Genomic DNA, 56,973 nt, shown 5'->3' with positions numbered 1-56,973 from the left:
GGCCGAAAGCCAAGGTTGCATCACCTTGGTGCGCGACTACGACCCAAGCATTCCCGACGTGTTGATCGACCGCGAGCAGATGATCCAGGCGGTGCTCAACATCGTGCGCAACGCCATGCAGGCCATCAGCAGCCAGAACGAGCTGCGCCTGGGCCGCATCAGTTTGCGCACCCGCGCCCTGCGCCAGTTCACCATCGGCCATGTGCGCCATCGCCTGGTGACCAAGGTCGAGATCATCGACAACGGCCCCGGCATTCCTGCGGAGCTGCAGGAAACCATCTTTTTTCCCATGGTCAGCGGCCGCCCGGACGGTACCGGGCTAGGCCTGGCCATTACCCAGAACATCATCAGCCAGCACCAGGGCCTGATCGAATGTGAGAGCCACCCCGGCCACACCACGTTCTCGATCTTCCTGCCATTGGAACAAGGAGCCCCCACGACATGAGCCGTAGTGAAACTGTCTGGATCGTCGACGACGACCGTTCTATCCGCTGGGTCCTCGAAAAAGCCTTGCAACAAGAAGGCATGACCACCCAGAGCTTCGACAGCGCCGATGGGGTGATGAGCCGCCTGGCACGTCAGCAACCGGACGTGATCATTTCCGATATCCGCATGCCTGGGGCCAGTGGCCTGGACTTGCTGGCGCGCATTCGCGAGCAGCACCCGCGCTTGCCGGTGATCATCATGACCGCCCACTCGGACCTGGACAGCGCTGTCGCGTCCTATCAGGGCGGCGCCTTTGAATACCTGCCCAAGCCATTTGACGTGGATGAGGCGGTAGCGCTGGTCAAACGCGCCAACCAGCACGCCCAGGAACAACAGAACCAGGAAGCGCCGCCGACCCTGACCCGTACTCCGGAAATCATCGGGGAAGCGCCGGCGATGCAGGAAGTGTTTCGCGCCATCGGGCGCTTGAGCCATTCCAACATCACCGTGTTGATCAACGGCGAATCGGGGACCGGTAAAGAACTGGTGGCCCACGCCCTGCACCGCCACAGCCCTCGGGCGGCCTCGCCGTTTATCGCACTGAATATGGCGGCGATTCCCAAGGATTTGATGGAGTCCGAGCTGTTCGGCCATGAAAAAGGCGCGTTCACCGGGGCAGCCAACCTGCGTCGCGGACGCTTTGAACAGGCGGACGGCGGCACACTGTTCCTCGATGAAATCGGCGACATGCCGGCCGATACTCAGACTCGCTTGCTGCGCGTGCTGGCTGACGGCGAGTTCTATCGTGTGGGCGGGCATACGCCGGTGAAGGTGGATGTGCGCATCATCGCGGCCACCCACCAGAACCTGGAAACACTGGTGCATGCGGGTAAATTCCGTGAGGACTTGTTCCACCGCCTCAACGTGATCCGCATCCACATTCCGCGCATGTCGGACCGCCGCGAAGATATCCCTACCCTCGCCCGCCATTTCCTCAGCCGCGCCGCCCTGGAGCTGGCGGTGGAGCCCAAGCTGCTCAAAAGCGAGACCGAGGAATACCTCAAGAATCTGCCGTGGCCCGGCAACGTGCGCCAGCTGGAGAACACCTGCCGCTGGATCACCGTAATGGCCTCCGGGCGCGAAGTGCACATCAGCGACCTGCCGCCGGAGCTGCTGAGCCTGCCGCAGGACTCGGCTCCCGTGACCAACTGGGAACAGGCGCTGCGCCAATGGGCCGACCAGGCCTTGGCACGCGGCCAGTCGAACCTGCTGGACAGCGCCGTGCCAGCGTTCGAGCGGATCATGATCGAGACCGCGCTCAAACACACCGCCGGCCGCCGCCGTGATGCCGCCGTGCTGCTGGGTTGGGGGCGCAATACCCTGACGCGCAAGATCAAGGAATTGGGGATGAAGGTGGATGGTGGGGATGATGACGAGGGTGATGAAGCCTGAACCCCAACACCGCTGAAGGCCCCGTGTGGGAGCCGGGCTTGCCCGCGATGACGGTGTGTCGGTCACCCAGTATAGGGCTGACACGCCGTCATCGCAGGCAAGCCAGCTCCCACATTGGTTTTGTGCAATGCCTGCAGACTGTGCACCGCTTCAATGCACGATGAACCGGCATTGAGCACAGACCAGAAAACTCGCCTATCGCTTTCGCTACAAATTTCTTAGCAGCAGAAACAAACAAAGCCCCGTATTCCGGGGCTTTGCGCTTTTTGGCATTTTTTTCAAGCAGCAATTGCAAGTTTTGGCACGCCCCCTGCAATAACCCCAGTACCACCCAGTTTCGGGGACCTTGGTACAGGCAGGCCGAGAATCCCCTCTTTAACACCGAAGCCTCAGGCTTCACCCCGTTTTGGGAGCCCTGGTACAGGCAGGCCGGGAACTCCCTCTTTTATTGCTCTTGGAGATGGATCTCCAGCCGCCAGCGGCCATCGACCTCTGCACCGCTCCACTCCCCACGCAACGGCCGAGCCGCCACCAGGTTCAGCAGCAGGCCAGCATCGGTCTTGCGTATGCGCCAATTCACGTCCTTGTCATTGACCTTGAGCTGCCCGCTGGCAGCCTTGCCCTGGGCGTCAAACAGCAACGCCACGGTGCCGTCGATATGCTCGCCGTGCAGCTTGGGTTCGTCGTTGAACCACACCACCAAACCATCCGCCTCAGGTTCTACCTGTTGCAGCTCAAGCGGCTCGGGGGTGGTCAAGCGACCGATCATCAAGCCAATCATCAAGCCGACAATCGCCAATGAGCCCAACACCCTCGGCAATAGCTTCGGTCTCGGGTCGTCTTCGGGGGTAGAATGCAGCGCATCTTTGCCTTCGGAGCCGTGCATGTTTCACGTCATCCTTTTTCAACCAGAAATTCCGCCGAATACCGGCAACGTTATCAGGCTGTGCGCCAACAGTGGCTGCCACCTGCATTTGATCGAGCCGTTGGGCTTTGACATGGACGACAAGCGCCTGCGCCGTGCCGGGCTGGACTACCACGAGTACGCCACCCTCAAGCGCCATGCCGACCTGGCCAGTTGCCTGGAAAGCCTGGGCCACCCTCGGCTGTTCGCGTTCACCACCAAGGGCTCGCGGCCGTTTCATGATGCCAGCTTTGCCGAGGGCGACGCGTTCCTGTTCGGCCCGGAGAGCCGAGGCCTGCCGGCCGAGGTGCTTGACGCATTGCCCGATGGCCATCGCCTGCGCTTGCCGATGCGTGAAGGCTGCCGCAGCCTGAACCTGTCGAACACCGTAGCCGTTGCCGTCTATGAAGGCTGGCGCCAACTGGGCTTTAAATAACACCGCATAACAAATGTGGGAGCGGGCTTGTGTGGGAGCCGGGCTTGCCCGCGATGCAGGCACCTCGGTGTGTCAGTCACACCGCAGTGATGCTATCGCAGGCAAGCCAGCTCCCACACAAGCCCGCTCCCACATTTTAGAACGGCATCGCTCAGCAAATTACTGAACGGTTGGCGCGCCTTCCTGTTGCATGCGCTGCAGCTCTTGGGCGTACAGGGCATCGAAGTTCACCGGGGCCAGCATCAGGGCCGGGAACGAACCACGGGTGACCAGGCTGTCCAGGGTCTCACGGGCATACGGGAACAGGATGTTCGGGCAGAACGCGCCCAGGGTGTGGCTCATGGACGCCTCGTCCAGGCCCTGGATCAGGAAGATACCGGCCTGTTGCACTTCAGCGATGAAAGCGACCTCTTCACCATTCTTGACGGTGACCGACAGGGTCAGCACGACTTCGTGGAAGTCGCCTTCCAGGGCTTTCTGACGGGTGTTCAGGTCCAGCGCAACGCTTGGGGTCCATTCCTGACGGAAGATCGCCGGGCTTTTCGGCGCTTCGAACGACAGGTCGCGCACGTAGATGCGCTGCAGCGAAAACTGTGGGCCTTGAGCTTCTGCTGCTTCGGTATTCTGTTGATCAGTCATCGCAGATCCTTCTTTATCTTGGGGTTCTTAAGGGGTTGGCAGTCAGACGGACAGCAGCGCATCAAGTTTACCGGCGCGCTCCAGAGCGAACAGGTCATCGCAACCACCGATATGCCGGGTGCCGATCCAGATCTGCGGGACCGACGTGCGGCCAGCCTTCTGGGCCATTTCGGCGCGCACCTGAGGCTTGCCATCAACCTTGATCTCTTCGAAGGCGACCTTCTTGCTCTGCAGCAGCTGCTTGGCTCGAATGCAAAACGGGCAATAATCGCTGGAATATACGACAACCTGGCTCATATCACTTCACCAACGGCAGGTTATCGCCACGCCAGCTGCTGATACCACCCGACAGCTTGGCCGCGGTGAAGCCGGTCTTGAGCATCTCGCGGGCGTGGGTGCCCGAGTGCTGGCCTTGGGCGTCGACCAGGATAATGGTCTTGGCCTTGTATTTTTCCAGCTCGGCCAAGCGCGCGATCAGCTTGTCCTGAGGAATGTTCAGGGCACCAACGATATGGCCGGCGGCATAATCCTTGGCCGGGCGAATATCGACGACAACGGCCTCATCCTTGTTGACCAGGGCGGTCAGCTCCGACGTGCTCAGGCTGCGACCACCGCGGCTCAGTTCATGCGCGATCAGCAGCGCCAGCAGGATGACGAAGGCACCCACGAGCAGGTAGTGGGCAGTGGCAAATGCAATCAGGTGATCAACCATCAAGGAGGTTCCAGGGCGTTAAAATGGCGGTAAGTATACACAGCCGCCAAGGAGGGCCAACCCCCGTAAAGCGGTGACGCGCTCGGAACTTCGCTTTAAACTGCCACTCCCTTTTCCATTGTCTTCCTTTATTACCGCCGCGAGAGGATCTATGACTACCACGCCTAAACCTTTGGTCCTGATAATTCTCGATGGCTTCGGACACAGTGAAAGCCACCACGACAACGCCGTGTACTCGGCCAACAAGCCCGTGCTGGACCGCCTGACTGCAACGGTTCCCAACGGTTTGATCTCAGGTTCCGGCATGGACGTGGGCCTGCCGGAGGGCCAGATGGGTAACTCGGAAGTCGGCCACATGAACCTCGGCGCCGGACGAGTGGTATATCAAGACTTCACGCGTGTGACCAAAGCGATCCGCGAGGGTGAGTTTTTCGAGAACCCGACCATCTGCGCGGCGGTCGATAAAGCCGTCGCCGCCGGTAAAGCCGTGCACTTCATGGGCCTGTTGTCGGACGGCGGCGTACATAGCCATCAGGATCACTTGGTCGCCATGGCCGAACTGGCGTTCAAGCGCGGTGCCGACAAGATCTACCTGCACGCCTTCCTCGACGGCCGCGACACACCGCCCAAAAGTGCGCAATCGTCGATCGAGCTGCTCGACGCCACCTTCGCCGCCCTGGGCAAGGGCCGCATCGCCAGCCTGGTGGGCCGTTACTTCGCCATGGACCGCGATAACCGCTGGGACCGTGTCGCCCAGGCCTACAACCTGATCGTCGAAGGCCAGGCCGAATTCAACGCGGCCACCGCCCAGGAAGGCCTGGAAGCAGCCTACGCCCGTGGCGAGAGCGATGAGTTCGTCAAGGCCACCACCATCGGCGAGCCGGTGAAGGTCGAAGACGGCGACGCCATGGTGTTCATGAACTTCCGCGCCGACCGCGCCCGTGAACTGAGCCATGTGTTCGTCGATGAAGGCTTCAAGGACTTCGAGCGCGCACGCCAGCCAAAGGTCGAGTTCGTCATGCTTACCCAATACGCCGCCAACATCCCGGCCCCGTCGGCATTCGCCCCGGGCAGCCTGGAGAACGTGCTGGGCGACTACCTGGCTAAAAACGGCAAGACCCAGCTGCGCATCGCCGAAACCGAGAAATACGCCCACGTGACGTTCTTCTTCTCCGGTGGCCGCGAAGAGCCGTTCCCCGGCGAAGAGCGCATCCTGATCCCGTCGCCAAAAGTCGCTACCTACGACTTGCAGCCGGAAATGAGCGCACCGGAAGTGACCGACAAGATCGTCGAAGCCATTGATCACCAGCGTTACGACGTGATCGTCGTCAACTACGCCAACGGCGACATGGTTGGCCACAGCGGCAACCTGGAAGCGGCGGTCAAGGCCGTGGAATGCCTGGATAAATGTGTTGGCCGCATCGTCGACGCGCTGGAAAAAGTCGGCGGCGAAGCGCTGATCACCGCCGACCATGGCAACTGCGAACAGATGTCCGACGAATCCACTGGTCAGGCTCACACAGCACACACCACCGAGCCGGTACCGTTCATCTATGTCGGCAAACGTGACCTGAAAGTGCGTGAAGGTGGCGTGCTGGCGGATGTGGCGCCGACCATGCTGAAACTGATGGGGCTGGAGCAACCGAAGGAGATGACCGGGACCTCGATCCTGGTCTGATCCAAAGTACGCCACAAAACAGTGTGGGAGCGGGCTTGCCCGCGATAGCGGCTAATCAGTCGACATCTATGTCGCTGACCCACCGCAATCGCGGGCAAGCCCGCTCCCACATTGGTTTTGTGGTGTTTGATAGATGTCTTTTTGCCATACCATCGCCACTCGGCGGCTATCTTGCCCTACCGCCCCAATTGGGCGTTTTTTTTGCAGCGCTTGGCGGGCATACTAGGCCGTCCTTTTCCCCTGGTGTCGCCCGCCTCTATGCTTCGCGCCTTGATCACCCTTGCTCTTGTCTGCCTGCTCCAACCGGCATTTGCCGATGAGCGCGCACAAACCCAACAACAGTTGGACGCTACGCGTCAGGACATTACCGAGCTGAAAAAACTGCTCGGCAAGCTCCAGGAAGAAAAATCCGGGGTGCAGAAAGACCTGCGCGGCACGGAAACCGAGATGGGCAAGCTGGAGAAGCAGGTCCAGGAGCTGCAAAAAGAACTAAAGAAGAGCGAGTCGGAACTGGAGCGACTCGACGCTGAGAAAAAAAAACTCCAGAGCGCACGCGTTGAACAGCAACGCCTGATCGCGATCCAGGCCCGTGCCGCGTACCAGAGCGGCCGCCAGGAGTACCTCAAGCTGCTGCTCAACCAGCAGAACCCGGAAAAATTCGCCCGTACCCTCACCTATTACGACTACCTGAGCCAGGCACGCCTGGCGCAATTGAAGGGGTTTAACGAAACCCTGCGCCAATTGGCCAATGTCGAGCAAGAGATTGCCGACCAGCAATCGCAACTGCTCGACCAGAAAACCGCCCTCGACACCCAGCGTGATCAGTTGGACAAGGTGCGCAAGGAACGCCAGCAGGCCCTGGCCAAGCTCAACAGCGACGTAAAAGCCCGCGACGCCAAGCTCCAGGCCCGCGAGCAGGACCAGGCCGACCTGGCCAAAGTCCTCAAGACTATCGAAGAAACCCTGGCCCGCCAGGCACGCGAGGCCGAAGAAGCGCGGCAAAAAGCGCTGATCGCCCAGCAGGAAGCCGAAAAAAAGCGTCAGCGTGAGGCCGAACTGGCTGCCACCAGCGACGCTCCGGCCCCGCGCAAACCGGCGCGTGCAGCCCCTGGCCCGCTGGTTTCCAGCAGTGGCGAGTCCTTCGGTGGCCCTTTTGCTTCAGCTCGGGGCAAACTTCCATGGCCGGTTGATGGTCGATTACTGGCACGCTTTGGGGAAACCCGTGGCGATGACACCCGTGCCAAGTGGGACGGCGTGATGATCAGCGCCTCTGCCGGCAGCCAGGTCCACGCCGTGCATGGTGGGCGCGTGGTGTTCGCCGATTGGTTGCGGGGCGCCGGCTTGCTGGTGATTCTTGACCACGGTAATGGCTATTTGAGCCTTTACGGCCACAATCAGACACTACTCAAGTCGGCAGGTGATGTTGTAAAAGCCGGTGAATCCATCTCCACTGTCGGTAACAGTGGTGGTCAGGACACCCCGGCGCTGTACTTTGCTATTCGTCAGCAGGGCCGCCCGAGCGACCCTGCACAATGGTGCCGGTCCCAAGGATAGGGTCGCATCTACATTAGGAGTTCGTTCGACATGCTGCATTTGTCCCGCCTCACTTCGCTGGCCCTGACGATCGCTCTGGTGATCGGCGCGCCTCTGGCTTTTGCCGACCAGGCCGCACCGGCTGCACCTGCCATGGCTGCGACGACCAAGGCGCCATTGCCGCTGGACGAGCTGCGCACCTTTGCCGAGGTCATGGACCGGATCAAGGCAGCGTATGTCGAACCCGTAGACGACAAGGCCCTGCTGGAAAATGCCATCAAGGGCATGCTCAGCAACCTCGACCCGCACTCCGCCTACCTGGGCCCGGAAGATTTCGCCGAGCTGCAGGAAAGCACCAGTGGTGAGTTCGGCGGCCTGGGCATCGAAGTGGGCTCCGAAGACGGCCAGATCAAAGTGGTCTCGCCCATCGACGACACCCCAGCGTCCAAGGCCGGCATCCAGGCCGGCGACCTGATCGTGAAGATCAATGGCCAGCCGACCCGCGGCCAGACCATGACCGAAGCCGTCGACAAGATGCGCGGCAAGCTCGGCCAGAAGATCACCCTCACCCTGGTACGCGACGGCGGCAACCCGTTTGACGTGACCCTGGCCCGTGCGACCATCACGGTCAAGAGCGTGAAGAGCCAGTTGCTGGAGTCGGGCTACGGTTACATCCGTATCACCCAGTTCCAGGTCAAGACCGGCGACGAAGTGGCCAAGGCCCTGGCCAAGCTGCGCAAAGACAACGGCAAGAAGCTCAACGGCATCGTGCTTGACCTGCGTAACAACCCAGGCGGCGTGTTGCAGTCGGCGGTTGAAGTGGTCGACCACTTTGTCACCAAGGGCCTGATCGTTTATACCAAAGGCCGGATTGCCAACTCCGAACTGCGCTTCTCGGCCACCGGCAACGACTTGAGCGAAAACGTGCCGTTGGCGGTGCTGATCAACGGCGGCAGCGCCTCGGCCTCGGAAATCGTCGCCGGCGCCCTGCAAGACCTCAAGCGCGGCGTGCTGATGGGCACCACCAGCTTCGGCAAAGGCTCGGTGCAGACCGTATTGCCGCTGAACAACGAGCGTGCGCTGAAGATCACCACGGCGCTGTACTACACGCCTAACGGCCGCTCGATCCAGGCCCAGGGCATCGTGCCGGACATCGAAGTACGCCGCGCCAAGATCACCAACGAGATCGATGGCGAATACTACAAAGAGGCCGATCTGCAAGGTCACCTGGGCAATGGCAACGGCGGCGCCGACCAGCCAACCGGCAGCCGCGCCAAGGCCAAGCCGATGCCCCAGGACGATGACTACCAACTGGCCCAGGCACTCAGCCTGCTCAAGGGCTTGAGCATCACCCGCAGCCGTTGATCATGCGCTTTGCCCTGATCTTCGCTGTGCTGTGCAGCCTGGCAGGGGTCGCTCAAGCGGCCCCTGCCGGCGAACCGCACAAAGCCTACCTGACGCTTATCATCGACGATCTGGGGCAAAACCTGCCTCGGGATCGTCGCGTGCTTGCGCTACCCGGCCCGGTGACCGCCGCCATCATGCCGGACACGCCCCACGCCGCCGAATTTGCCCGTGAGGCCCACAAGGCTGGCAAGATCGTGATCCTGCACATGCCTATGGACCCGGCCACCGGTCCATTCGCCTGGCACCCGGAGCTGTCCATCGAAGAACTGGGCAAGCGCCTGGACGCGGCATTTGAAGCCGTGCCCTACACCGCCGGTATCAACAACCACATGGGCAGCCGCATGACCGCACAACCGGCGGCGATGGCCTGGCTGATGGGTGAGTTGCAACGGCGCCACAAGTTCTTCGTCGACAGCCGCACCAGTGCGCAAACCGTCGCCGCCGCCGAGGCACAGAAGATCGGTTTGGCCCATGTGTCGCGGGATGTATTTCTCGATGACGAACGCACCGAGGCGGCGATTACCACGCAACTGCAGACCGCGATCAAACTGGCACATAAGCAGGGTTCGGCAGTCATGATCGGGCATCCTTACCCACAGACGCTGGCGGTGCTGGAGCGCGAACTGCCCAAGCTCAAGGCCCAGGGCGTGGAGTGGATCGATATCAAGTTGATGATCAGCGTGCGCAGTAATCGGGCGATGGCCGGGCATGGCAAGGACGGTATTTACCGTTAAGGAAGATCGCAAAGATCTACTGTGGGAGCGGGCTTGCCCGCGATGGCGGAGTGTCGGTCACACAGGTATTGGCTGATCCAATGTTATCGCGGGCAACCCCGCTCCCACATTGTTGATCATGTTCATCCTGCCGACTTCAGAGGTAACGCGCCATGATTTCGTCTATACGGCCGCTGTTGCGTAACTCATCCAATGCGGCCTGGAGCCTGGCCACCACCTCATCCGGCACGTCCTTGTTCAACGCCAGGTAAAGCTGCGCACTGTTGAACCGCAACACCGTCTTGAGCCCGTTTACCCCCACCTGCCGCGCCAGGTAACGCCCGGCAGGATCGCCGGTGGCCCACAGGTCGATCTGACCTTCCATGAGCTTTTGCGCATTGTCCTGGTCACGCAGGGCGACCATCGGCTTGAGCCCCTGCTTGTCGAGGCTTTCGGCAATGGCGTCGCCTTTGTAGGCGCCAATCTTGTAGCGGCGCGCTTGCTCCAGGCTTTCTAGCTGAATCTTGCTGTCGGCCTTGGCCAGCATTACCCAATCATCCGGGCCGATGGGGCCGACCCATTTGAACAAGGCTTCACGGTCTGGCAGACGCGCCATCACAAACACACCGTAACCGGGTTTTTCCAGGGCGAGCTTGTAGATTCGTTCCCACGGGAAGCGCAGGGTCAGGTTGTAGGAAATGCCGGCACGCTGGAAGGTTTCGCGCATGATGTCTACGGCGATGCCTTCGATGTTCTCGTCCTTGGCGAAGTTCTTGCCGTTTTTCGCCATGTTGTAGGGCGGAAAATTTTCCGTCAGCAACACCAGGGAGGCGTCAGACGGTTGTTCGGCGTGTGCCGTAGCCGCCATGAACATGGAGGAACTGGCGAGGGCGAGCAGCAGGTGTTTGAACATGAAGGCTACCGGAATCCATGGCAAGCGCAGAGAGTGCCGCGAGCCTGCCATGGTGTCCAGCAGCGTTTAGCGCACGACGATACCGCGCGCCGCCATATAGGCCTTGGCCTCGGGCACGGTGTATTCACCAAAGTGGAAAATACTCGCCGCCAGCACCGCGCTGGCATGGCCTTCGAGCACGCCATCGGCTAAGTGTTGCAGGTTGCCGACGCCGCCCGACGCGATCACCGGGATGCCCAGGGCATCACTGATGGCGCGGGTGACGCCCAGGTCGAAACCGTTTTTCATGCCGTCCTGGTCCATGCTGGTCAGCAGGATTTCACCGGCGCCCAGGCCTTCCATCTTCATCGCCCACTCCACCGCATCCAGCCCGGTAGGCTTGCGCCCGCCATGGGTGAAGATCTCCCAGCGCGGGGTTTCGCCCGGGCCGGAAACCTTCTTGGCGTCGATGGCGACGACGATGCATTGCGAGCCGAAGTGTTGCGCGGCTTCGCCGACAAACTCAGGGTTGAACACGGCGGCGGTGTTGATCGAGACCTTGTCTGCGCCGGCATTAAGCAGGTTGCGGATGTCTTGCACCGTGCGCACACCACCGCCCACGGTCAGCGGGATAAACACCTGGCTGGCCATGCGCTCGACGGTATGCAACGTGGTGTCGCGGCCATCGACGCTGGCGGTGATGTCGAGGAAGGTGATCTCGTCGGCACCTTGCTCATCGTAACGACGGGCGATTTCTACCGGGTCGCCGGCATCACGGATGTTCTCGAACTTGACGCCCTTGACCACACGACCGTTGTCGACGTCCAGGCAAGGGATGATGCGTTTGGCCAGCGCCATGGTCAGTCCTCAGCCGTTGTAGGCGTCGCAGTAAGCCTGAGCTTCGGCGACGTCCAGGGTACCTTCATAGATCGCACGGCCGGTGATGGCGCCGATAATGCCGGGAGCCTTGGCGTCCAGCAGCGACTTGATGTCACCCAGGTTGTGAATGCCGCCCGAGGCGATCACCGGAATCTTGGTGGCCGCTGCCAGGGCTGCGGTGAACGGAACGTTGCAGCCCTGCATCATGCCGTCTTTGGCGATGTCGGTATAAACGATGGCGGACACGCCGTCGGCTTCGAACTGTTTGGCCAGATCGATCACCTGCACGGTGCTGATTTCAGCCCAGCCATCGGTGGCAACAAAGCCGTCTTTAGCATCCAGGCCGACGATAACCTTGCCGGGGAACGCGCGGCAGGCTTCGGCGACGAAGGCCGGGTCTTTCACGGCCTTGGTGCCGATGATCACGTAGCTCACGCCCGCCTTGACGTAGTGCTCGATGGTTTCCAGGGAGCGGATACCACCGCCGATCTGGATCGGCAGGTTCGGGTAGCGCTTGGCGATGGCGGTGACCACCTCGCCATTGACCGGCTGGCCTTCGAAGGCGCCGTTCAAGTCCACCAGATGCAGACGACGGCAGCCCCCTTCTACCCATTTGGCAGCCATGCTCACCGGGTCATCGGAGAACACCGTGGAATCTTCCATGCGGCCTTGGCGCAGGCGGACACAAGCGCCGTCCTTGAGATCGATAGCGGGGATAATCAGCATCTGGCAAACCTTATTCGATATTCAGCAATGCTTGGGAAATCAGGGTTTCTCAAGCGACCACAAGTCGCTTTCGATGCTTTCGAACCTTTCCTTAAGGAGCGTCTGCGTGTCGAAAACCGCCCTGTTGTAATAATGCGGCGCCACTTCGGTGGTGAACAGCTCAAGAATCTCGGCGACCTCGAACGAACCCAGCTTGAGCTCGAAGCGGTCTTCCATGAAACGTTTGATCTTGTCGGTGGCCGCACGCTCCTGCTCGGGCGTGAGGTTCAAGATCGGCGGCTTCGGTTTCTTGGCCATTACCAGCGACCATCCCACGCGGCGAAGTTCTGCAGCAATTGCAGGCCATGGGTATGGCTCTTCTCCGGGTGGAACTGCACGGCAAAGCGCGAACCATCGGCCAGCGCGGCGGCAAAATCGACGCCGTAATGCCCGCCACCCACCACCTGGCGCGGGTTACCGGCGGCGATGTAGTAGCTGTGCACGAAGTAGAAACGCGCCATGTCCGGAATGTCGTGCCACAGCGGGTGGTCGACGGTGCGGCGCACTTCGTTCCAGCCCATGTGCGGGACTTTGAGGTGCTCGCCCTCTTCATGCAGGTCTTTGCCGAAGAACTTCACCTGGCCCGGAAACACCCCGATGCAGTCGACACCGCCGTTCTCTTCACTGCTGTCGAGCAAAGCCTGCATGCCCACGCAGATACCGAGGAAGGGGCGGTCCTGGCTGACTTCGCGCACCAGGCTGTCAAAGCCCAGGCGGCGGATCTCGGCCATGCAATCGCGAATCGCGCCAACGCCGGGGAACACCACGCGGTCGGCTTCGCGAATCACGTTGGCATCGCTGGTGATCAGCACCTTGCCGGCACCTACATGCTCAAGGGCCTTGGCCACCGAGTGCAGGTTACCCATGCCGTAATCGATAACCGCGACCGTCTGCATTACAGAACGCCCTTGGTCGACGGCATTTGCCCGCCCATGCGCTCATCGACTTCTACAGCCATGCGCAACGCGCGGCCGAAAGCCTTGAACACGGTTTCGATCTGGTGGTGGGTGTTGGTGCCGCGCAGGTTGTCGATGTGCAGGCTGACCAGTGCGTGGTTGACAAAGCCCTGGAAGAATTCCTGGAACAGGTCAACGTCAAAGCCACGGCCCACGTTCGCGCGGGTGTAAGGCACGTGCATCTGCAAACCCGGGCGGCCGGAGAAGTCGATGACCACCCGGGACAGCGCTTCATCCAACGGGACATAGGCATGGCCGTAGCGACGGATGCCTTTTTTGTCGCCGATGGCCTTGGCAAACGCCTGGCCGAGGGTGATGCCCACGTCTTCCACCATGTGGTGGTCGTCGATATGCAGGTCGCCTTTGCCGACGATATCCAGGTCGATCAGCCCGTGACGGGCGATCTGGTCCAGCATGTGCTCAAGAAAAGGGACACCGATATCGAATCGGGCCTTTCCGGTGCCATCCAGGTTGATCGAGGCTTTGATCTGGGTTTCCAGAGTGTCGCGCTCGACAGATGCCTTACGTTCGGCCATCACCAGCTCCGCAAAATCATTGGGCGAAAAAGGCAGCCATTATAGGGGCGCAGGCGCTAAACAGAAACAACGAAGGGGATAAGACTGACGAGTTGGAGCGAGGAATGTCGGGGATAGACATGTGCATACATGTGAGCATGGGCTTATGTGAGAGCCAGCTCCCACACAAGCCCGGCCCCACAGGAGCCGGGCCCACCCTTATTGCGGTGTCAGTGGAACAGTACCGCCGTCTTCTGCAGGGTCACCCACACACCCCACGCCAGCGGAATACCCACTACCAGCCACGCGGCAATCGCCAGCGGCTTGCTGGCGGCGGAGGCCTTCCACTCCAGCACGGTGGTGGCATCGGCACCTTTGTCATGGCCCAGCGCCTGTTCGGCGGCAAGTTCTGCATCAGTCATGAAGTACTTATCGGCCACCGGGCGCACCAGCAGGTTGCAGATGAAGCCCAGCACCAGCAAGCCGGCGAGGATGTACAAGGTGATGTCGTAGGCCGCGGCGCGTTCAACGCCGATGCTCAACTGGTATTCACGCAGGTAGTTCACCAGCACCGGGCCCAACACGCCCGCAGCGGCCCAGGCGGTCAACAGGCGACCGTGGATCGCGCCAACCATCTGGGTGCCGAACAGGTCGGCCAGGTAGGCCGGAACCGTGGCAAAACCACCGCCGTACATCGACAGGATGATGCAGAACGCCGTCACAAACAGCGCCACGTTGCCCAGATGCCCCAGGTTCGGGATCAGCGCGTACAGGGCAAAGCCCAGGGCGAAGAACACGAAGTAGGTATTTTTACGCCCCAGGTAGTCAGAGAACGAGGCCCAGAAGAACCGGCCACCGATTTTGAACAGGCTCAACAGGCCGGTAAAACCAGCGGCAATGGCTGCAATGGAGGCCAACTGGCCCGCATCCAATTGGCCGAATGGCACATCAACACCCAACAACTTGCCGCCGAACACTTCCTGCAGCAGCGGCGAGGCCATGCCCAAGATGCCGATACCGGCAGACACGTTCAGGCACAGCACCAGCCATACCAGGCGGAACTGCGGGGTTTTCCACGCCACATTCACATGCACGTGACGGTGAGTGATCATCGCATTGCTGGCTTTTTTCGCCGGCGCGGTCCAGCCCTCAGGCTTCCAGCCGGTCGGCGGTACGCGATACAGCAGGGCGCCACCGATCATGAACACGAAATAAATCGCCGCCATGACCACAAAGCTCTGCCATACGCCCACGCTGGTGGGCGAAGAGAAATGGCCCATCAGTGCCGCAGCCAGGGGCGCACCCACCATCGCGCCGCCGCCGAAGCCCATGATCGCCATGCCGGTCGCCATGCCGCGCTTGTCCGGGAACCACTTGATCAAGGTCGAAACGGGCGAGATATAGCCCAGGCCCAAGCCGATACCGCCAATGACACCGGAGCCGATCCACATCAGCCAGATCTGGTGGGTATAGATACCCAGCGCCGAGATCAGCAGGCCACCGCACCAGCACAACGCCGAGACAACGCCGGCCTTGCGTGGCCCGGCATGTTCCAGCCAGCCGCCCCAGATCGCTGCCGAGCAGCCCAGGAAGATGAAGAACAGGGTGTAGATCCAGCCCAGCATGGAGATGGGCCAGTCACATTGGGACGAGAAGACTTGGGCGATAAAGCTCATGTCCGGCGCGCAGGCCACCGGTGCGGTGATACCCAGCGCCTTGGACAACGGCAGCCAGAACACCGAGAAGCCGTAGGCCATGCCGATGCACAGGTGGATGGCCAGGGCGGCCGGTGGAACCAGCCAGCGGTTGAAGCCCGGCTTGGCGATGATGCGCTCCTTGGACAGGAACGCAGGCTGTGCGGCGGCAGTGCCGGCCACAGTGCTAGTGCTCATTGGTGTTTCCCCCAGTTATTGGTATGCGTCCGTCAGGCGCTCTCTCCCTCGGCCTTGCACGCAAAGCGTGGCCGTTTTGTTGAGTGAAGCTCCCTTTTAGGCGCGACCTTAAGTCGCAGAAGGCGGACGAACGTGCAGAGATTAGCACCAGTGGATGACAGAAAAATCAAACTGCCACTACCTTTTTTGGATTATCTGTATTTTTCTGACGTCAAAATCCCATTTCCACGCCGGTGGATACAATGTAACGATCCGTGAACTGACGCCGGCCTTCGGGCGTTATACTCTGCGGCTAAATTTTGAATTCGACATACAAGGACTCGCCCATGAAAGCGTTCGGCAAAATCCTGGGTCTGGTACTTCTGGGGCTGTTGCTGATCATTGTGGCGCTCGGCTTTGCCCTGACCCACCTTTTCGATCCCAACGACTACAAAGAAGAAATTCGCCAGATAGCCCGCGACAAGGCCCACATCGAGCTGACGCTCAATGGCGATATCGGCTGGAGCCTTTTCCCCTGGCTGGGCCTGGAACTGCACGAGGCCAGCGTCGCGACCCTGACCGCACCCACCCAACCCTTCGCCGACTTGCAGATGCTCGGCCTGTCGGTACGCGTACTGCCACTGCTGCGCCGCGAAGTGCAGATGAGCGATGTGCGTGTCGAGGGCTTGAACCTGCGCCTGAACCGCGACAAACAGGGCCACGGCAACTGGGAAGACATCGGCAAGAACCTACCCGACGAAACCACAGGCACCCCCGCTCCCGCGCCAGTCGAACCCGTGGCTGAAACCAAGCCGGAAAAGCCGCCGCAGCCGATCCGCCTGGACATCGACAGCCTGACCATCAACAACGCTCGTGTTGAGTACACCGATGAACAGACCGGCAAGCAATTGAGTGCCGAGAGCATCCAACTGAGCGCCGGAGCCATCCACGAAGGCGCCAGCATTCCGCTGAAACTCACGGCGTTCCTGGGTAGCAACCAGCCGCTGATGCGGGTCAAGACCGAGCTGAACGGCAACTTGCGCATCCAGCGGGCCCTCAAGCGCTACCAGTTCGAAGACATGCGCTTTAGCGGTGAAGCCACCGGCGAGCCGCTGCAAGGCAAGACCGTGAGCTTCTCTACCCAGGGCCAACTGCTGGTGGACCTGGCGGCCAACGTCGCCGAATGGACCAACCTGAAACTGGCGGCCAACCAATTGCGCGCCTTGGGCGAACTGAAAGCCAATGACCTGGACAAAACCCCGCAGATCAGCGGCGCCCTGTCGGTTGCCCAGTTTGACCTGGCCAAGTTTCTTGAGAGCATCGGCCACCCACTGCCAGCCATGGCCCCAGGTAGCCTGAGCAAGGTCGAGCTGGTGAGCCGCCTCAAGGGCACGCCCACCAGCGTCGCCCTGGAAGACCTGAACCTGAAGCTCGATGGCAGCACCTTCACCGGCCGCGTCGCCGTGGATGATTTCGCCAAGCAGTCCCTGCGTGTGCAGCTCAAAGGCGATACCTTCAATGCCGACAATTACCTGCCGACCAAATCCGAAGCCGCTAAAGGTGCAACCGCTGCACGCCAGGCCGAAGTACAGAGCAGCGAGGCCGGCGCCATGGCGGCAGGCGGCAACACACCATTGCCCGAGGCGCCGACCAAAGGTGCCTGGAGCAATGACAAACTGCTGCCGCTGACGCGCCTGCGCAGCCTGGACGTGAATGCAGACCTGACCTTTGGCGAGCTGACCCTTAGCCAATTGCCCATTCAAAATGCGGTGCTTAAAGCCTCCGGCATTGACGGGCAACTCAAGCTCGACACCCTTAGCGGCGGTCTCTACAACGGCACGTTCCAGGCCAACGGCACACTCGACGTGCGCCAGGACACGCCAGTGCTGGCCCTGCAAAGCCACATCAAGCAGGTACCTGTTGAACGCATCCTGCAGGCCCAAGGGAAAACTCCGCCGGTCAAAGGCCAGCTCACCCTCGACAGCAACCTCAGCGGCCGCGGCAACAGCCAGAAGGCCCTGATCGACAGCCTCAACGGCACCGCCAGCCTCGTGATCAACAACGGTGTGCTGCTCAATGCCAACATTGAGCAGCAACTGTGTACCGGCATCGCCCTGCTCAACCGCAAGACCCTGAGCACCACGCCAGGCGGCAAGGACACGCCCTTCCAGGAACTGCGCGGCAACCTCACGTTCCGTAACGGCGTGGCCAGCAACCCCGACCTGAAAGTGCGCATTCCTGGCCTGACGCTCAACGGCAACGGTGATGTGGATTTACGTGTGCTGGGTATGGACTACCGCGTCGGCATCATCGTTGAAGGCGACAAGCGCGACGTGCCGGACCCGGCTTGCCAGGTCGGCGCCAACTTCCAGGGCATTGAGGTACCGCTGCGTTGCCGTGGCCCGCTGGAGCTGGGCGCCAAGGCCTGCCGCCTGGACAAGGACGGCCTCGGCCAGGTCGCCCTCAAGGCGGCCGGCAATCGCCTGAACGAGAAGCTGGAAGAGAAACTCGACAAGGTTAATCCCAAGCTCAAAGACGCATTGAAAGGCCTGTTCAACCGATGAAAAACGAGCAGTTTTCACAGGCGGTGCTGGACTGGTACGACCGCCACGGCCGCCACGACCTGCCCTGGCAACAGGGCATCACGCCGTATCGGGTGTGGGTGTCGGAGATCATGCTGCAACAGACCCAGGTGAGCACCGTGCTCAATTATTTCGACCGTTTCATGGCGTCTCTGCCCACGGTCGAAGCCCTGGCCGCCGCGCCGGAAGACGAAGTGCTGCACCTGTGGACGGGCCTGGGCTACTACACCCGGGCGCGTAACCTGCAAAAAACCGCCAAGATCGTTGTCGCCGAATACGGCGGTGAGTTTCCCCGCGACGTCGAAAAGCTCACCGAGCTGCCGGGCATCGGCCTGTCCACCGCTGGCGCGATTGCCAGCCTGAGTATGGGCCTGCGCGCGCCGATCCTCGACGGCAACGTCAAACGCGTGCTGGCGCGCTTTACCGCGCAAGAGGGTTACCCTGGCGAGCCCAAGGTGGCCAAGCAGCTGTGGGCCACCGCAGAGCGCTTTACACCCCATACCCGCGTCAACGCCTACACCCAGGCAATGATGGACATGGGCGCCACGCTCTGCACCCGCAGCAAACCCAGTTGCTTGTTGTGCCCGCTGGAAAAAGGCTGCGAAGCCCACATGCTCGGCCTGGAGACGCGCTACCCGATCCCCAAGCCGCGCAAGACCATTCCGCAAAAGCGCACGCTGATGCCCATGCTGGCGAACGCCGAGGGCGCGATCCTGCTTTACCGTCGCCCGTCTACGGGCTTGTGGGGCGGCTTGTGGAGCTTGCCGGAGCTGGATGACCTGGGCGACCTTGACCACCTGGCCAACCAGCATGCACTCGCGCTGGGCAAGCATCAGGAACTGCCGCGGCTGATCCACACCTTCAGCCACTTCCAGTTGGCCATCGAACCCTGGCTGGTCCAGGTCGAGGAAACCGCCCATCACGTGGCCGAGGCCGACTGGCTCTGGTATAACCTCGCCACCCCGCCGCGCCTGGGCCTTGCCGCCCCGGTGAAAAAACTGCTGAAGCGCGCGGCCGACGTATTGAACGCAGGAGTTTCGTCATGACCCGCACCGTTATGTGCCGTAAGTACAAAGAAGAACTGCCAGCCCTGGAACGTGCCCCTTTTCCGGGTGCCAAAGGCCAGGACATCTACGATAACGTTTCCGCCCAGGCGTGGGCCGACTGGCAAAAACACCAGACCCTGCTGATTAACGAAAAACGCCTGAACATGATGAACGCCGAAGACCGCAAATACCTGCAGGGCGAAATGGACAAGTTCTTTTCCGGCGAGGAATACGCCCAGGCCGAAGGCTACGTCCCACCTGCTCAATAATTGATCAAAAACCGGGGTCGGCACGTAAGCGACGGTAATAATTAAATATTTTTTGAAAACTTGCTTGACGACCCCCTGAAAAACCCGTTTAATGCGCCCCGTTGCCCAGATAGCTCAGTCGGTAGAGCAGGGGATTGAAAATCCCCGTGTCGGCGGTTCGATTCCGTCTCTGGGCACCAAAATACCGAGAAACCCCAAGGAACAATGTGTTCCTTGGGGTTTTTTATTGCCTGCGATTTAATACGACTCACGCATTTACGGACACGATGTCGCAGGAAGACGATTGAGGGTTATTTTTGGCTGGACTCAATCGTTCAGCCTTTACCCAAATCTCAGTTGTAAGGTTTTTTCATGACCCGCTTCTTGCTTTGCACCCTATTAGTACTGACCGCCCTGCTCAGTGGGTGTGCCACGCAGTTGGACGTAGCAATCAACGCAACGCCTGACCCGGACTACCACTTTGACCGACAGGCAACCGTGCTGGTGACCTCCACTGGCGGCAGTGATGAAAACTCGCTCAACGCCCGCTACTACTTGCGTGACATGGTCCGCGCCATGCAGGACCAGGGCTTTCGCAATGTCTTCACCGACACCACGCTGCCCAAGAACCATGCACCGATCAAAATGACCGTCACCCTGGATGTCGACAGCAAGCAGGTGACTTATCGCTATACCGCCACCGAATACGGGCAGGTGGCAAACAGCACCACCACACAATGCAAGAAGAACAAGAAAAAGACCGACCAACTAACCTGCACCAGCACTCCAAACACCTCCTACGGCCCGGTAGGGACCTCGGAGCGCACCGGCTACACCACGCTCACCACCTTCCGGGTCACCGCTCGTGATGAAGTGAGCAGGCGCGCTGTCTACCTGCTAAGGGCGTCGTCCTATAACGACGACTGCCAAGCCGCCAAGGTCGAAGCCTTCCTGGTGCAGCAGGGTTTGCAGAACCTGAATTTCCAGGACCGCGTGCAGCGCAACTATACGGTCACGATGCCTGAAAGCTTCCGTTGCAAATAATCATCTGCTCGACAGGCCCTTGGCTCAAGGGCCTCCTTACTTGAGCAAAAACACCATCAACGGGTTGTCATTCAAGCGCCCTTGATAGCTCGGCGCCAAGTGCTCCACCGGCGACCCCTTCAACAGCGCGGTCTCCTTGCGCGACACGATCACCCACGAGGGCCGGGGCAGCGCCGCCAATTTCTCAAGCTCGTGTCGCCCGACAAACAGCGGCTGTTCATCGTGATCCAGGTTCATCATGTAGCGCACCGCCCAGGTATCCCGTGCCAGGTCGACAAATACCAAAGGGCCCGGCTGCGCCTGGCGCAACGCCTCCACCTGGCTGACAAACCGCCGAGTATCGAATTGCAGGTCCTTGGCCGGCTCTATCACCGTCACCAGCAACAGCCATTGCGCCGCCAGGGCGATCAGACTGAGCCACACCAACCGCCATGCTCGCTGCCAGGCAATCAACGCTGCGGCTTGCAGCACCACCAGCACGCCGATCATCAACGGCAAGGAAATCTCCGGCCAGTAGCCCTGCTTGTGCCAGGCGTGTCGACACACAAACAACACAACCACGCACAACGCCGGCAGCGCCGCGACCAGCCATTCGTAGCCACGACGCACGCCCACCAGCCAGCCTTGCGCATGCAGCAGCCCGTAGGCAGCGACAGCCGCAAACATCGGCACCATCGGCAGAATGTAATAAGCGCGCTTGAAGTGCGGTACCGACAGGCCGAGCAGAATCATCAAGCCGCAGCCCCCGAACCGCACCAGCAATTGCAGGTGCTCATTGCCCCAACGCTCGGGCCAGCGATGGCGCAACGCAAACAGGGTCGCAAACGCCAGCGGAACCACCGGGAAGTAGCGGTACAAGCTCAGTTGGAAGTAAAAGTAAAACGGCTCACCCGACTCATCCAGACGCCCACCGACTTGCATCTTGAAAACTTCATCGGCAAACGCATTGCCACCACTGAACCGCGCAAGCTTCATCAGTAACCACCAGCACGCGGCGAGCAACACCAGGCCGACAACGCCGTGGATCAGGATCTGCCGGACACGCACCCCCGGTTTGCCCAACGCCCAATACACACACACCACCCCGCAGACTTCAATCAACCCCAGCGGCCCACGTATGGCGAAACCCAGGATGAACAACGGGAACACCGCCAGTTGCCTCAGCCGTGACCCGAGGCGTTCGCCGGTGTGCAGCAGATAGAAACTGCCCACGCATAACAATGCGACCATCTGGTCCAGGCACACCGAGCGCGACTTTTCGAGCAACTGGGCGGTGAGCAGCGTGAGCAGCATCGTCAGCAGCGACCAGGCACGGCTGTAGGGTGCCAGCAGACGATACATCAGCGCGATCACACCCGCCGAGGCGAGCGCCGTGGGCAGCACATTCGCCAAGTGGTTCGGCGCGTCGAACAAGCGGGCGAATAGATAACTGAAGAAGGTCGCGGTGCCTGGGTAATCCGCATAGGGCTGGCCGTAGGTGGTGGGGAAAAGACTCGCGCCATGGCGATACATCTCCTGCAGGAACAGCGCCCAACGCCCGTCAAAACCCTGGGGCTGCTGATCCCAGATGCCTACTGTGAACAACAAGAGAGCGACCAGGAAAATACCCAGTGACTCCAGGCGAAAACGGTTGCGGTGATCCATCGGGTGACCTGTCAGGTGGGAAGCGCTGGCGTATGGTGCCGAACGCGCCCCTGAATGGCGCCTGAACAGACCTGAACATTCACGCGGTTACCGACTGGAGGGCCACACCACTGCCGGGATCAGGCGAACGTAGGCCAACTCGGCAACCAACTCGATCAGGGTCTGCAGGACCACCACCGCTGCGGCCAAGCCGCGCACATCCTCCGGCAGGGCCAGCGCCAACGGTAAAACCACCAGCGAATTACGGGTCGACGCACTGAACGTTACCGCCCGCGCCGTCAAAGCTGGCAGTGCGAACAGGCGCGCAGCCCCAATGCCCATCAACGGCGCCAGCAACACAAAGGCCACGTAGACCGGAATAACTGGCAGCAACACATTGATATCCTGCATTACCGCCGTGATGTGCGAAGCGAGCACGACAAACAGCACCAACGCCATCGCCGGCACCGGCAACCACGCCCAGGCACTGTTCCAATGACTGATTATGCTCGACCGCCGCGCAAGAGTGCTGGTCAAAACCGCCAGAAGCATCGGCACCACAATCAGCCCCAAGAACGCCTCGACAAACGGCCTCGCAGCCACCACCACGGCCGATTGCTCGCCCAACATCAGCCCCAGGTATACCGGCAACAGCAGCAGTTGCAGCAACAGCAGCAGCGGGGTTGCCGCCAGCATCGACCGCGAGTCGCCCTTGCCGATATGGGTAAACACCACCACGTAGTCGATACAGGGCGTCAGCAACACCAGCAGAGCGCCCACCAGCAACGCCGGGCGCTCCACCAGGCCGCGGGTCAACCCCCACACCAGTAAAGGCACCAGGATGAAATTGGCCAGCAGCAAGGCCCCCATGAAGCGCTTGTTGCCCAAGCCTTGGCGCAGCTCAAGAAAGGGTATCTGCAAAAACATCGCATACATCAGCACGGCGATGGCAGGGGTCACCCAAAGACTGAGGCCCTGCGCCGACAAGGGCCAGAGCAGGCCAAACGTGACGGCCGCAAAGACGGCAACGAAGTAGATCGGGACCTGATGGTGTTCCAGGGTGTCACGGGTCATGGGCGGGCTCTGGTGGATCCATAGACTGTCAGCCTAAGTACCCGCGCAGATAAGGTCGAGCACTACAGCAATCATTGCCGCCCGAGAAACCCTTGGGATTTACCCCAACCTGCGCTTCAATACACCCTCTAAACCCAGACCCCAAGGACGTTAAGCCCATGGCCTCGCCAAACAAGCAGCAAAAACGCGCCCACCGGGCAAAAGCCAAGGCCAAGCAAAACCGCACCCAGCGCGCCGTGGCGCACAAGCCGGATGCTTTTGCTGGCGACGACAGCCGCATCGACCTTGAGTCGGTGGATTTGACTGAACTGTTCGTCGAAATGCGTACCGCCGGCGAGATCAGCCAGCAGGCGCTGTGTGCGGTGTTCCTGGCGCACCCGTTGCTGGCGTTCGTGCTGGAGCAGGAAGGCGAAGAGGAAGCGACCGACTTTATCCTGGCGGCGCTGATCGAGTATCGGCAGTGGGCGACGGACAGCGATGATGAAGCCGCCGCATTGGCGTGGATTGAGTCGCCGCAGTTCCAGGCCGACTACGTGGCGGCGTCCCAGGCGCTGGCCAACGCCCCCGACTGACGCAAAATAAAAATGTGGGAGCGGGCTTGCTCGCGAATGCATTCTGACAGTCACTCAATTATTGACTGGTCTAGCGCATTCGCGAGCAAGCCCGCTCCCACAGTTTCAATAGCGGCGTATCAGTTAAGCGCCGCAGCCCCCACTCTTTGAGCCTTGCGACGGCTCGCCACCACCAACCCCGCCAACACCACCAGCAAGCTCAGAATCCCGGTGGCGATGATCTCGACCCGGTGCGCTTCCTGGAACAGCATGATGGTCAACGTACCGACGATAAACACCATCACCGCGTACGTCAGGCCAGGAAACAACCACATCTTGAACACGATCTTCTCGCCCGCCGCCGCACGCTTCTGACGCATGCGCAGTTGCGACACGGCAATCACCAGGTACACCAGCAACGCAATGGCGCCGGAGCTGGCCAGCAGGAATTCGAACACGGCCGCCGGGGCGACGTAGTTGGCAAATACCGCCAGGAACGCAGCGCCGGTAGACAGCAACACTGCCCAGTAAGGCGTGCCGCTCTTGTTGGTACGCTTGGCCACGGCCGGTGCGTCACCGCGACGGCCCAGGGAGAACAGCATGCGCGACGCGGTGTACAGCGCCGAGTTGAGGCAGCTGGTCACGGCAACCAGCACAACCAGGTCGACAATCAGCTTGGCGTTCGGAATGCCCATGCGTTCCAGCACAGTCTGGTAGGAACCTACGGCAGCCAAGGTCGGATCGTTCCAAGGCACCAGGGAGACCACGATGAAGATCGACAACAGGTGGAACAAACCAATCCGCCAGATCACCGAATTGGTGGCCTTGGTGATTTGCTGGCCAGGGTTCTTCGATTCGGCGGCAGCAATGGTGACAATCTCAGTGCCCATGAACGAGAACATGGTGGTCAGGATCGCCGCCAACACCGCGCCCATGCCGTTGGGCATGAACCCTTGGGTATCGAACAAGTGCGAAACACCGCTGACCTGGCTGGTGGGCAAGAAGCCGAAGATCGCGGCCAGGCCGAGGATCACAAAGCCGACGATCGCCACGACCTTGATCAGCGCAAACCAGAACTCGAACTCACCGTAGTTCTTCACACTGAACAGGTTGGTTGCAGTCAGCAACAACGTAATGATTAGGGTAAACGCCCAAATCGCCACGTCGGGGAACCAGGCGTGCAGGATGGTCGCCGCTGCGTTGGCCTCCAACGGAATCACCAGCACCCAGAACCACCAGTAGAGCCAGCCAATGGTGAAACCGGCCCAGTGGCCGATTGCCCGGTCGGCATAGGTAGAGAACGAACCGGTATCGGGTGACGCAACGGCCATCTCGGCCAGCATGCGCATTACCAAGACCACCAGTGTACCGGCGGCTGCATAGGCCAACAGTACAGCCGGGCCGGCAGCAGCGATCGCATGGCCGGAGCCGACAAACAAACCGGCGCCGATGACGCCGGCAATCGACAGCATGGTGACGTGCCGCGGTTTGAGCCCCTGTTCGAGGTCATTGGAGCTTTGCGTACTACTCATTGACACACCTTTGCGAGGAATTGCGAAAACGGTTCGCCCGGCCTGCAGCCTTTCTCGTGAAAAGAATCCAACAGGGCGTTCTTTATTTTTTACGCAAGATTTGCGCCAAAATGTAACAGAGCCGCAGTTGACGCGGGCTGTAGGACAATTCGTCAGCACTCGCAAGTCATTGAGAATCATGGCATTCCGCTATAGCGTTACCGTGCGACTCACCTTCCAGTCAATCCGACGCACCAAAAACACACACAAAAAGTACGTGACGCCCCATAAACGGGCTGATATGGACCGTTTGCCCGGTTAACCCTTCCAACACCCGGCCAAAGCTGGCACCATCGCGCCCTTTTTTACGCGAAGCCTGTGGATCTTTCCGGTTCAAACGTCTGTAGGTTGTTGATGGCGCGACACGCTACTGCGCCGATGCGACACCCTGCCGCAGACCATCGGTTAACCGTCCGCAGCGCTGTTGGCTGTCATCCAAACGCTATGCTAGCTTGGCGCCTCGCCAGGAAGGCGGCCCAACAGCGAAGATCGCAACGAACACAATGAGGACCGCACATGGCCGAGGCCACGCCCGCGCTTGAAATCCGCAACTTGCACAAACGCTATGGTGAGCTTGAGGTACTCAAGGGTATCTCGCTGACCGCTCGCGACGGCGATGTGATCTCGATCCTGGGTTCCTCCGGTTCCGGCAAGTCCACCTTCCTGCGCTGCATCAACCTGCTGGAAAACCCGCACCAGGGCCAGATCCTGGTGGCCGGCGAAGAACTCAAGCTCAAGGCCGCGAAAAACGGCGAACTGATGGCCGCCGACGGCAAGCAGATCAACCGCCTGCGCAGCGAAATCGGGTTTGTGTTTCAAAACTTTAACCTGTGGCCGCACATGAGCATCCTCGACAACATCATCGAGGCCCCTCGTCGCGTGCTCGGCCAAAGCAAGGCAGAAGCCATAGAAGTGGCCGAGGCACTGCTGGCCAAGGTCGGTATTGCCGACAAGCGCCACGCTTACCCTGCGCAACTCTCCGGCGGCCAGCAACAGCGGGCGGCGATTGCCCGCACCCTGGCGATGCAACCTAAAGTCATCCTGTTCGATGAGCCGACGTCGGCGCTTGACCCGGAAATGGTTCAGGAAGTACTTAATGTGATCCGCGCACTGGCCGAAGAAGGCCGCACCATGCTGCTGGTCACCCACGAAATGGGTTTCGCCCGTCAGGTATCCAGCGAAGTGGTGTTTTTGCACCAGGGCCTGGTCGAAGAGCAAGGATCGCCACAGCAGGTGTTTGAAAACCCGCTTTCGGCGCGCTGCAAACAATTCATGTCCAGCAACCGCTAACGGAGCAACATGCATGCAGACCTATAAGAAATTCCTTCTGGCCGCGGCCGTCTCGATGGCGTTCAGCGCCACGGCCATGGCAGAAACCTTGAAAATGGGGATCGAAGCGGCCTACCCGCCGTTCAACAATAAAGACGCCAGCGGTAACGTTGTCGGCTTCGACAAGGACATCGGCGACGCCCTGTGCGCCAAGATGAAAGTCGAAAAGTGCGAAGTGTATGTGTCCGACTGGGACGGCATCATCCCGGCCCTGAACGCCAAGAAGTTCGACTTCCTGGTGTCCTCGCTGTCGATCACCGACGAGCGTAAGCAGGCGGTTGACTTCACCGACCCGTACTATTCCAACAAGCTGCAGTTCATTGCGCCCAAAGCCACTGCGGATTTCAAGACCGACGCCACTTACCTCAAAGGCAAGGTGATCGGTGCACAGCGCGCAACGCTGGCCGGTACCTACCTGGAAGACAAGCTGCCGGACACCGAAGCCAAGCTCTACGACACACAGGAAAACGCCTACCTCGACCTGACCTCCGGTCGCCTCGACGGCATCCTGGCTGACAAGTACGTGCAGTACGAATGGCTCAAGAGCAAAGACGGTTCGGCCTATGAATTCAAAGGCGACCCGGTGGTAGAAAGCGACAAGATCGGTATCGCCGTACGCAAGGGCGACCCGCTGCGCGAGCGCCTGAACAAAGCCCTGGCAGAGATCAAGGCAGACGGCACCTACAAAAAGATCAACGACAAGTACTTCCCGTTCAGCATCGAATGATCTGAACGGCCTGCCCGGCGCGCTCCTGCGAGCGCGCTGGCTTTTAGCAATGCCTGCCGCGATATGAAAACACCATGAATTTCGATCTCTACGGATTCGGCCCGGCGCTCGCCGCCGGCGCGCTGATGACCGTCAAACTGGCGCTCACGGCCCTGTGCCTGGGGCTGGTGCTCGGCCTTGCCGGCGCCTTGGCCAAGACTTCGCCGTACAAGCCGCTGCAATGGCTGGGCGGTGCGTATTCGACCATCGTTCGCGGTATTCCCGAATTACTGTGGGTGCTGCTGATTTACTTCGGCACCGTCAATCTGATGCGTGCCCTGGGTGAGTTCTTCGGAAACCCAGACTTGTCCCTGAGCGCCTTCGCCGCTGGCGTCATCGCCCTGGGCCTGTGCTTCGGCGCCTACGCAACGGAAGTGTTCCGCGGCGCGATCCTCGCCATTCCCAAGGGCCACCGCGAAGCCGGTGTGGCGTTGGGGCTGTCGAAGTTTCGGATTTTCACCCGGCTGATCATGCCGCAAATGTGGCGTATCGCCCTGCCGGGCCTGGGTAACCTGTTCATGATCCTGATGAAAGACACCGCGCTGGTGTCGGTGATCGGCCTGGAAGAAATCATGCGCCACGCGCAGATCGGCGTGACCGTGACCAAGCAACCCTTCACCTTCTTCATGGTCGCCGCATTCATGTACCTGGGCCTGACCGTACTGGCGATGACCAGCATGCACTTCCTGGAAAAACGCGCCGCCCGCGGCTTTGCAAGGAGCACCCAATGAGCGGCGACTACAGCTGGCTATCGCACTTTGACCTGGGCCTGAACTGGGCCGTGATCATCAAGTGGCTGCCGAAGTTGGCCCAGGGCGCAACCTTGACCCTGGAGCTGGTGGCAATCGCCGTGATCGCCGGTCTGCTGCTGGCGATCCCACTCGGCATCGCCCGCTCTTCGCGCCGCTGGTACGTGAGTGCCCTGCCCTACGGCTACATTTTCTTCTTTCGTGGCACGCCGCTGCTGGTGCAGTTGTTCCTGGTGTATTACGGCCTGGCGCAGTTCGACGCCGTGCGCAACAGCTTCATGTGGCCGTACCTGCGCGACCCGTTCTGGTGCGCCACCGCCACTATGACCCTGCACACCGCCGCCTATATCGCCGAGATCCTGCGCGGTGCGATCCAGGCCATCCCGCCGGGAGAAATCGAAGCGGCGCGGGCCCTGGGCATGTCCAAGCCCAAGACGCTGTTCTACATCATTCTGCCACGCGCCTCGCGTATTGGCCTGCCGGCCTACAGCAACGAAGTGATCCTTATGCTCAAGGCCAGCGCCCTGGCCAGCACCGTGACCCTGCTGGAACTGACCGGCATGGCGCGCACCATCATTGCGCGCACTTACCTGCCGGTGGAGATTTTCTTCGCTGCGGGGTTGTTCTACCTGCTGATGGCCTACGTGCTGGTGCGCGGCTTCAAACTGCTGGAAAAATGGCTGCGCGTCGATGCGTGCCAAGGACGTTGAGGCACGCTTCCAGGCACTGGATGCATTCCTGACCGAACACCAAGGGCTGTGGCGACCACGGCCCTTTACTCATTTGCAGTTGCCCTGGGAAACCGAGCATCCAGCGTTATCCCAATGGCTGCGCAAGCGTTCGCTGGCCGAAGCTGAAGCCAGTCACAACCAACCCCATGAACTGCCGGCACCCGCCCCTTTTCCACAGCTGGCCGCTCAAGCGCTGCACCTGAGTGCTGTGGATAAGTTACCCGTCCACGCCCTTGACCCCGCTCGCCACCGGCTGAATGTGGATGTGCCCGGACGTAAGTGGCAACAGATTGAAGCCTTCGGCGCCGCGTTGACCTTTACCCAAACGCCTGCCCACTGGCTGGACTGGTGCGCCGGCAAAGGCCACCTAGGCCGCCGCCTGCTGCAACCCGGTCAACAACTGACCTGCCTGGAGTACGACCCCGCCCTCATCGCCTCCGGCCAAGCTTTGAGCGATCGCCACGGCCTCCCCGCGACCCATCACCTGCAAGACGTGATGGCGGATGTCGCGATCCAGCCCGAACACACACCGGTCGCCCTGCACGCCTGCGGCGATTTGCACGTGCGCCTGCTGCAACGGGCCAGCGCCGCCGGCTGCAAACAACTGGCCCTGGCGCCCTGCTGCTACAACCGCATCACCGCCGACCGTTATCAAGCCCTCTCCGCCGCCGGGCGCGCCTCCATGCTGCAACTGTCGATTGATGACCTGGGCCTGCCCCTGAGCGAAACCGTCACCGCCGGCAACCGTGTACGCCAACAACGAGACACCTCCATGGCCAGGCGCCTGGGCTTTGACCAACTACAGCGGCAAGTGCGCGGCTGCGACGACTACCTGCCGACACCCTCCCTGCCCGCCAGTTGGCTGGATAAATCCTTTGCCGACTACTGCCAGGAACTGGCGAGCCTCAAGGGCTTATCCACAGGTGAACAGGATTGGACGACGCTGGAAGCCCACGGCTGGCAGCGCCTGGCCGAAGTGCGCAACCTTGAGTTAGTGAGAGGCTTGTTTCGACGCCCATTGGAACTATGGTTGGTATTGGACCGGGCACTGTTCATGGTGGAACAGGGCTACAACGTCGAGGTCGGCAGCTTCTGCGAACCATCGTTGACCCCTCGCAACCTGATGGTGCTGGCCGAGCGCGAATAAAGGGCAAAAAATCCTACAAGCGCCTTGTGGATAACTCTGTTGATGAATAGTTTGCAGAGGCCCTAGATATAGGCACTTCACACCAAAAGCCGGCCTGGTTATTTTTTGTTCACAAAATAAAATGCACACAAAACAGGCAGTTGCAGCGTGTTGAGAACTGCTGCACAAAATGGCTGTTTCGGGACAACCGTTACCAACCGATTGTGCATAAGCATCTGGCGCCAGACGCATAACGGGCTCTTTGTGCGGGCTGTTTGGCGCGTTTGGCAGGGGGTAAAGCCCGTTGTGCATCAGGTTACGAGGGGGTCTGTCCAAGGGATGCTTGAACCCTATCGATCTCGTCTACTGCATGGAGTTGGACCCGTACTTTGCACGCGCTCTTCAACCTGTGAAGACACGGGGAAAACGCCCTAATCGCGAGAAACCTCCGACTTTGCAAAAATAGTCAGAATTCAGGGGTTTACAGAACCTTTCCAATCGCTATAATCGTCGCCCTAACACGCCGGTATAGCTCAGTTGGTAGAGCAACTGACTTGTAATCAGTAGGTCCCGGGTTCGACTCCTGGTGCCGGCACCATACAAAACAAAGCCTCCACAGAAATGTGGGGGCTTTGTTGTTTCCGCATGTCCACATCCTGTCCACACCTTGCCATCCTGTCCACACCTTGCCATCCTGCAGCGCAAGCCTCATCGCGGTGAGATCGACAAATCAACCGACTACCGGGGTTGCAAATACAAAGACTGCCTTTTCGCACTCCTATTTCCAGGAGATGAGGGAGGTGATGATTGAATAGCCCAGGAACGTTGAGCAATAGCGAAGTGATGTGGTGCCTAGGCTGGCCGCCCGAAGCCCACGGAATAAACCCCCGGCCTGGACACGCCCGGGCTTTTTTACGAATGACGATCCATGCGCCCATCGCGATATGGCACTTAGCCACTTTTCCAATTGACACCCCCTCCCCACTCCGTTAAAAACCCCGCCTTGCTTGCGTTTTTATCGAGACATGGATGTTGTCCAAACCCCCGCTATTCAAATACCGCCGCTATTGGCTGGCGGTCATCATCGTGTTGCTGGCGATTCTTGATCCTTTCGGCCTGGCCAGTTCCAGCGACAAGGCGTCGGCGCAGTGGCTCAATCGCATGTTTGCCAGTCACTACCCGAGCCTTGGGCAGCAGCGGGTGGCGGTGGTGTTGATTGATGATGCCTACCTGATGCGCAATAACAGTTCGTGGCCCATGCCTTATGGCGAGCAGAGCAAGTTGTTCAAGCGCTTGCTGGCGTACAAGCCCCAGGCGGTGTTTGTGGATTTGCTTTATAGCCACGACCACTCGTTCGGTGACCCTGCGCGGGGCAGTCAGTTGCTGGCGAATGTGTTTGAGCGTTATCAGCGCCAAGGCATCCCGCTGTGGCTGGCCAATACGGGGTTGATGCGCGCAGAGGCGGGCCAGGCGAATACGCTGGCGCCGTTTATGCAGGTGAGCCAGCCGGCCCTGGTGGTGTGGGAAGGCGTGGATGACAAATATCCACTGGCGATGAAGACACAGGCAGGGTTGTTGGAAACCCCTGCCATGTCGCTGTACCGGGTGTTCTGCGCCACGCAGCACTGCAAGCCGCCGCCGGTGGATGCGCAAACCGCTGCTCAGCGCCAGCCCATCGCGGTGCAATGGGGGCTAAAGCTGGCACCCGAGCAGGCGCGTATTGCCGATATCCGCCACTGCGCGCCGGCACGGCATTTTTTGCTGGATGGGGTGGCGCAGTTCTTCCAGGCGGTGTTCTGGAAACTCGATGACTCGGCCCAGGCGCGCTGCCCGTACACGCTGACGTTGTCGGCCAGTGACCTGGAGGTCAGCGACCCCGACGACCAGGCACTGGTCGCCGAATTGCTGCGCGACCGCCTGGTGTTGGTGGGCGCCAATATCGCCTCGACAGGGGACTTGGTGGAGTCGCCGGTGCACGGCCAACTCCCCGGCGTTTACCTGCACGCCATGGCGCTGGACAACCTGATCAATACGGGCATGGACTACGACCATGAACCGGCCAATTTCCCCCACCTGCCGTTCAATTGGCTGGACCTGCTGGAGCTCGGGCTGCTGGCGTTGATCGCCGTGCTCAAGGCGCTGCACGCACGTCGCCTGGCGGGCCATCGCCCCTGGAGCCGGTGGCGTCGCCAGGAAATCTGGTTTTTTACCTCGCCATGCCCGTCGTGGCTGTTGGTGATGTCGATGTTGGCGGGGGTCAGTGTGTTGCTGAGCCTCAATGACATCACCCCGGTCAACGTGCTGGGCATTGTGTTGCTGTCGTTGGTGCTGTTCAGCGAGCGGATCGAAGCCTTCTTCGACCGCGATCGCCGAGTGCACCGCTCTGCTATCTGACTCAAGGAAACCAAGGATGAACAGAAGCCTCATCGTCTTGCTCGCCGCCCTCTTCACCCAGGGCGCCTGGGCAGAAACCCACAGTATCAAGGCGTTCCTCGCCGACCCGGTGACCGTACTGGACGAGCAAGGCAAGCAACAACGTGAGCTGGCGAAAAAGGACGCGCCCACCCAGCCCCTGCCGGTGTTGCAGTACAACCAGGCGCTGGACCTGGTGCAGGTAGAACTGGCAGGCCAGAAGGTGTGGCTGGACACCATGGACCTGCGCATCGAGCCACCGCTGAACGTCGTGGACCTGCCCTGCCAGGGCCTGACCAAAAGCCAGGCCAAGGACAGCCGCAACAACTCCACCATCGGTTTTGGTGCCGGCTGCAATCAATAAAAGGAGCGTTGCGGTGAAGGGATATCTAGTAGCAGCCAGCCTGTTGGCCAGTTCGGTGCTCAGTGGTTGCGCCACCTTGAAAGGCGCAGACCAGGCATTTCTGAACCTGGTGGGGCCCTCGACCCAGTCCCGGGTTCAGGGCCACTACGTGGACAACAGCGACGTACGCCAGTATTACAAGCTCGACCCACAACGTCAGAGCAAACAGCGCCTGAGCTACGACGGGCGTGCGGTGCCGGCCGCTGAAGCGCGCCAGCAGAACCTGGTGGATATCCCCATGCTGCAAGCCTACCTGCAGGGCATTGTCACGCGCTTGTCCAAAGGCTGGCCGGGGGAGTTGCCGCCGCTGCAGGTGAAGATCACCGACAGCTATGGCTTCGGGCCGTCGGCAGACCCTTACGGCAATCTGTTCGTGCCGCTGGGCATGCTGGACAACGTCGCCAGTGAAGATGAAATCGCCGCGATGCTTGGCCATGAAATGAGCCACGTATTGCTGCATCACCATGACCGCATGGCCGCTTTCCAGCAGCAGAAAGACATGTTCACCACCGTGGCCTCCACGGTCGCCTTGGCCACCATGGCTGCCGATACGGGCGTGGACCGCAGCTCCGGTACGATGAAACTGTTCAGTAAAGACCCGGCCGGCACCCAGAAGACCATCGGTAATACCGTGCTGTACACCGCCCTGGCCAATACCTTTTCCGATCAGGTATGGAGCACCGCCTGGGGCCGCAGCCAGGAAGACCAGGCCGACTTGCTGGGCACCGACTTGATGATCCGCGCCGGTTACGCGCCGCGAGCCGCCACCCATAGCCTGGAACGCCTCAACGACTTCCAGGGCAAGCAGAAACCCTTGCTCACGGGGTTCCTCACCGCGCGCAAGAATGCCATGCAGGATTCGCTGCAGCAGTTCAATCTCAACCAGTTCACCAAAGAGCTGGACGTGCTGGTCAAGGATGGCTTGACCACCGGCCTCACCGCGACCAGCCAATATTTCAACCGCTCACATATGTCGGCCATGGACCGCGACACCGAGCTGCGCCAGTACTTGCAACGCGAATATCGCCAGGAACGCCGCGCCCGGGTCAACCCGCAAAGCTGGGCGAAAATGAAGAGCACGCCCCAGGTCGCGAAGGCTTTGCAGGGCTATAAAGACGCGTACTTCGCGATTGATGCCCTGGAGAAAAACAAGGTGCCAGACGCTGACGCTTTCATCCGCAAGGCCCTGGCTTCGCCGGTAAAAGACCAGCCGAGCATTCGGCGCACTGCCTATACTGTGCGCCTGGCCCAAGGCAAAAACAGCGAAGCGGTGAAAGAGTTGCAGGCGATCAAGGACTGGTCCCTGGCCGGGCCTTCCACCTATGACTTGATGATCAGCTACCACCTCAAACGCGGTGACGGGCAATCGGCACTGGCGATGATCGATAAGGCAGAACGCAACCTGGGCTCGGAGGAACTGTTTATTACCGAAAAGCTGCTGGCCAACCAGCAACTGCAGAATGCGCAGCAGGTGCAAACGGTGTTGCGCAAGTGCGAGCAGTACCCGACACGCAAGGAAAACTGCAAGAAACTCGCGCCAGCCAAGGCCTAGGTAGCAGCCTCCAGGCATAAAAAAACCCCGAACCAGTCGGGGTTTTTTATGGCCTGGCATCAGGCACGACATTCGATCAATTAGAAAACGTTGATCGGGTAGTCGGCGAACAGACGGATTTCGTTACCGCCTACGTTGTACTCGCTGGCGTTGTTGGAAACGCGCAACCACGAGGCACGAGCACGCAGGCTCAGGTCTTTGGCTGGGCCGCTCTGTACCACGTACTTGAACTGGTTCCAGATTTCACGCTCGGTACCATCGCCACGGTTGGTACCGTCGTCGATGTTGGTACCGCGCACGTAGGCAATGTTGTAGGTCAGGCCCGGTACGCCGAAGGTGGCGAAGTCGATGCCGTAACCTGCTTGCCAGGAGCGCTCGTCCTTGCCGTTGAAGTCGGACCAGTAGGAGTTGGCCAGCAAGATGGTATTGCCGCCGTCGCCGATACCGCCGGCGTTGCGGTAGCCGCCGTACAGGTAGCCAGTGTCACCGGTGCTGCGCTGGTGAGCGATGGTGAAGCTGTGCGGGCCAACGGCCCACGTGGCGCCCAGGCTCCAGATTTTGTTGTCGCGCGCGTCAGCGTCTTTTTGGTTTTCCAAGGCGAAGCTGCGATCCAGCTTGGTCTTGTAGCCATTGAAGTCAAACGTCAGCGACTGCTGCTGCGGCAAGGCCAGCACGTAGTTGACGTTGACGTATTGCTTCTTCAACACGTCCTGCATGTCGGAGGCGTAAAGGGCAGCCGACAGGCTCTCGGTGAATTTGTAGCTACCACCGATATAGTCGATGCTTTTCAGGCGGCCGCTGTCGGTGCCTTCCATGCTCTTGCGCGCTTCTTTAGTGAAATGACCCGCGTCCAATTGCAGACCGGCGATTTCTTTAGAGACGATCGAAGTACCGGTGTAGGTTTCCGACAACAGGCGAGAGTTGTCGTACTGCAGCACAGGCACAGCCGGGAACTGATCACCGTACTTGAGTACAGTGTTGGAAACGCGGAACTTAACGGCAGCGCCGCCTTTGGCCAGGTCGTGCGGTGCCGAGCCTGGGTTTGGCTTGCCGTTGTCATCAAGAGTGCCGTTGCCCTGCTTGAAGAAGTCGATACCGCCGGCGCCAGCGCGACCTTTACCACCGTCCAGGCGGATAGCGTATTGGCCAATCACATCCACACCCACACCCACGGTGCCTTGGGTGAAGCCGGACTCGAACTTGCCGATGAAGCCTTGGCCCCATTCAGCTTTGTCCTGCTTGCCGTTTTTGTAGTCACGGCTGATGTAGGCGTTACGTGCTGCGATGTTCAGGTGGCTGTCTTCAACGAAACCCTTGGATTGCTCCTGGTCGTTTGCCATTGCTGTCGATGCGCTCAAAATCCCCAGAGCGATCAGACTCATCCGTTGCTTCAACATATTCTTATATTCCTTATTACGGGTTGAGTACGCGCTGTGACACCAGGCTCCTGTTGCTTTTCTGGTGTCGACCTTGCCAGCAAAAAGAAGGCCCGCGGACGACTGAACTGCCGCGGGCCTTTTTTTATTTGGATTAGTCATGGCGGTTAGCCACAGGCGTTGGGCGCAATCCTATGCGGGCGTTGAACTATGTGTCAATTTCGTGAATCGTCTGTATTTAGGCGATATTCGTCTAAGCGGCGAGCGGAGGCGCAGGGATGAAAGCCTGAAAAGCGCCTTGAATCCCCCTCGAAACACATTAAGTAACAAATCCGACAGAGCGGACGTTAGGGAATAGATAACACGCGCAAATGCAAAGCATTACCATTCGCGCACATTTTCCTGCCACGTCATTTGGATACGCTCCCATGCCTGCCCCTCGCCTGACGCCCCTCTCCCTTGGGCTCTCTGTTCTGCTGTCTGCCGGTTTTGCCGGTGCGGCCACGGTCTTGCCTGAAACCTCGATCAGTGTGGAAGCGGACGAAGACGACCCACGGGTCAAGGAGACCAGCACCGCGACACGTACCGCGACGGCTGTTCGCTATGTGCCACAGGCGATCGACTCAGTCAAAACCGAAAGCCTGCGCTCCTATGGCACCAACGAGCTGGGCCAGGCGTTGAGCGGTATCCCCAACGTCAGCAGCGGCGCCGATACACGCTTCGACAGCCTGCGCATACGTGGTTTCGACGCCAGCAATGACTTCTATCTGGATGGCATTCGCGACGACAGCCAGTACGTGCGCGACCTGCATAACATCGAGCGTATCGAAGTACTCAAGGGGCCGGCTGCGGTGCTTTACGGGCGAGGCGGCCAGGGCGGCATCGTCAACCGGGTGAGCAAAATGCCCACCCCAGGGCAAAAGTCCAGTATCGAAGCCCAAGGCGGCAGCAACGATTTGCGCAGCCTGTATGCCGACCTGAGTACCGACCCCACCGATAACATCAGCCTGCGCCTGAACATGGGTAACCAGGACAACAACAGCTTTCGCGATGGCGTCAGCGGCAACCGCCAGTTGTTCGCGCCGTCAATGAGCTGGCAGCTCACTCCAGAGCTGAACTGGCTGGTGCAATACGAATACAGCCGTTACAACCGCACGCCAGACCGTGGCATTCCCGGGGTCAACGGGCGCCCGGCGGATGTGAGCCGCAGCACCACTTACTTTGATCACGGCGATTACATCGACGATAAATCCCAGTCCCTGCGTTCCAAACTCGCCTACGAGCTCAACGCCGACTGGCAACTGCGCCACACCCTCGGCGTGTTCAAGCTCGACAGTGATTTCGACAATACCTACCAGACCGGCTATGACCCGAAAACCAACAGCGTCACCCGCCAACACTGGCAGCAGGACCTGACCACCCGCAACGTGTTCAACAACCTGGAACTGGAAGGCGGTTTCGACACCTTTGGCCTGGAACACCGCCTGCTCACCGGTATTGAGCTGGGCAGCCAGCGCCGCGATCCGAAGCTGTACTCCGCTCGGGATGGCAGAACAGTGCCGAGCCTGGACCTCAACCAACCCAATCGCCGCCTGAGCCACACCGGGAGCATGCGACTGTCGAGTAACAACCACACCGAAGTCGAAAGCCGCGCCCTGTATGTGCAGGACCAACTGCGCCTGAACGACCAGTGGCAACTGCTGGGCGGGCTGCGTTACGACCGTTTCGAAGTGGACACCACCAACAAGCTGCTCGACATCCAACAGAACGTGAAAAGCCACAGCACCAGCCCGCGGGTCGGCCTGGTGTGGACGCCCCTGGAACACCACTCGTTCTATGCTTCGTGGAGCAAGACCTTCACACCAGCCGGCGGCGGCCTGATCGGCATCACGCCGAACGCCACCGGCAACGCCAACGACCTGAGCCCGGAGCTGACCAAGCAAAAGGAAATCGGCGTGAAGAGCGACTGGTTCGACGAACGCCTGAGCACCACCCTGGCCGTGTACGAACTGGAACTCTACAACCGCCGCACCAGCGACCCGCTGGACCGCACCATTACGCTGCTCACTGGCGAGCAACGCTCACGCGGCGTGGAGCTGACCGCCACCGGCAAGATCGTCGACAACTGGTATGTGCGCGGCGGCGTGGGCCTGCAGGACGCCAAGGTCGAGAAGGACAACAATGGCTTTGAAGGCAAACGAATCAGCGACGTGGCCAAGCGCAACGCCAGCCTGTTCATCACCTGGAAACCGCAGATGGGCTGGTACGCGGAAACCGGTTTGACCCTGGTGGGTGATCGATATGCCGACAACCTCAACACCGTGGTGTTGCCGGGTTATGGCCGCTGGGACGCGCTGGCCGGGTTCCGTCAGAAAGAGTGGGACGTGAGGGCGGCGCTGAACAATATTGCCGACAAAAACTACTACGCCTCGGCGACCAGTGCGGCGCAGATTCAACCGGGGGAGCCGCGAAGCCTGGTGGTCACCGGTACCTACAGCTTCTGACACGCCTCATGTGAAACAAAGCCAGCCCCCACACTGGTTAGGCATTGCCCACAACATCAGCGCCTGGCGCAGATCCCTGTGGGAGCGGGCTTGCCCGCGAAAGCGGCGTGCCAGTCACTGAATGTTTAACTGAACCACCGCCATCGCAGGCAAGCCAGCTCCCACACTGGTTAGGTAGTGCCCACAACATCAGCGCCTGGCGCAGATCCCTGTGGGAGCGGGCTTGCCCGCGAAAGCGGCGTGCCAGTCACTGAATGTTTAACTGAACCACCGCCATCGCAGGCAAGCCAGCTCCCACAGTTGGTTTCAGGTGTTCTTTAGTTGCTCATTACCTCGCACAACGCCTGCACTTCATCCTCCGTGAACAACCCCAACGGGTAGCGCTCACTCATCACACTGCGCAAGTCAGACGCTTGTCTGGCCTGTCGCGAGCCGTTCGCCTTCAACCAAAGGGCCAACGCATGGATGGCGTCACCGTCGACCCGCAAAGGGTGGAACGTACGCGTGTTCATCAGGTGGACATCGGCATTCATTTCAGCGCTCTCTCCTGCTGCGTGAGCGGCTAACTTACTCAAGGTTTGTGACAGAACTACGCGGTCATCCCCCTTGGGCCACTGTAACCACAGCGATACAAGAGCTATGCCAATGTGCCCTGTTCACCGGCATGCAGGCATGAAAAAGCCCGCGACCGGGCTGGGTCGCGGGCTTGCGGGGAACACTGCAAACGCGCGGTGCTCGTGCGCCATCAAGGCGCTGTTACAACTGCACTCACTTTCGCTGCGGGGCTGGCTGCTGCTGGGTCAGGCAATGGATATTGCCCCCACCCAGTAACAGTTCGCGGCCCGGCACCATCACCACTTCATGCTGTGGGAAAAGGTTCTGCAGGATCTGCTTGGCCTGGTCGTCCAACGGGTCATCGAAGCTCGGCGCGATGATGCCGCCGTTGACGATCAGGAAGTTGACATAGGAACCGGCCAACCGCACGGTCGGATTACGCTCCTGGCTGCCCTCAACCAGGTCTACCCCGGCGCATTCCTCCTCAGTGGCATACAGCGGACCCGGGATCGGCATTTTATGCACGATGAACGAGCGGCCCTGGGCATCGGTGCTGCTTTGCAGCACGTCCATGGCAGCGTGGCAGCGGGGGTAGTTCGGGTCTTGCGGGTCATCGGTCCAGGCCAGCAACACTTCGCCCGGGCGCACGTAGCAGCAGAAGTTATCCACATGGCCGTCGGTTTCGTCGTTGAACAGGCCATCCGGCAACCAGATGATCTTATCCACAGCCAGGTTATCGCTGAGCACCGCCTCAATAGCCGCACGATCAAGGTGTGGGTTGCGGTTGCGGTTCAACAGGCATTCTTCGGTGGTGATCAGGGTGCCTTCGCCGTCGACATGAATCGAACCGCCTTCAAGCACAAAGCCTTCAGTGCGGTAACGCGGTGCGCGCTCCATCTCGAGGATCTTGCCTCCCACTTGGGAATCGCGGTTCCACGGGGAATACAGGCCGCCGTCAAAACCACCCCAGGCGTTGAAGTCCCAGTTCACACCCCGTACTTCACCACTGCCGTTGATCACGAAAGTCGGGCCGGTGTCGCGAACCCACGCGTCGTCATTGGACATTTCCACCAGGCGGATATTGGGTACGTCCAGGCGGGCACGGGCGTTTTCGTACTGGCTGGCGGAGACCGCGACGGTCACCGGCTCAAAACGTGCGATAGCCTTGGCCACCGCCACATGGGCCGCCTGCGCAGGCTTACCGCCCAGGCGCCAGTTGTCTGGGCGCTCGGGCCAGATCATCCAGGTCTGGGTCTGGGGCGCCCATTCGGCAGGCATATGAAAGCCATCGGCGCGAGGTGTGCTGTGCAAGGTGGTCATGTCGATCAGGGCTCCGAATGGGGTGAAGGGCAACTTATAATGGATAAAAATCGGCTTTAACAGACTAAAAACATGATAGGTGCTCGGGTCTGCAAAAAATAGCCGATAACAATCGATGAATCACAGTTGTTCATCCAGCACTTTCGACAGCATGTCCACAAAGAAGTCCACGCTGCGCCTGGACGTCACCATCGGCGGCTTGATTTTGAGGATATTCAGATAATCACCGGTAGGTTGCATGAAAATCCCCAGCTCCCGCAGGCGATCACACAACAAGGCGGTTTCTGCCGTCGCAGGTTCCAGGGTGTGGCGATCACGCACCAGTTCAAGGCCCAGATAGAAGCCCGAACCGTGCACGGCACCGACGAGTGGATGGCGATCAATCAATTCCTCCAGTCGTGCCTTGAAATGCCCGCCTACCACTTGGGCGTTTTCCCACAGCTTTTCCTCTTCCATCACGTCCAGCACTGCCATGCCGATCCGGCAACTGACCGGGCTGCCTCCCGATGACGAGAAGAAGTAACCCTCGGCCTCCAGCGCCTCGGCAATCTCTCGGCGGGTAATCACTGCGCCCAACGGCTGGCCGTTGCCCATGCCCTTGGCCATGGTAATGATGTCAGGCACCACACCCTGCTGTTCAAACCCCCAGAAGAAATGCCCCATGCGGCCGTAACCCACCTGCACTTCATCGGCGATGCACACGCCCCCCTGGGCACGCACCAAGCCATACACCTGTTGCAGGTAACCCGCTGGCAGGGAGATGCCACCGGCGTTGCCGTACACCGGTTCACAGATAAACCCGGCCAATTGACGCTGGCTCGCGGCGATTTTCGCCAGGTTATGCTCAACACTTCGTACATAGTCCGGCGCGCTGTCCGGCCCGCGGAATTCACCGCGGTAAGTATTGGGCGCGGTCACCGGGTGTACCCAATCCGGGCGGCTGCTCAAGGCCTGGGGGTTATCGGCAATCGAGGTGGACACGGCATCCGCCGCCACCGACCAGCCGTGGTAGGCCTCCAGCACGCTGAGCATGTCGCGCCCGCCGCTGTAGGCCCAGGCCAAACGAATCGCCAGGTCATTGGCCTCCGTGCCGCTGTTGACCAGGAACACCCGGTCCATGCCCTGTGGCGCCAACGCCAGCAGGCGCTCGGAGAACTCGGCAATTGCCGCATAGTGAAAGCGCGAGTTGGTGTTGAGCAACGACCATTGCCGAGCCGCCACCTCAGCCATGCGCGGGTGGCCATGGCCCAGCACGGCCACGTTGTTAAGCATGTCGAGGTAGGACCGGCCCTGCATATCGATCAGGTGGTTACGCCAGCCGCGCTCGATACGCGGTGGGTCGGCGTAGTAGTGCTTCTGGGAGCGGGCAAAGCTGGCATCCCGCCGGGCCAGCAGGGCCTGCGGGTCCAGTTCGGGCTCAGCATCACAGGCCAGGCCCAACAGCGCCGAGGGTGACGGGCACAACGCCTGCCACGCCAACGCCCGGGAAGGTGTGCAGAACAGCGGCGGCTCAAGGTCGGCGCGGCATAACTGCACAGTCAACGGCGCCTGCACCTCGCCCAGCACCTGCCCTTTGACCAGCGTTGCGCCGGGCTTGAGTGACGTGCGCACGCCCCACAGGCGCAGGCTCAGCTCACTGTCGTGCAAGCACAGCAAGCCGTCGGCACCTTCGCGCAGCGTTCCCGCAAAGGGTGCTTCCAGAACCGTGCCGTGAGGCAGGTGCAGTTCGACATGCAGGGGTAATGTCTCGGGCTCTAGCGCACTGTCGGGGCGGGTGCGCGACAAGCGGTATTGCCCATAACGACTGGCCGCCAGCCCATGCACCGTCGCCGCTTGATCCAGCAAGCGCCGATCGATGCCGGGAGTTTCCCAATTGCCAGCCTCGAAATGCGGGCTGAGTACGCCCAGGTCGATCAGCGCGAACTCGCGCCCCACCAAGCCTGGCAATAAAGGCGCGAAGTCTTGGTTGGCGACGGGCGGTAATGTTTCACCGACGCTGCGCAGAATCGCCGCTTGCATGAGTTCAAAGGGCACCGACGTGGCGATATGGAAGATTTCCCACTCGTGTTCGGCGTTTTTCTTTAGATAAACGTTATCCGGGTCCAGGCATTGCTGCTGCTCACTGCTGAGCACCAACACTGCCGCGCGGGCGACGATCAACGGCCACAACACCTCCAACTCTTCGCGCTGCAACGGCGTGACAGCGTGGCAGGCCTGGATCGCCGGCAAGAGGGCAAACGGATCACCGTCGGCATGGTGCAACAGCGCCGCGCAGGTCACCGACAGGTCGGCAACTCGCCAGGTACGCACCAGATCGCCAAAATCGATCACGCCTTGTATACGCCAGTGCCGCTGGGCATCACGCTGCCACACCACATTGTCATCGGTGATATCCATGTGCACCGCTTGCCACGGCAGGTGTGCCGCCAACGGCTGGACATGCGCCTCGACCTGCCTGGCCACCTGCTCCAAAGCAGCACGCTGCGGCAGGTCGGGCAAGGTTGCCAGCAGGTGGGCGATCAATGCCTGCGCGTGGCGCGGGTCCCATTGCAGGGTGCGCGCAAGGCCAGGGTGCTCGAAATCTGCCAGCGCGAGGCTCATCTGCCCGCACAGCTCACCAAAGCCTTCGATCACGGTGCGGCTCAGGTGGGGTAAATGCGTCAGGGGCTGGCCGTCGATGTAGTCCAATAGCCGCAGGTGCAGGGTTTGGCCATCGACGTTGACCGTCAGTAGATCCTCGCCCTCCACGGTCGGGATGACCTTGGGCACGCGCAGGCCGGGATGCGTGCTCAGGCTGTTGAGGGCCGCATGCTGGGCCTGGAGTTCAACCGCGGCGTAGTCACCTCGGCAGATCTTCAGAACAAAGCGGCCCCGAGTGCTGTCAACTCTATAGTTGAGGTCTTGTTGACTGCCCAATGAGCGTAATTTGCCCGTCATTCCATAATGTCGCTCGAGCAGGTGTGCTGCTTGCTCGGGGGTTACTTGTGGGCAAGGCAAGCTGGCACGGTGGGTCAACGTGGCTAACGACATTGTGACGACCTTTGTTTTTTCAGGCGTCTATATCGCCATTGTTCAGGGGCGATAATCAACCCCTTATGCTCACGGCGCTTGCGCCAGCCCGATTCACAACTCAAGCTATGCATCTTTCGCTTTATGTCCGTCTAAGGAAAAGGCCCTCGACATGCGCATTCTCATCACCGGCGGTGCCGGATTTATTGGCTCGGCCCTGATCCGGCACTTGATTCAACACACTGAGCATGAAGTGCTCAACCTGGACAAGCTGACTTACGCCGGCAACCTCGAGTCGCTGACCAGCATCGCGTCCAACAGCCGCTATGAGTTTGTCCAGGCCGATATCATCGACCAGGCCACCGTCAGCGCCGTGCTCGCACGCTTCGAACCCGATGCGATCATGCACTTGGCGGCCGAGTCCCATGTGGACCGCTCCATTGATGGTCCGTCGGATTTTATCCAGACCAATATCGTGGGCACCTACAGCCTGCTGGAAGCCACGCGCGCCTATTGGCAGAAGCTGGCAGAGCCGGCAAAAAGCGCGTTCCGTTTCCACCACATCTCCACTGATGAGGTGTATGGCGACCTGCATGGCGTGGACGACCTCTTCACCGAAACCACGCCTTACGCCCCCAGCTCGCCTTATTCCGCGAGCAAGGCGGCGTCCGACCACCTGGTACGCGCCTGGCAGCGCACCTATGGCCTGCCGGTGCTGTTGACCAACTGCTCGAACAATTACGGGCCGTTCCACTTCCCCGAAAAATTGATCCCGCTGGTGATTCTCAATGCCCTGGCGGGCAAGCCACTGCCGGTGTATGGCGATGGTCTGCAGGTGCGTGACTGGCTGTTCGTCGAGGATCACGCCCGTGCGCTGCTCACAGTGGTCACCACTGGGGTTGTGGGCGAAACCTACAATATTGGCGGCCACAACGAACAGAAGAACATCGACGTGGTACGTGGCATCTGCGCCCTGCTGGAAGAACTGGCGCCGCAACGCCCAGCCGGCGTGGAGAAATTCACTGACCTGATCACCTTCGTCAAGGATCGCCCAGGCCACGACCAACGCTATGCCATTGACGCCAGCAAAATCGAACGCGAACTGGGCTGGGTCCCGGAAGAAACCTTCGAGACCGGCCTGCGCAAAACCGTGCAGTGGTACCTCGATAACCTGGAATGGTGCCGCAGGGTCCAGGACGGCAGTTATCAAGGTGAACGACTGGGCAATACTGACGTGAAGGATTTGATCGCATGATGAAGGGAATTGTATTGGCCGGCGGTTCCGGCACCCGTTTGCATCCCATTACCCTGGGCGTGTCCAAACAGTTGTTGCCGGTATATGACAAGCCGATGATCTACTACCCGATCTCGGTACTGATGCTGGCGGGAATCAAGGACATCCTGGTGATCTCCACACCAGTAGACTTGCCGCAATATCAGAATCTGCTGGGCGATGGCAGCCAATTCGGCGTGCGCTTCACCTACGCGGAGCAGCCTTCGCCGGATGGCTTGGCCCAGGCGTTTATCATCGGCGAAGAGTTCATTGGCGATGACCCTGTGTGCTTGATCCTGGGGGACAATATCTTCCACGGCCAGCATTTCGGCGAGCAGCTGCGCACTGCGGCGGAACGCCCCTCAGGCGCTACCGTGTTCGGTTACTGGGTCAAAGACCCTGAGCGTTTCGGTGTAATTGACTTCGATAGTGAAGGCCGCGCCCTGTCCATCGAAGAAAAACCGGCTAAGCCTAAGTCCCACTACGCCGTGACCGGCCTGTACTTCTACGACAACGACGTGATCAAGATCGCCAAGGCGGTCAAGCCGTCGCCACGCGGCGAGTTGGAGATCACCGACGTCAACAATGCCTACCTCCAGCGTGGCGATCTGCACGTTGAACGCTTCGGTCGTGGTTTTGCCTGGCTCGACACCGGCACCCATGACAGCCTGTTGGAAGCCTCGACCTACGTTCAGACCATCGAGCACCGCCAGGGCTTGAAAGTGGCCTGCCTGGAAGAAATCGCCTACGAAAACGGCTGGATCGATCGTGACTATCTGCTGGAACGTGCCAAGTACTTTGGCAAGACCGGCTATGGTCAGTACTTGTACTCTCTCGCTGGGAATCCTAAATGAATGTGAACGCCACTGAACTGCCCGGTGTATTGATCATCGAGCCCAAGGTTTTTGGCGATGAACGTGGCTTTTTCTATGAAAGTTTCAACGCCCGGGATTTTGCTCAGGCCAGCGGTCTGGAACTGCAGTTTGTGCAGGACAACCACTCGCGCTCGCAAAAGGGCGTGCTGAGAGGCCTTCACTATCAGGTAGAACACGCCCAAGGAAAATTGGTGCGTGTGACCGCCGGAGAGGTACTGGACGTTGCGGTGGATATCCGCCGCAGCTCACCACATTTCGGCAAATGGGCCAGCGTGCGCCTATCGGCCGAAAATAACCGCCAGCTGTGGATTCCACCGGGCTTCGCCCACGGTTTTGTAGTACTCAGCGAATACGCAGAATTCCTCTACAAGACCACGGATTACTACACACCGTCTGCGGAGCGGTGCATTCGCTGGGACGAACCTGAACTGAGCATTGATTGGCAGTTGGCGGGCCCACCCACCTTGTCTGCCAAGGATCAAAACGGTAAAAACCTGAAAGACGCGGACCTGTTCCCGTGACAGCCTCCCTAAAAATCCTCATCACCGGCCAACACGGCCAAGTCTCCCAGGAGCTGCAACAGCGGCTCCAGGACCTGGGCGAACTCATCGTCCTGGGCCGCGACCAGCTTGATCTGGCAAACGCAGACCTTATCCGCCAACAAGTGCGCGCCCATCGCCCCGGCCTGATCATCAACGCGGCGGCCCACACCGCCGTCGATCTGGCCGAGAGCGAGCCGGACGCTGCGTTCGCCATCAATGCCATCGCCCCCCGCATCCTCGCCGAAGAAGCCAAGGCCCTGGGCATCCCGCTGATTCACTACTCGACCGACTACGTGTTCGACGGCACCAAACCTGCCCCGTACACCGAAAGCGACACGCCGAACCCATTGGGTGTCTACGGCCAGAGCAAGCTGGCGGGTGAGCAGGCGATTGCGGCTGTTGGCGGCCAGTACCTGATCTTGCGTACCAGCTGGGTCTATTCGGGCCATGGCAAGAATTTCCTGCTGACCATGCAACGCCTGCTGCAGGAAAAAGCGCAGATGCGCATCGTTGCCGACCAGATCGGTGCGCCGACCTGGGCCGGGACTATCGCCAACAGCACCCGCGTGCTGATCGAGCAGTGGCAGGCCGGTAAGGCAGGGGATTGGGGTGTTTACCACCTCACTGCCCAGGGTGAAACCTCGTGGTTCGGTTTTGCCGCGGCGATTGGCGAGCAACTGCGCGCCGAAGGCAAGGCCTGCGCCGAGCTGGAACCGATTCCTTCCAGCGCCTACCCGACCCCCGCCAAGCGCCCGCTGAACTCGCGCCTGGACTGCACGCGCCTGCAACAGCAATGGCACGTCAGCCAGCCACAATGGCAAGACGCATTGCACGAGTGTCTTGCACAGCAGCACTAGGCATAATGCGCCTGTACTCACAGGCGCGACTTCCATGACCCCACCCCTTGCGCGAAGACCCCGCTGGCGCAGCCTAGCCCTGCTGGCTCTGTGCCTGGCACCGCTGTTGTGGCCGCTGGAGCATTTGGCCGAGCGCTATTACCGCAGCGAACTGGCCGGGCAAAATCGCCAGACCCTCGACCTCTACGTCGCCAACTTGCTGGGCACCCTGCACCGCTACGAAATACTGCCGCAGATCCTCGGTGACTTACCGGCCCTGCGTACTGCATTGGACGCTCCCCATGTCAGCACCCACCTGGTCAGCGCCAACCAGTTGCTCAAGGATGTCGCCGCCCAGGCCGGGGTAGAGGTGATGTATCTGATGGACACCACCGGCAAGACCCTCGCCGCGTCCAACTGGGACAAACAAGACAGCTTTGTCGGGCGCAACTTTTCCTTCCGTCCGTATTTCAGCGAAGCCATGGCCGGGCGCCTCGGCCGGTTCTTCGGCCTGGGCACCACCTCGGCCAAGCGCGGCTACTTCTTCGCAGCAGCGGTACGTGACGGCGATACTATCATCGGGGTGCTGGTGGTGAAGGTCGACCTGGACCATACCGAAAGCCTGTGGGGCAATACCCCCGAACAACTTTTGGTCACCGACCACAACGGCGTGGTGATCCTCACTTCGCGCCCGCAATGGCGATTCCGCGCCACGCGGCCACTGACCGCCGAAGAACGCCAGGCCATCATTGCTATCCAGCCCTACCCCACCCGCGACCCGCAGCCACTGAGCCTCAGCAGCAGCGCTTGGCTGCGCCAATCCACAGCCATCGCAGAGACCGGCTGGAACGTGGAAATCCTCGCGCCGCGCTCGCTGATCAACCGCCCGGTGCGCACGGTCGTTGCCGTGGGCGGCGCCACGTTGTTGGTGCTGATGCTGTTGCTGGGGTTGCTGATGCAGCGCCGCCGGCACTACCTGGAACGCATCGCCTTCGAAGCCAAGGCCCGCCGCGAGTTGGAAATGCGCGTGGCCGAGCGTACCAGTGACCTGGAGGGCCTTAACCGGCGCCTTAAACAGGAAGTGCTGGAGCGCGAGCATGCCCAGCAAGAACTGGTGCGCGCTCAGGACGACTTGGTCCAGGCCGGTAAACTGTCGGCGCTGGGCACCATGTCGGCGAGTATCAGCCATGAACTGAATCAGCCACTAGCGGCGATTCGCAGCTATGCCGAAAACGCCGAGATCCTGCTCGACCATGAGCGCACCAACGATGCCCGTGGCAACCTCAAGCTGATCAGCGAATTGACCGGGCGCATGGCTTCGATTATCGCCCACCTGCGTGCATTCGCCCGTCGCGACCGGCATGCGCCGGAGAGCGTGGCTTTGCAACCGGCGCTGGACGACGCCCTGGCATTGCTGGCCAAGCGTCGGCGTTCGATGGAGGTGGAGTTGATCCGCGACCTGCCAGAGGCAACCCTGTGGGTGCAGGCTGGTGAAACCCGCCTGCGCCAGGTGCTGGGTAACCTGCTGGCCAATGCCTTGGACGCCCTCACCGAAAAAGGCCCGCCACGCAGACTCTGGCTGAGTGCCGAAACCACGCCCCAGGGCGTCAACCTGTACATTCGCGACAACGGCCCGGGCTTTTGCATGGAAGCCCTGGGCCGCGCCAGCGAGCCGTTCTACACCACCAAGACGCGCACCCAGGGCCTGGGCCTGGGCCTGGCGATCTGCGACACGCTGATGCGCGCCTTCGGCGGCGAACTGTTGTTCGCCAACCACAAGGAAGGCGGCGCGCTGTTAACCTTGAAATTACGTGCCGGCTCGCCGGGCGTCAGTCTGCAACCGTCCGAGGACCGCAGTGTATGAGTATCGACAACTCGATTCAGGTGGTATTGATCGACGACGATCCACACCTGCGTCAGGCCCTGTGCCAGACCCTGGACCTGGCCGGCCTGAACGTCCTGCCCCTGGGCGAAGCCGCCGGGCTCACCGCACGCCTGTCCCGAGACTGGCCGGGCGTGGTGGTCAGCGACATCCGCATGCCCGGCATGGACGGCCTGGAATTGTTGGCCGAACTGCACGGCCAGGACCCCGACCTGCCGGTGCTGCTGATCACCGGCCACGGCGACGTACCGCTGGCGGTGCAGGCCATGCGTGCCGGCGCCTATGACTTCCTGGAAAAACCCTTCGCCAGCGACGCGCTGCTCGACAGCGTGCGCCGTGCCCTGGCCCTGCGCCGGCTGGTGCTGGACAACCGCAGCCTGCGCCTGGCCCTCAGCGATCGCCAGCAACTGAGCACGCGCCTGGTAGGGCACTCGCCACAGATGTTGCGCCTGCGCGAGCAAATCGGTGCGCTGGCCGCGACCAAGGCCGATGTGCTGATCCTCGGCGAAACCGGCGCTGGCAAGGAGGTCGTCGCCCGCGCCCTGCACGACCTCTCAAGCCGACGCAGCGGCCCGTTTGTGGCGATTAACGCCGGAGCACTGGCGGAATCGGTCGTGGAAAGCGAACTATTCGGCCATGAACCGGGCGCGTTTACCGGCGCGCAAAAGCGCCGCATCGGCAAGTTCGAGTTCGCTAATGGCGGCACGCTGTTCCTCGATGAAATCGAAAGCATGAGCCTGGATGTACAGGTCAAGTTGCTGCGCCTTTTACAGGAGCGCGTCGTGGAGCGCCTGGGTGGCAATCAGCTGATCCCGCTGGATATCCGCATTATCGCCGCCACCAAGGAAGACCTGCGCCAGGCCGCCGATCAGGGCCGTTTCCGTGCCGACTTGTATTACCGCCTCAATGTGGCGCCGCTGCGCATTCCCCCGCTACGGGAACGGGGTGAAGATGCGCTGATGCTGTTCCAGCACTTCGCCGACGAGGCCAGCAGCCGCCACGGCCTGCCCTTGCACGAACTGCAACCGGGCCAGCGCGCGCTGTTGCTGCGCCACAGCTGGCCGGGCAATGTGCGGGAACTGCAAAACGCCGCGGAGCGTTTCGCCCTCGGCCTGGAGTTGGCCCTGGATAACGCCCAGGACCATCCCGCCGCCGGCGTGCTGACCTCCACGCCCGGAGGCCTGAGCGAGCAAGTCGAACAGTTCGAAAAAAGCCTGATCGCCGCCGAACTGACCCGCCCCCACAGCTCCGTGCGCAGCCTCGCCGAAGCCCTGGGCGTGCCGCGCAAAACCTTGCACGACAAACTGCGCAAACACGGCCTGAACTTCGCCGACAGTGCCAGCCAGAGCGCCGATGACGAATGACATCGTCCACCTACGAAGAGGCCGCCATGAGCCGCGATAGCCGTTACCTGGAATCCATCCTTCACCATGACATCCCACTCACCCGGGAAATGGGCCTCAGGGTGCTCGACTGGCAACAGGACCAGCTGCAACTGCACCTGCCCTTGCAAGCCAATATCAACCACAAGAGCACCATGTTTGGCGGCAGCCTCTACTGCGGCGCCGTGCTGGCGGGTTGGGGTTGGCTGCACCTGAAGCTGCGTGAAGCCGGGATTGAAGACGGGCACATCGTGATTCAGGAAGGGCAGATCAGCTACCCGCTGCCGGTGACTCAGGACGCGACAGCCATTTGCGCGGCGCCGGATGAAAAGATTTGGAAGCGCTTTATGGCGACCTATCAGCGCTATGGGCGGGCGCGGTTGGCGCTGCAGACGTGGATTGTGAATGAAGGCAGTGCAGCGCGTGCCGTAGTCTTTACCGGCCAGTACGTCCTGCACCGCTAGCAGCCATTACATAAAACAAATGTGGGAGCTGGCTTGCCTGCGATAGCGGTGGATCAGCCAATACCTGTACGACTGACACTCCGCCATCGCGGGCAAGCCCGCTCCCACATTTTGCTCTGCAGTGATCTTAAGATCTGGCCAGGGTCAGCAGCCGATCACGCCAGGCGGCCTTGGCTGGCAATGCCAGAAAGAACGGGTTCAGCAACGACTCCCGCGCCGGGTAGCTGAACGGCTTGCCATCCAACTCCAGCACTTCGCCCCCCGCCCCTTCCAATACACCCTGGGCCGCTGCGGTATCCCACTGCGAGGTCGGCGCCAGGCGCGGATAACAATCGGCACTGCCCTCGGCTAATAAGCAAAACTTCAACGAGCTGCCGATATTCGCCAGTTTCAACTCGCCCAAGCCCTCGCTCAAACCATCTAACAGACGCTCCTGCTCAGGGCTGGTATGACGACGGCTGGCCACCACGGTAAAGGCTTCGCCCGCAGCCCTGGCCTGGCGCACTTGAATCTGCTTGGGCGCGGCATTGACGTCCGAACGCCAAGCCCCCAGGCCCGCGCCGCCGAAGTAGCAACGGCCAGTGGTCGGTATCGACACCACGCCGAACACCACGCGGCCCTGTTCGATCAATGCAATATTGACGGTGAACTCTTCACTGCCAGAAATGAATTCCTTGGTGCCATCCAGAGGGTCCACCAACCACCAACGCTGCCAGCCGGCACGCACGCTCTGATCGATATCGGCGTCCTCTTCAGACAGCACTGGAATGCTTGGGTCCAGCGCGGTGAGGCCAGCGAGAATCAGATGGTGGGCAGCCAGGTCAGCAGCCGTCACGGGAGAATCATCCGCCTTGGACGTCACGGCTACCTCGGCACGCCAGTACGGCAGGATGGCTTCACCCGCCTGCCGAGCCAGTTCAATGACCGGAGCGATAAACGGGTGGCCTAAAAACAGTTCGCTCATGCGGTGAACGCTCCACGCTGGGTCAACAGGTCTCTTACCAGATACAGCGCAGCCAGGGCACGACCTTCGCTGAACTGCTCGTTTTGCGCCAGCGCCGACAGCTCACGCAGGTTGACCCGGTCTACCCGCATTGGTTCGGGCTCATCACCTTCAAGACGCTCTTCGTAGAGATCGGTAGCCAACACCACCTGGATCTTCTGGCTCATATAGCCGGGCGACAATGACAGCTCGGTGATGTGCTCCAACTGCCGTGCACCGTAGCCGGCCTCTTCCTTGAGTTCGCGGTCTGCCGCTGCAAGCACGTCTTCGCCGGGCTCGATCAGGCCTTTGGGCAACGACAATTCATATTCGTCAGTGCCGCCGCAGTATTCTTCCACCAGCACTGCATGGTCTTCATCGATCATCGCCACAATCATCACGGCGCCATAGCCCGTGCCACGCCCGACAAGACGCTCGTAGGTGCGCTCAACGCCATTGGAAAAGCGCAATTGCACTTCCTCCACGCGGAACAAACGGCTACTGGCGACTATTTCGCGGGCGAGGACAGTGGGTTTCTGGCGCATAAACGGCTCCTTGGCGTGATCGGGTTACTATACCGTGGCTTTTCCGATTGTCTGTGTCGGATATCTTTACTTACGTGAGACCCCACCATGCCCTCTTTGCCCTGGCACGCCATCGATACCGTCCTGCTGGACATGGACGGCACCCTACTCGACCTGCATTACGACAACCACTTCTGGATGGAGCACCTGCCCCAGCGCTACGCCGAACTGCACGGTGTGAGCCAGGCCATGGCGGAGATGGAGCTGCAACCGCTGTTTGAGCGTAACGCCGGACAGTTGCAATGGTATTGCCTGGATTTCTGGAGCGCCGAGCTCAAGATCCCGGTGCGCGAACTCAAGCTGGAAACCGCCCACCTGATCGCCCTGCGTCCGGATGCCGATACGTTCCTGGCGGCGATCAAACAGGCCGGCAAGCGCGTGATCATGATCACCAACGCTCATCGTGATTCGCTGTCATTGAAGTTGGAACGCATTGAACTGGCGCCGTATTTCGAGCGTTTGATCAGCTCTCACGACTACGGTTTTCCCAAGGAAAACCCGCAATTCTGGCAAGCCTTGCAAGCGGATATCCACTTTGACCCGGCCCGTAGCCTGTTTATAGATGACACTTTGCCGATCTTGCGCAGCGCCCGGGATTTCGGGGTCGGTCATTTGCTGGCAGTGAAAGAGCCTGATAGCAAGAAAGAACCAAAGGACACCGCAGAATTTTTAGCAGTGGGGGATTATCGAGATCTCATTGCCGGACTTTGATCAAGTGTGGGAGGGAGCACGCCCCTTCCCACATTTTGCCCTGCGTATTACTCAGGGATGCGCAGTGTCTGGCCGGGGTAGATCTTGTCCGGGTGCGACAGCAGCGGCTTGTTAGCCTCGAAAATCTTGTTGTACTGGTTGGCATTACCGTACACCGCCAGGGAAATCGCGCTGAGGGTATCGCCCTTTTTCACTACGACGAAGCGAGCAGCGGTAACCGCAGGGCCAGTAACAGTGATCTGGTCATCCACACTTGCCACGCCGGCAATGTTACCCAGCGCCAACAGGATCTTCTCTTTCTCTTCCTGCGTGGCCACTTCACCGGTCACCGTGACCTTGTCGCCATCCACCGTGGTCTGCACGTTTGGATTACCCAGGCCCACCTTGCTCACATGCTCCTTCAACTGCTCACTCGCGTTCGCATTACCCGGCGTCAACAGGTCGACAATCTTTTCGCCGGCTTCTTTGATAAAGCTAAAAATACTCATGGTGCGCTCTCCTTGGGATTTAATTTCCAGATGCCCAAGACTAGACCAGTCCTGCCGACTTGGGTTCCAGACTGGCTAAAGACTCAAAAGTATCCAACTCACCCCTGCCTGGAATAAGCCCGACGCAAACGCCGGTGAACCTTGATCGACGCCCTCTATCAATAGATCAATACTGGCGATTAGACGTGACCCTTTGTCGCGCCTAGTCTAAACACTGATCAATCCGCCGGTGGTACTGCCCCATGAACGCCAAGCGCCCTCACTGCGCGGCGCCCGCTCTCGAATCGACCGCGCCCGTCGCTAGCCAGAGCTATCACTATTGCAATCTTGAACACACGGAAGTCGCCAGCACTGCGCTGGCCGAAGAAGTGGCGTTGGCGATTGCCTACAACGATATCAGCCAGGCGGTGATGCTGGTGACGCCTACGGACCTGGAAGACTTCATTGTAGGTTTCAGCCTCGGCAGCGGCATTATCACCGACGTTAACGACATTTATGACCTGAAAATCAGCGGTTCAGGCGCAGCCCAGTACGCTCAGGTACAGGTTTCCAGCCGTGCGTTCTGGAACCTCAAGCAGCAACGCCGCCAATTGGCAGGCACCAGCGGCTGCGGTCTATGTGGCGTTGAAGCGGTAGAACAAGCATTGCCCGACCTTCAGGTACTGCCCGGCGCACCCTTGCCGCCCGCGCAGTGGCTCGATGGCCTGCGCCAGCGTATCAGCGCATTCCAACCCTTGGGCCAGCACAGCGGCGCCGTGCATGCGGCGGTATTTATGAACAGCCAGGGTGAATTGCTGATGGGTCGCGAAGACATCGGCCGGCATAACGCCCTGGATAAGTTGATTGGTGCGTTGATCCGCCAAAAGATTCCGACCGACGGCGGCCTCGCGATTGTTACCAGCCGCTGCAGCCTCGAATTGATTCAGAAAGTCTTGCGCGCGGGCATCCAGACCCTGGTCAGCCTGTCGTCGCCTACCGGCCTGGCCTTGCAATGGGCGCGCCGGCACAACCTCAACCTCATCCACCTGCCGCAAAAAAGCGCGCCACGGGTCTATAGCCCTGCGATGGAGCACCAGCCATGAGCCTTCACCACCAAGCCGACCAGACCCCAACCCCACGCTACAAGCCCTATAAAGGCCCAGCCGGTGGCTGGGGCGCTCTGATCAGTGTGGCGCAAGCCTGGCTGACCAGTGACAACGCCCTGAAAAACCTGCGCATGATGCTCAAGACCAATCAGAACGGCGGCTTCGACTGCCCGGGCTGCGCCTGGGGCGACTCGCCGGAAAGCGGCATGGTCAAGTTCTGCGAAAACGGCGCCAAGGCGGTCAACTGGGAAGCCACCAAGCGCCGCGTCGATGCGGCCTTCTTCGCCAAGCACAGCGTCACAGCGTTGCTGGAGCAAAGCGACTATTGGCTGGAGTACCAGGGCCGCCTGACGGAGCCAATGCGCTATGACGCCGAGACCGATCGCTACCTGCCCATCAGTTGGGATGCCGCGTTCGACCTGATCGGCAAGCACCTCAACGCGCTGCCCAGCCCGAACATGGCCGAGTTCTACACCTCGGGCCGCGCCAGCAACGAAGCCGCCTACCTGTACCAGTTGTTCGTACGCGCCTTTGGCACCAACAACTTCCCGGACTGCTCGAACATGTGCCACGAAGCCAGCGGCGTAGCCCTGGCGCAGAGTGTCGGCGTGGGCAAAGGTACCGTAACCTTTGATGACTTCGAACATGCCGATGCCATTTTCGTCTGGGGCCAGAACCCCGGCACCAACCACCCACGCATGCTTGAGCCGCTGCGCGAAGCGGTGAAACGCGGCGCTCAGGTGGTGTGTATCAACCCGCTGAAAGAGCGCGGCCTGGAGCGCTTCCAGCACCCGCAACATCCGCTGGAAATGCTCACCAACGGCGACAAGCCGACCAACACCGCCTACTTCCGCCCGGCGCTGGGTGGCGATATGGCTATCTTGCGTGGCATGGCCAAGTTCCTGCTGCTGTGGGAACGCCAAGCCCTGGCCGAAGGCAAGGAAGCGGTGTTCGACCACGACTTCCTCAACGAGCACACTGCCAACGTTCTGGAATACCTGGGTCAGATCGACGACACCTCGTGGGAGGAGATCGTCGAGCAGTCCGGCCTGACCCTGGTGGAGATCGAGCAAGCGGCACGCATGTACGCCAAAGGCAAGAATGTAATCATGTGCTGGGCGATGGGGATTACCCAGCACCGCCACTCGGTGCCGACTATCCAGGAAATCGCCAACCTGATGCTGCTGCGCGGCAATATCGGCCGCCCAGGTGCCGGGCTGTGCCCGGTGCGTGGCCACAGTAACGTACAGGGCGACCGCACCATGGGCATCAACGAACGCCCACCGGTGGCGTTTCTGGACGCGCTGGAGCGTCGTTTCCAGTTCCAGGTGCCGCGCGACAATGGCCATAACGTGGTGGAAGCAATTCACGCCATGCTTGAAGGCCGCTCCAAAGTCTTTATCGGCCTGGGCGGCAACTTTGCCCAAGCCACGCCAGACAGCACGCGCACCTTTGAAGCGCTGCGAAATTGCGACCTGACCGTGCAGATCAGCACCAAGCTCAACCGCAGCCACCTGATGCACGGTAAAGATGCGTTGATCTTGCCGTGCCTGGGCCGCACCGACATAGACATCCAGGCCGACGGCCCGCAAGCGGTGACGGTGGAAGACTCGTTCAGCATGGTCCACGGCTCCAACGGCCAACTGCAACCGCTGTCGAAACTGATGAAGTCCGAGCCGGCGATCCTGGCGGGCATTGCTGCCGCCACCCTGGGCAGCAAGCCCGTGGATTGGAACTGGCTAGTGGCCGACTACGGGCGCATCCGCGACCTGATCGCCGACACCATCCCAGGCTTCAAGGACTTCAACGAGAAGATCAAACATCCAGGCGGCTTCTATCTGGGCAACTCCGCCGGCGCACGCCGCTGGAACACCCCCTCAGGTCGCGCCAACTTCCGCCCCAACATCTTGCCCAAAGACCTGATCCATGAGCGCACCCACGCCACGGGCCGAGTGCCGGACCTGATCATGCAGTCAATGCGCTCCCATGATCAGTACAACACCACCATCTACGGCCTGGACGACCGTTATCGCGGGGTCAAAGGCCAACGTGACGTGCTGTTCGTCAACGAAGCCGACATCATCCGCCTGGGCTTCAAGCCGGGGCAGAAGGCAGACATCGTGTCGCTGTGGGAAGACGGTCGTGAGCGCCGCGTGAAGGGCTTTACGTTGCTGGCATTTGATATTCCGGCGGGGCAGGCGGCGGCTTACTACCCCGAAGTGAACCCGTTGGTGCCGTTGGAAAGCACTGGCGACGGTAGCCATACGCCAACGTCCAAGTTTGTTGCGATTCGCTTGGAAGCGGCGAGTGACAGTGGGTTGATCATGGCGCGCTCGGCCTGACTCGATCCGAGATATGTGTTGCTTGAACTAACGCTTTCGCGGGCAAGCCCGCTTGTATGCTAGGACTTGAAGGGAGGAGAAGGGACAAAGCCCGATTCTGACTGTTGACGCAGTACAGACCGTGGGAGATTTCGCCCCTCCTCCTTTCACCCAAGCGCCGATAAAGAATGCATCTGGC

At 60.5% G+C, this 56,973-nt stretch carries 52 protein-coding genes and 2 tRNA genes (1 of these 54 only partly in view); 33 read left to right on the top strand and 21 right to left on the bottom strand.

Annotation, left to right across the window (positions count from 1 at the left end):
* On the top strand, positions 1-445 hold the final stretch of the coding sequence (gene glnL, locus JMV15_RS12565) for a nitrogen regulation protein NR(II) (RefSeq protein ID WP_014716523.1). Its footprint begins 641 nt before the window's first position; the window shows 445 of its 1,086 coding nt (coding positions 642-1,086); the start codon falls outside the window, past its left edge; its stop codon occupies positions 443-445.
* Positions 442-1,878 (top strand): nitrogen regulation protein NR(I), encoded by a 1,437-nt coding sequence (gene ntrC, locus JMV15_RS12560; protein ID WP_003187806.1) that lies wholly within the window; start codon positions 442-444, stop codon positions 1,876-1,878. Before glnL ends, ntrC begins: the two co-directional genes overlap by 4 nt.
* A gap of 445 nt (positions 1,879-2,323) precedes the next feature.
* Here ntrC and JMV15_RS12555 read toward each other — a convergent pair whose 3' ends face one another.
* A complete protein-coding gene (locus JMV15_RS12555; RefSeq protein WP_014716521.1) occupies positions 2,324-2,764 on the bottom strand; it encodes a hypothetical protein in 441 nt (146 codons plus the stop codon).
* Here JMV15_RS12555 and JMV15_RS12550 point away from each other — a divergent pair.
* The gene (locus tag JMV15_RS12550; protein ID WP_003171120.1) at positions 2,763-3,218 is read left to right on the top strand and encodes a tRNA (cytidine(34)-2'-O)-methyltransferase; all 456 of its coding nucleotides are present in this window, start codon (positions 2,763-2,765) and stop codon (positions 3,216-3,218) included. The two genes, JMV15_RS12555 and JMV15_RS12550, sit on opposite strands and share 2 nt — an antisense overlap.
* A gap of 159 nt (positions 3,219-3,377) precedes the next feature.
* Here the strand turns inward: JMV15_RS12550 and secB are convergent, their stop codons facing one another.
* The 3 genes from secB to JMV15_RS12535 are packed head-to-tail and all read right to left on the bottom strand — an operon-like array spanning position 3,378 to position 4,569.
* Positions 3,378-3,857 (bottom strand): protein-export chaperone SecB, encoded by a 480-nt coding sequence (secB, locus tag JMV15_RS12545; protein WP_014716520.1) that lies wholly within the window; start codon positions 3,855-3,857, stop codon positions 3,378-3,380.
* A gap of 42 nt (positions 3,858-3,899) precedes the next feature.
* Positions 3,900-4,154, bottom strand: a complete 255-nt coding sequence (grxC, locus tag JMV15_RS12540; RefSeq protein ID WP_019819989.1) for a glutaredoxin 3 — start codon at positions 4,152-4,154, stop codon at positions 3,900-3,902.
* 1 nt (position 4,155) lies between these two features.
* Positions 4,156-4,569 (bottom strand): rhodanese-like domain-containing protein, encoded by a 414-nt coding sequence (locus JMV15_RS12535; RefSeq protein WP_003187796.1) that lies wholly within the window; start codon positions 4,567-4,569, stop codon positions 4,156-4,158.
* Between the two features lie 151 nt (positions 4,570-4,720).
* Here JMV15_RS12535 and gpmI point away from each other — a divergent pair, with 151 nt between their 5' ends.
* The 4 genes from gpmI to JMV15_RS12515 all read left to right on the top strand — a co-directional run bounded on the left by gpmI (position 4,721) and on the right by JMV15_RS12515 (position 9,921).
* Complete coding sequence (gene gpmI, locus JMV15_RS12530) at positions 4,721-6,247, top strand: 2,3-bisphosphoglycerate-independent phosphoglycerate mutase (RefSeq protein ID WP_069868909.1); 1,527 nt, start codon at positions 4,721-4,723, stop codon at positions 6,245-6,247.
* Between the two features lie 258 nt (positions 6,248-6,505).
* The gene (locus tag JMV15_RS12525) at positions 6,506-7,801 is read left to right on the top strand and encodes a murein hydrolase activator EnvC family protein (protein WP_019819986.1); all 1,296 of its coding nucleotides are present in this window, start codon (positions 6,506-6,508) and stop codon (positions 7,799-7,801) included.
* A 30-nt stretch (positions 7,802-7,831) separates the two neighbouring features.
* Positions 7,832-9,145, top strand: coding sequence for a S41 family peptidase (locus JMV15_RS12520; RefSeq protein WP_020302395.1), 1,314 nt, complete (start codon positions 7,832-7,834; stop codon positions 9,143-9,145).
* A 2-nt stretch (positions 9,146-9,147) separates the two neighbouring features.
* Positions 9,148-9,921: a divergent polysaccharide deacetylase family protein gene (locus JMV15_RS12515; protein ID WP_014716516.1), complete on the top strand. Its 774-nt coding sequence runs from the start codon at positions 9,148-9,150 to the stop codon at positions 9,919-9,921.
* A 136-nt stretch (positions 9,922-10,057) separates the two neighbouring features.
* Here the strand turns inward: JMV15_RS12515 and JMV15_RS12510 are convergent, their stop codons facing one another.
* From JMV15_RS12510 to JMV15_RS12480, 7 genes are all read right to left on the bottom strand, one after another.
* Positions 10,058-10,813, bottom strand: coding sequence for a substrate-binding periplasmic protein (locus JMV15_RS12510; RefSeq protein WP_069868907.1), 756 nt, complete (start codon positions 10,811-10,813; stop codon positions 10,058-10,060).
* Positions 10,814-10,879: 66 nt separating this feature from the next.
* Positions 10,880-11,650 (bottom strand): imidazole glycerol phosphate synthase subunit HisF, encoded by a 771-nt coding sequence (gene hisF, locus JMV15_RS12505; protein WP_003187786.1) that lies wholly within the window; start codon positions 11,648-11,650, stop codon positions 10,880-10,882.
* 9 nt (positions 11,651-11,659) lie between these two features.
* A complete protein-coding gene (gene hisA, locus JMV15_RS12500) occupies positions 11,660-12,397 on the bottom strand; it encodes a 1-(5-phosphoribosyl)-5-[(5-phosphoribosylamino)methylideneamino]imidazole-4-carboxamide isomerase (protein WP_003187784.1) in 738 nt (245 codons plus the stop codon).
* Positions 12,398-12,436: 39 nt separating this feature from the next.
* Entirely contained in the window at positions 12,437-12,694 is a 258-nt protein-coding gene (locus tag JMV15_RS12495; RefSeq protein ID WP_014716514.1) for a DUF2164 domain-containing protein, read from the bottom strand.
* Positions 12,694-13,332 (bottom strand): imidazole glycerol phosphate synthase subunit HisH, encoded by a 639-nt coding sequence (gene hisH / locus JMV15_RS12490; RefSeq protein WP_014716513.1) that lies wholly within the window; start codon positions 13,330-13,332, stop codon positions 12,694-12,696. The genes JMV15_RS12495 and hisH overlap by 1 nt, the downstream gene beginning before the upstream one ends.
* Entirely contained in the window at positions 13,332-13,928 is a 597-nt protein-coding gene (gene hisB, locus JMV15_RS12485; RefSeq protein ID WP_003187781.1) for an imidazoleglycerol-phosphate dehydratase HisB, read from the bottom strand. Before hisB ends, hisH begins: the two co-directional genes overlap by 1 nt.
* Positions 13,929-14,137: 209 nt before the next feature.
* Entirely contained in the window at positions 14,138-15,799 is a 1,662-nt protein-coding gene (locus JMV15_RS12480; protein WP_201491571.1) for an OFA family MFS transporter, read from the bottom strand.
* A 326-nt stretch (positions 15,800-16,125) separates the two neighbouring features.
* Between JMV15_RS12480 and JMV15_RS12475 the strand changes: the two genes are divergently transcribed.
* The 5 genes from JMV15_RS12475 to JMV15_RS12455 all read left to right on the top strand — a co-directional run bounded on the left by JMV15_RS12475 (position 16,126) and on the right by JMV15_RS12455 (position 20,698).
* Complete coding sequence (locus JMV15_RS12475) at positions 16,126-18,342, top strand: AsmA family protein (protein ID WP_069868904.1); 2,217 nt, start codon at positions 16,126-16,128, stop codon at positions 18,340-18,342.
* Positions 18,339-19,406 (top strand): A/G-specific adenine glycosylase, encoded by a 1,068-nt coding sequence (gene mutY, locus JMV15_RS12470; protein ID WP_069868902.1) that lies wholly within the window; start codon positions 18,339-18,341, stop codon positions 19,404-19,406. The genes JMV15_RS12475 and mutY overlap by 4 nt, the downstream gene beginning before the upstream one ends.
* Positions 19,403-19,675 (top strand): oxidative damage protection protein, encoded by a 273-nt coding sequence (locus tag JMV15_RS12465; protein WP_014716509.1) that lies wholly within the window; start codon positions 19,403-19,405, stop codon positions 19,673-19,675. The genes mutY and JMV15_RS12465 overlap by 4 nt, the downstream gene beginning before the upstream one ends.
* 103 nt (positions 19,676-19,778) lie before the next feature.
* A tRNA-Phe gene (locus JMV15_RS12460) sits at positions 19,779-19,854 on the top strand.
* 172 nt (positions 19,855-20,026) lie between these two features.
* Entirely contained in the window at positions 20,027-20,698 is a 672-nt protein-coding gene (locus JMV15_RS12455; RefSeq protein ID WP_014716508.1) for a YajG family lipoprotein, read from the top strand.
* A 36-nt stretch (positions 20,699-20,734) separates the two neighbouring features.
* Here the strand turns inward: JMV15_RS12455 and JMV15_RS12450 are convergent, their stop codons facing one another.
* A complete protein-coding gene (locus JMV15_RS12450; RefSeq protein ID WP_014716507.1) occupies positions 20,735-22,342 on the bottom strand; it encodes an ArnT family glycosyltransferase in 1,608 nt (535 codons plus the stop codon).
* Between the two features lie 87 nt (positions 22,343-22,429).
* On the bottom strand, positions 22,430-23,395 hold the full coding sequence (locus JMV15_RS12445; RefSeq protein ID WP_069868900.1) for an arsenic resistance protein: 966 nt from the start codon (positions 23,393-23,395) through the stop codon (positions 22,430-22,432).
* A 158-nt stretch (positions 23,396-23,553) separates the two neighbouring features.
* On the opposite strand from JMV15_RS12445, the gene JMV15_RS12440 reads away from it, so the two are divergent.
* On the top strand, positions 23,554-23,967 hold the full coding sequence (locus tag JMV15_RS12440; protein WP_201491569.1) for a hypothetical protein: 414 nt from the start codon (positions 23,554-23,556) through the stop codon (positions 23,965-23,967).
* A gap of 119 nt (positions 23,968-24,086) precedes the next feature.
* Here JMV15_RS12440 and gabP read toward each other — a convergent pair whose 3' ends face one another.
* The gene (gene gabP / locus JMV15_RS12435; RefSeq protein WP_201491554.1) at positions 24,087-25,478 is read right to left on the bottom strand and encodes a GABA permease; all 1,392 of its coding nucleotides are present in this window, start codon (positions 25,476-25,478) and stop codon (positions 24,087-24,089) included.
* A 555-nt stretch (positions 25,479-26,033) separates the two neighbouring features.
* Between gabP and JMV15_RS12430 the strand changes: the two genes are divergently transcribed.
* The 9 genes from JMV15_RS12430 to JMV15_RS12390 all read left to right on the top strand — a co-directional run bounded on the left by JMV15_RS12430 (position 26,034) and on the right by JMV15_RS12390 (position 34,585).
* Positions 26,034-26,807 (top strand): ABC transporter ATP-binding protein, encoded by a 774-nt coding sequence (locus tag JMV15_RS12430; protein ID WP_010213906.1) that lies wholly within the window; start codon positions 26,034-26,036, stop codon positions 26,805-26,807.
* A 13-nt stretch (positions 26,808-26,820) separates the two neighbouring features.
* The gene (locus JMV15_RS12425) at positions 26,821-27,573 is read left to right on the top strand and encodes an ABC transporter substrate-binding protein (RefSeq protein WP_014716503.1); all 753 of its coding nucleotides are present in this window, start codon (positions 26,821-26,823) and stop codon (positions 27,571-27,573) included.
* 74 nt (positions 27,574-27,647) lie between these two features.
* Entirely contained in the window at positions 27,648-28,343 is a 696-nt protein-coding gene (locus tag JMV15_RS12420; RefSeq protein ID WP_005783890.1) for an ABC transporter permease, read from the top strand.
* A gap of 38 nt (positions 28,344-28,381) precedes the next feature.
* Positions 28,382-29,071: an ABC transporter permease gene (locus JMV15_RS12415; protein ID WP_032803763.1), complete on the top strand. Its 690-nt coding sequence runs from the start codon at positions 28,382-28,384 to the stop codon at positions 29,069-29,071.
* Positions 29,052-30,239, top strand: coding sequence for a methyltransferase (locus JMV15_RS12410; RefSeq protein ID WP_038448510.1), 1,188 nt, complete (start codon positions 29,052-29,054; stop codon positions 30,237-30,239). The genes JMV15_RS12415 and JMV15_RS12410 overlap by 20 nt, the downstream gene beginning before the upstream one ends.
* Before the next feature lie 501 nt (positions 30,240-30,740).
* Positions 30,741-30,816: transfer RNA gene (locus tag JMV15_RS12405), tRNA-Thr, on the top strand.
* Between the two features lie 431 nt (positions 30,817-31,247).
* Positions 31,248-32,612 carry a CHASE2 domain-containing protein gene (locus JMV15_RS12400; protein WP_014716501.1) on the top strand — a complete coding sequence of 455 codons (1,365 nt, stop codon included), beginning with the start codon at positions 31,248-31,250 and terminating at the stop codon, positions 32,610-32,612.
* A gap of 16 nt (positions 32,613-32,628) precedes the next feature.
* Positions 32,629-32,994, top strand: a complete 366-nt coding sequence (locus JMV15_RS12395) for a hypothetical protein (protein WP_014716500.1) — start codon at positions 32,629-32,631, stop codon at positions 32,992-32,994.
* A 13-nt stretch (positions 32,995-33,007) separates the two neighbouring features.
* Positions 33,008-34,585, top strand: coding sequence for a M48 family metallopeptidase (locus tag JMV15_RS12390; protein WP_032901798.1), 1,578 nt, complete (start codon positions 33,008-33,010; stop codon positions 34,583-34,585).
* 80 nt (positions 34,586-34,665) lie between these two features.
* On the opposite strand, the gene JMV15_RS12385 is transcribed toward JMV15_RS12390, so the two are convergent.
* Complete coding sequence (locus tag JMV15_RS12385; protein WP_014716498.1) at positions 34,666-35,982, bottom strand: OprD family porin; 1,317 nt, start codon at positions 35,980-35,982, stop codon at positions 34,666-34,668.
* 407 nt (positions 35,983-36,389) lie between these two features.
* On the opposite strand from JMV15_RS12385, the gene JMV15_RS12380 reads away from it, so the two are divergent.
* Positions 36,390-38,465 carry a TonB-dependent receptor gene (locus JMV15_RS12380; RefSeq protein WP_038448508.1) on the top strand — a complete coding sequence of 692 codons (2,076 nt, stop codon included), beginning with the start codon at positions 36,390-36,392 and terminating at the stop codon, positions 38,463-38,465.
* Between the two features lie 317 nt (positions 38,466-38,782).
* On the opposite strand, the gene JMV15_RS12375 is transcribed toward JMV15_RS12380, so the two are convergent.
* From JMV15_RS12375 to JMV15_RS12365, 3 genes are all read right to left on the bottom strand, one after another.
* Entirely contained in the window at positions 38,783-38,998 is a 216-nt protein-coding gene (locus JMV15_RS12375; protein ID WP_014716496.1) for a hypothetical protein, read from the bottom strand.
* Positions 38,999-39,233: 235 nt separating this feature from the next.
* Positions 39,234-40,340: an agmatine deiminase gene (gene aguA, locus JMV15_RS12370; RefSeq protein WP_019817883.1), complete on the bottom strand. Its 1,107-nt coding sequence runs from the start codon at positions 40,338-40,340 to the stop codon at positions 39,234-39,236.
* Positions 40,341-40,460: 120 nt separating this feature from the next.
* Complete coding sequence (locus tag JMV15_RS12365) at positions 40,461-43,370, bottom strand: aminotransferase (RefSeq protein ID WP_019817882.1); 2,910 nt, start codon at positions 43,368-43,370, stop codon at positions 40,461-40,463.
* Positions 43,371-43,521: 151 nt separating this feature from the next.
* Between JMV15_RS12365 and rfbB the strand changes: the two genes are divergently transcribed.
* The 7 genes from rfbB to JMV15_RS12330 are packed head-to-tail and all read left to right on the top strand — an operon-like array spanning position 43,522 to position 50,603.
* Positions 43,522-44,604 carry a dTDP-glucose 4,6-dehydratase gene (gene rfbB, locus JMV15_RS12360; protein WP_014716493.1) on the top strand — a complete coding sequence of 361 codons (1,083 nt, stop codon included), beginning with the start codon at positions 43,522-43,524 and terminating at the stop codon, positions 44,602-44,604.
* Positions 44,601-45,476, top strand: a complete 876-nt coding sequence (gene rfbA, locus JMV15_RS12355; RefSeq protein WP_014716492.1) for a glucose-1-phosphate thymidylyltransferase RfbA — start codon at positions 44,601-44,603, stop codon at positions 45,474-45,476. The genes rfbB and rfbA overlap by 4 nt, the downstream gene beginning before the upstream one ends.
* Positions 45,473-46,018 (top strand): dTDP-4-dehydrorhamnose 3,5-epimerase, encoded by a 546-nt coding sequence (gene rfbC, locus JMV15_RS12350; protein ID WP_014716491.1) that lies wholly within the window; start codon positions 45,473-45,475, stop codon positions 46,016-46,018. The genes rfbA and rfbC overlap by 4 nt, the downstream gene beginning before the upstream one ends.
* Positions 46,015-46,896: a dTDP-4-dehydrorhamnose reductase gene (rfbD, locus tag JMV15_RS12345; RefSeq protein WP_014716490.1), complete on the top strand. Its 882-nt coding sequence runs from the start codon at positions 46,015-46,017 to the stop codon at positions 46,894-46,896. Before rfbC ends, rfbD begins: the two co-directional genes overlap by 4 nt.
* Positions 46,897-46,930: 34 nt before the next feature.
* Complete coding sequence (locus JMV15_RS12340; RefSeq protein ID WP_014716489.1) at positions 46,931-48,739, top strand: sensor histidine kinase; 1,809 nt, start codon at positions 46,931-46,933, stop codon at positions 48,737-48,739.
* Complete coding sequence (locus JMV15_RS12335; protein WP_014716488.1) at positions 48,736-50,121, top strand: sigma-54-dependent transcriptional regulator; 1,386 nt, start codon at positions 48,736-48,738, stop codon at positions 50,119-50,121. Before JMV15_RS12340 ends, JMV15_RS12335 begins: the two co-directional genes overlap by 4 nt.
* 26 nt (positions 50,122-50,147) lie before the next feature.
* Complete coding sequence (locus JMV15_RS12330) at positions 50,148-50,603, top strand: thioesterase domain-containing protein (RefSeq protein ID WP_014716487.1); 456 nt, start codon at positions 50,148-50,150, stop codon at positions 50,601-50,603.
* Between the two features lie 127 nt (positions 50,604-50,730).
* Here JMV15_RS12330 and cysQ read toward each other — a convergent pair whose 3' ends face one another.
* Together cysQ and nudE are read right to left on the bottom strand one after the other, a co-directional pair.
* Entirely contained in the window at positions 50,731-51,567 is an 837-nt protein-coding gene (gene cysQ, locus JMV15_RS12325) for a 3'(2'),5'-bisphosphate nucleotidase CysQ (protein WP_014716486.1), read from the bottom strand.
* Positions 51,564-52,130 (bottom strand): ADP compounds hydrolase NudE, encoded by a 567-nt coding sequence (gene nudE, locus JMV15_RS12320; protein WP_014716485.1) that lies wholly within the window; start codon positions 52,128-52,130, stop codon positions 51,564-51,566. The genes cysQ and nudE overlap by 4 nt, the downstream gene beginning before the upstream one ends.
* 87 nt (positions 52,131-52,217) lie before the next feature.
* On the opposite strand from nudE, the gene yrfG reads away from it, so the two are divergent.
* The gene (yrfG, locus tag JMV15_RS12315) at positions 52,218-52,880 is read left to right on the top strand and encodes a GMP/IMP nucleotidase (protein ID WP_201491546.1); all 663 of its coding nucleotides are present in this window, start codon (positions 52,218-52,220) and stop codon (positions 52,878-52,880) included.
* A 47-nt stretch (positions 52,881-52,927) separates the two neighbouring features.
* On the opposite strand, the gene lysM is transcribed toward yrfG, so the two are convergent.
* Complete coding sequence (gene lysM / locus JMV15_RS12310) at positions 52,928-53,368, bottom strand: peptidoglycan-binding protein LysM (RefSeq protein ID WP_003187704.1); 441 nt, start codon at positions 53,366-53,368, stop codon at positions 52,928-52,930.
* A 242-nt stretch (positions 53,369-53,610) separates the two neighbouring features.
* On the opposite strand from lysM, the gene fdhD reads away from it, so the two are divergent.
* Together fdhD and JMV15_RS12300 are read left to right on the top strand one after the other, a co-directional pair.
* Complete coding sequence (gene fdhD / locus JMV15_RS12305; RefSeq protein WP_003187702.1) at positions 53,611-54,450, top strand: formate dehydrogenase accessory sulfurtransferase FdhD; 840 nt, start codon at positions 53,611-53,613, stop codon at positions 54,448-54,450.
* Positions 54,447-56,795 carry an FdhF/YdeP family oxidoreductase gene (locus tag JMV15_RS12300; RefSeq protein ID WP_014716483.1) on the top strand — a complete coding sequence of 783 codons (2,349 nt, stop codon included), beginning with the start codon at positions 54,447-54,449 and terminating at the stop codon, positions 56,793-56,795. Before fdhD ends, JMV15_RS12300 begins: the two co-directional genes overlap by 4 nt.
* Positions 56,796-56,973 lie beyond the last annotated feature (178 nt).

The sequence above is a fragment of the Pseudomonas paracarnis genome, from assembly GCF_904063055.1.
GTDB classification, from domain to species: Bacteria; Pseudomonadota; Gammaproteobacteria; order Pseudomonadales; family Pseudomonadaceae; genus Aquipseudomonas; species Aquipseudomonas paracarnis.
This window is presented reverse-complemented; position numbering and strand designations above follow the sequence as displayed.

What these genes read in the sequence shown, in the direction of transcription:
- ntrC (WP_003187806.1), top strand. Translation starts at nt 442, where the DNA reads ATGAGCCGTAGTGAAACTGTCTGGATCGTCGACGACGACCGTTCTATC.
- JMV15_RS12550 (WP_003171120.1), top strand. Translation starts at nt 2,763, where the DNA reads ATGTTTCACGTCATCCTTTTTCAACCAGAAATTCCGCCGAATACCGGC.
- JMV15_RS12555 (WP_014716521.1), bottom strand. Translation starts at nt 2,764, where the DNA reads ATGCACGGCTCCGAAGGCAAAGATGCGCTGCATTCTACCCCCGAAGAC.
- secB (WP_014716520.1), bottom strand. Translation starts at nt 3,857, where the DNA reads ATGACTGATCAACAGAATACCGAAGCAGCAGAAGCTCAAGGCCCACAG.
- grxC (WP_019819989.1), bottom strand. Translation starts at nt 4,154, where the DNA reads ATGAGCCAGGTTGTCGTATATTCCAGCGATTATTGCCCGTTTTGCATT.
- JMV15_RS12535 (WP_003187796.1), bottom strand. Translation starts at nt 4,569, where the DNA reads ATGGTTGATCACCTGATTGCATTTGCCACTGCCCACTACCTGCTCGTG.
- gpmI (WP_069868909.1), top strand. Translation starts at nt 4,721, where the DNA reads ATGACTACCACGCCTAAACCTTTGGTCCTGATAATTCTCGATGGCTTC.
- JMV15_RS12525 (WP_019819986.1), top strand. Translation starts at nt 6,506, where the DNA reads ATGCTTCGCGCCTTGATCACCCTTGCTCTTGTCTGCCTGCTCCAACCG.
- JMV15_RS12520 (WP_020302395.1), top strand. Translation starts at nt 7,832, where the DNA reads ATGCTGCATTTGTCCCGCCTCACTTCGCTGGCCCTGACGATCGCTCTG.
- JMV15_RS12515 (WP_014716516.1), top strand. Translation starts at nt 9,148, where the DNA reads ATGCGCTTTGCCCTGATCTTCGCTGTGCTGTGCAGCCTGGCAGGGGTC.
- JMV15_RS12510 (WP_069868907.1), bottom strand. Translation starts at nt 10,813, where the DNA reads ATGTTCAAACACCTGCTGCTCGCCCTCGCCAGTTCCTCCATGTTCATG.
- hisF (WP_003187786.1), bottom strand. Translation starts at nt 11,650, where the DNA reads ATGGCGCTGGCCAAACGCATCATCCCTTGCCTGGACGTCGACAACGGT.
- hisA (WP_003187784.1), bottom strand. Translation starts at nt 12,397, where the DNA reads ATGCTGATTATCCCCGCTATCGATCTCAAGGACGGCGCTTGTGTCCGC.
- JMV15_RS12495 (WP_014716514.1), bottom strand. Translation starts at nt 12,694, where the DNA reads ATGGCCAAGAAACCGAAGCCGCCGATCTTGAACCTCACGCCCGAGCAG.
- hisH (WP_014716513.1), bottom strand. Translation starts at nt 13,332, where the DNA reads ATGCAGACGGTCGCGGTTATCGATTACGGCATGGGTAACCTGCACTCG.
- hisB (WP_003187781.1), bottom strand. Translation starts at nt 13,928, where the DNA reads ATGGCCGAACGTAAGGCATCTGTCGAGCGCGACACTCTGGAAACCCAG.
- JMV15_RS12480 (WP_201491571.1), bottom strand. Translation starts at nt 15,799, where the DNA reads ATGAGCACTAGCACTGTGGCCGGCACTGCCGCCGCACAGCCTGCGTTC.
- JMV15_RS12475 (WP_069868904.1), top strand. Translation starts at nt 16,126, where the DNA reads ATGAAAGCGTTCGGCAAAATCCTGGGTCTGGTACTTCTGGGGCTGTTG.
- mutY (WP_069868902.1), top strand. Translation starts at nt 18,339, where the DNA reads ATGAAAAACGAGCAGTTTTCACAGGCGGTGCTGGACTGGTACGACCGC.
- JMV15_RS12465 (WP_014716509.1), top strand. Translation starts at nt 19,403, where the DNA reads ATGACCCGCACCGTTATGTGCCGTAAGTACAAAGAAGAACTGCCAGCC.
- JMV15_RS12455 (WP_014716508.1), top strand. Translation starts at nt 20,027, where the DNA reads ATGACCCGCTTCTTGCTTTGCACCCTATTAGTACTGACCGCCCTGCTC.
- JMV15_RS12450 (WP_014716507.1), bottom strand. Translation starts at nt 22,342, where the DNA reads ATGGATCACCGCAACCGTTTTCGCCTGGAGTCACTGGGTATTTTCCTG.
- JMV15_RS12445 (WP_069868900.1), bottom strand. Translation starts at nt 23,395, where the DNA reads ATGACCCGTGACACCCTGGAACACCATCAGGTCCCGATCTACTTCGTT.
- JMV15_RS12440 (WP_201491569.1), top strand. Translation starts at nt 23,554, where the DNA reads ATGGCCTCGCCAAACAAGCAGCAAAAACGCGCCCACCGGGCAAAAGCC.
- gabP (WP_201491554.1), bottom strand. Translation starts at nt 25,478, where the DNA reads ATGAGTAGTACGCAAAGCTCCAATGACCTCGAACAGGGGCTCAAACCG.
- JMV15_RS12430 (WP_010213906.1), top strand. Translation starts at nt 26,034, where the DNA reads ATGGCCGAGGCCACGCCCGCGCTTGAAATCCGCAACTTGCACAAACGC.
- JMV15_RS12425 (WP_014716503.1), top strand. Translation starts at nt 26,821, where the DNA reads ATGCAGACCTATAAGAAATTCCTTCTGGCCGCGGCCGTCTCGATGGCG.
- JMV15_RS12420 (WP_005783890.1), top strand. Translation starts at nt 27,648, where the DNA reads ATGAATTTCGATCTCTACGGATTCGGCCCGGCGCTCGCCGCCGGCGCG.
- JMV15_RS12410 (WP_038448510.1), top strand. Translation starts at nt 29,052, where the DNA reads ATGCGTGCCAAGGACGTTGAGGCACGCTTCCAGGCACTGGATGCATTC.
- JMV15_RS12400 (WP_014716501.1), top strand. Translation starts at nt 31,248, where the DNA reads ATGTTGTCCAAACCCCCGCTATTCAAATACCGCCGCTATTGGCTGGCG.
- JMV15_RS12395 (WP_014716500.1), top strand. Translation starts at nt 32,629, where the DNA reads ATGAACAGAAGCCTCATCGTCTTGCTCGCCGCCCTCTTCACCCAGGGC.
- JMV15_RS12385 (WP_014716498.1), bottom strand. Translation starts at nt 35,982, where the DNA reads ATGTTGAAGCAACGGATGAGTCTGATCGCTCTGGGGATTTTGAGCGCA.
- JMV15_RS12380 (WP_038448508.1), top strand. Translation starts at nt 36,390, where the DNA reads ATGCCTGCCCCTCGCCTGACGCCCCTCTCCCTTGGGCTCTCTGTTCTG.
- JMV15_RS12375 (WP_014716496.1), bottom strand. Translation starts at nt 38,998, where the DNA reads ATGAATGCCGATGTCCACCTGATGAACACGCGTACGTTCCACCCTTTG.
- aguA (WP_019817883.1), bottom strand. Translation starts at nt 40,340, where the DNA reads ATGACCACCTTGCACAGCACACCTCGCGCCGATGGCTTTCATATGCCT.
- JMV15_RS12365 (WP_019817882.1), bottom strand. Translation starts at nt 43,370, where the DNA reads ATGTCGTTAGCCACGTTGACCCACCGTGCCAGCTTGCCTTGCCCACAA.
- rfbB (WP_014716493.1), top strand. Translation starts at nt 43,522, where the DNA reads ATGCGCATTCTCATCACCGGCGGTGCCGGATTTATTGGCTCGGCCCTG.
- rfbA (WP_014716492.1), top strand. Translation starts at nt 44,601, where the DNA reads ATGATGAAGGGAATTGTATTGGCCGGCGGTTCCGGCACCCGTTTGCAT.
- rfbC (WP_014716491.1), top strand. Translation starts at nt 45,473, where the DNA reads ATGAATGTGAACGCCACTGAACTGCCCGGTGTATTGATCATCGAGCCC.
- JMV15_RS12340 (WP_014716489.1), top strand. Translation starts at nt 46,931, where the DNA reads ATGACCCCACCCCTTGCGCGAAGACCCCGCTGGCGCAGCCTAGCCCTG.
- JMV15_RS12335 (WP_014716488.1), top strand. Translation starts at nt 48,736, where the DNA reads ATGAGTATCGACAACTCGATTCAGGTGGTATTGATCGACGACGATCCA.
- JMV15_RS12330 (WP_014716487.1), top strand. Translation starts at nt 50,148, where the DNA reads ATGAGCCGCGATAGCCGTTACCTGGAATCCATCCTTCACCATGACATC.
- cysQ (WP_014716486.1), bottom strand. Translation starts at nt 51,567, where the DNA reads ATGAGCGAACTGTTTTTAGGCCACCCGTTTATCGCTCCGGTCATTGAA.
- nudE (WP_014716485.1), bottom strand. Translation starts at nt 52,130, where the DNA reads ATGCGCCAGAAACCCACTGTCCTCGCCCGCGAAATAGTCGCCAGTAGC.
- yrfG (WP_201491546.1), top strand. Translation starts at nt 52,218, where the DNA reads ATGCCCTCTTTGCCCTGGCACGCCATCGATACCGTCCTGCTGGACATG.
- lysM (WP_003187704.1), bottom strand. Translation starts at nt 53,368, where the DNA reads ATGAGTATTTTTAGCTTTATCAAAGAAGCCGGCGAAAAGATTGTCGAC.
- fdhD (WP_003187702.1), top strand. Translation starts at nt 53,611, where the DNA reads ATGAACGCCAAGCGCCCTCACTGCGCGGCGCCCGCTCTCGAATCGACC.
- JMV15_RS12300 (WP_014716483.1), top strand. Translation starts at nt 54,447, where the DNA reads ATGAGCCTTCACCACCAAGCCGACCAGACCCCAACCCCACGCTACAAG.